This window comes from Microbacterium sp. LWH3-1.2, from assembly GCF_040675855.1.
Taxonomy (GTDB): domain Bacteria; phylum Actinomycetota; class Actinomycetes; order Actinomycetales; family Microbacteriaceae; genus Microbacterium.
Genome location: NZ_JBEGIK010000001.1, coordinates 1,297,256 through 1,354,018, shown reverse-complemented (window position 1 = coordinate 1,354,018; position 56,763 = coordinate 1,297,256). Strand labels below are relative to the sequence as shown.

At 70.8% G+C, this 56,763-nt stretch carries 51 protein-coding genes (2 of these 51 only partly in view); 29 read left to right on the top strand and 22 right to left on the bottom strand.

Annotated elements, in window-relative coordinates; translation table 11 throughout:
• The 6 genes from MRBLWH3_RS06320 to MRBLWH3_RS06295 all read left to right on the top strand — a co-directional run.
• Positions 1-704, top strand: partial view of an ABC transporter permease gene (locus tag MRBLWH3_RS06320; RefSeq protein ID WP_363429748.1) — the 3' portion only. 232 nt of this gene lie to the left of the window's left edge; 704 of the gene's 936 nt are visible here — the last part of the coding sequence; the start codon falls outside the window, past its left edge; the stop codon is at positions 702-704.
• On the top strand, positions 697-1,521 hold the full coding sequence (locus tag MRBLWH3_RS06315) for an ABC transporter ATP-binding protein (RefSeq protein WP_363429746.1): 825 nt from the start codon (positions 697-699) through the stop codon (positions 1,519-1,521). Before MRBLWH3_RS06320 ends, MRBLWH3_RS06315 begins: the two co-directional genes overlap by 8 nt.
• Positions 1,518-2,285 (top strand): ABC transporter permease, encoded by a 768-nt coding sequence (locus MRBLWH3_RS06310; RefSeq protein WP_363429744.1) that lies wholly within the window; start codon positions 1,518-1,520, stop codon positions 2,283-2,285. The genes MRBLWH3_RS06315 and MRBLWH3_RS06310 overlap by 4 nt, the downstream gene beginning before the upstream one ends.
• A 52-nt stretch (positions 2,286-2,337) precedes the next feature.
• Positions 2,338-3,480: an ABC transporter substrate-binding protein gene (locus MRBLWH3_RS06305; RefSeq protein WP_363429742.1), complete on the top strand. Its 1,143-nt coding sequence runs from the start codon at positions 2,338-2,340 to the stop codon at positions 3,478-3,480.
• Positions 3,481-3,663: 183 nt separating this feature from the next.
• On the top strand, positions 3,664-4,980 hold the full coding sequence (locus tag MRBLWH3_RS06300; protein ID WP_363429740.1) for an aspartate aminotransferase family protein: 1,317 nt from the start codon (positions 3,664-3,666) through the stop codon (positions 4,978-4,980).
• A 46-nt stretch (positions 4,981-5,026) separates the two neighbouring features.
• Complete coding sequence (locus MRBLWH3_RS06295; RefSeq protein ID WP_363429738.1) at positions 5,027-6,544, top strand: CoA-acylating methylmalonate-semialdehyde dehydrogenase; 1,518 nt, start codon at positions 5,027-5,029, stop codon at positions 6,542-6,544.
• A gap of 32 nt (positions 6,545-6,576) precedes the next feature.
• Here MRBLWH3_RS06295 and MRBLWH3_RS06290 read toward each other — a convergent pair whose 3' ends face one another.
• Complete coding sequence (locus tag MRBLWH3_RS06290) at positions 6,577-7,548, bottom strand: diacylglycerol/lipid kinase family protein (RefSeq protein WP_363429736.1); 972 nt, start codon at positions 7,546-7,548, stop codon at positions 6,577-6,579.
• 18 nt (positions 7,549-7,566) lie between these two features.
• On the bottom strand, positions 7,567-8,022 hold the full coding sequence (locus tag MRBLWH3_RS06285) for an Lrp/AsnC family transcriptional regulator (RefSeq protein WP_414685305.1): 456 nt from the start codon (positions 8,020-8,022) through the stop codon (positions 7,567-7,569).
• A gap of 105 nt (positions 8,023-8,127) precedes the next feature.
• Here MRBLWH3_RS06285 and MRBLWH3_RS06280 point away from each other — a divergent pair, with 105 nt between their 5' ends.
• From MRBLWH3_RS06280 to MRBLWH3_RS06270, 3 genes are all read left to right on the top strand, one after another.
• The gene (locus MRBLWH3_RS06280) at positions 8,128-9,549 is read left to right on the top strand and encodes a DUF6421 family protein (RefSeq protein ID WP_363429734.1); all 1,422 of its coding nucleotides are present in this window, start codon (positions 8,128-8,130) and stop codon (positions 9,547-9,549) included.
• A 74-nt stretch (positions 9,550-9,623) separates the two neighbouring features.
• Entirely contained in the window at positions 9,624-10,337 is a 714-nt protein-coding gene (locus tag MRBLWH3_RS06275) for an SDR family NAD(P)-dependent oxidoreductase (protein WP_363429732.1), read from the top strand.
• Positions 10,338-10,381: 44 nt separating this feature from the next.
• The gene (locus MRBLWH3_RS06270; RefSeq protein ID WP_363429730.1) at positions 10,382-11,452 is read left to right on the top strand and encodes a threonine aldolase family protein; all 1,071 of its coding nucleotides are present in this window, start codon (positions 10,382-10,384) and stop codon (positions 11,450-11,452) included.
• 113 nt (positions 11,453-11,565) lie between these two features.
• Here the strand turns inward: MRBLWH3_RS06270 and MRBLWH3_RS06265 are convergent, their stop codons facing one another.
• The 3 genes from MRBLWH3_RS06265 to MRBLWH3_RS06255 form a co-directional block, all read right to left on the bottom strand.
• The gene (locus tag MRBLWH3_RS06265; protein ID WP_363429728.1) at positions 11,566-13,104 is read right to left on the bottom strand and encodes a hypothetical protein; all 1,539 of its coding nucleotides are present in this window, start codon (positions 13,102-13,104) and stop codon (positions 11,566-11,568) included.
• A 216-nt stretch (positions 13,105-13,320) separates the two neighbouring features.
• Complete coding sequence (locus MRBLWH3_RS06260) at positions 13,321-15,234, bottom strand: M3 family metallopeptidase (protein WP_363429726.1); 1,914 nt, start codon at positions 15,232-15,234, stop codon at positions 13,321-13,323.
• A 65-nt stretch (positions 15,235-15,299) separates the two neighbouring features.
• A complete protein-coding gene (locus MRBLWH3_RS06255; RefSeq protein WP_363429724.1) occupies positions 15,300-15,887 on the bottom strand; it encodes an NUDIX hydrolase family protein in 588 nt (195 codons plus the stop codon).
• Between the two features lie 90 nt (positions 15,888-15,977).
• Between MRBLWH3_RS06255 and MRBLWH3_RS06250 the strand changes: the two genes are divergently transcribed.
• From MRBLWH3_RS06250 to MRBLWH3_RS06235, 4 genes are all read left to right on the top strand, one after another.
• Positions 15,978-16,649 (top strand): alpha/beta hydrolase, encoded by a 672-nt coding sequence (locus MRBLWH3_RS06250; protein ID WP_363429722.1) that lies wholly within the window; start codon positions 15,978-15,980, stop codon positions 16,647-16,649.
• Between the two features lie 261 nt (positions 16,650-16,910).
• Complete coding sequence (locus MRBLWH3_RS06245) at positions 16,911-18,584, top strand: ABC-F family ATP-binding cassette domain-containing protein (protein WP_363429720.1); 1,674 nt, start codon at positions 16,911-16,913, stop codon at positions 18,582-18,584.
• 116 nt (positions 18,585-18,700) lie between these two features.
• Positions 18,701-18,883 (top strand): PspC domain-containing protein, encoded by a 183-nt coding sequence (locus MRBLWH3_RS06240; protein WP_116194548.1) that lies wholly within the window; start codon positions 18,701-18,703, stop codon positions 18,881-18,883.
• Between the two features lie 39 nt (positions 18,884-18,922).
• Positions 18,923-19,105 carry a PspC domain-containing protein gene (locus tag MRBLWH3_RS06235; RefSeq protein WP_341994327.1) on the top strand — a complete coding sequence of 61 codons (183 nt, stop codon included), beginning with the start codon at positions 18,923-18,925 and terminating at the stop codon, positions 19,103-19,105.
• A 7-nt stretch (positions 19,106-19,112) separates the two neighbouring features.
• Here MRBLWH3_RS06235 and MRBLWH3_RS06230 read toward each other — a convergent pair whose 3' ends face one another.
• Positions 19,113-19,586: a hypothetical protein gene (locus MRBLWH3_RS06230; RefSeq protein ID WP_363429718.1), complete on the bottom strand. Its 474-nt coding sequence runs from the start codon at positions 19,584-19,586 to the stop codon at positions 19,113-19,115.
• Positions 19,587-19,697: 111 nt separating this feature from the next.
• On the opposite strand from MRBLWH3_RS06230, the gene MRBLWH3_RS06225 reads away from it, so the two are divergent.
• The 9 genes from MRBLWH3_RS06225 to MRBLWH3_RS06185 all read left to right on the top strand — a co-directional run bounded on the left by MRBLWH3_RS06225 (position 19,698) and on the right by MRBLWH3_RS06185 (position 32,460).
• The gene (locus tag MRBLWH3_RS06225; RefSeq protein WP_363429716.1) at positions 19,698-24,542 is read left to right on the top strand and encodes an Lhr family ATP-dependent helicase; all 4,845 of its coding nucleotides are present in this window, start codon (positions 19,698-19,700) and stop codon (positions 24,540-24,542) included.
• On the top strand, positions 24,535-25,323 hold the full coding sequence (locus tag MRBLWH3_RS06220; protein ID WP_363429714.1) for a DNA-formamidopyrimidine glycosylase family protein: 789 nt from the start codon (positions 24,535-24,537) through the stop codon (positions 25,321-25,323). The genes MRBLWH3_RS06225 and MRBLWH3_RS06220 overlap by 8 nt, the downstream gene beginning before the upstream one ends.
• A 308-nt stretch (positions 25,324-25,631) precedes the next feature.
• Entirely contained in the window at positions 25,632-26,831 is a 1,200-nt protein-coding gene (locus MRBLWH3_RS06215; protein ID WP_363435337.1) for an ABC transporter ATP-binding protein, read from the top strand.
• A 129-nt stretch (positions 26,832-26,960) separates the two neighbouring features.
• Positions 26,961-28,145, top strand: a complete 1,185-nt coding sequence (locus tag MRBLWH3_RS06210) for a polyamine ABC transporter substrate-binding protein (protein ID WP_363429712.1) — start codon at positions 26,961-26,963, stop codon at positions 28,143-28,145.
• Complete coding sequence (locus tag MRBLWH3_RS06205) at positions 28,138-29,088, top strand: ABC transporter permease (RefSeq protein ID WP_363429710.1); 951 nt, start codon at positions 28,138-28,140, stop codon at positions 29,086-29,088. The genes MRBLWH3_RS06210 and MRBLWH3_RS06205 overlap by 8 nt, the downstream gene beginning before the upstream one ends.
• The gene (locus MRBLWH3_RS06200; RefSeq protein WP_363429708.1) at positions 29,085-30,005 is read left to right on the top strand and encodes an ABC transporter permease; all 921 of its coding nucleotides are present in this window, start codon (positions 29,085-29,087) and stop codon (positions 30,003-30,005) included. Before MRBLWH3_RS06205 ends, MRBLWH3_RS06200 begins: the two co-directional genes overlap by 4 nt.
• A gap of 28 nt (positions 30,006-30,033) precedes the next feature.
• Positions 30,034-30,591, top strand: a complete 558-nt coding sequence (locus MRBLWH3_RS06195; RefSeq protein ID WP_363429706.1) for a cysteine hydrolase family protein — start codon at positions 30,034-30,036, stop codon at positions 30,589-30,591.
• Between the two features lie 112 nt (positions 30,592-30,703).
• Positions 30,704-32,134: an NAD(P)/FAD-dependent oxidoreductase gene (locus tag MRBLWH3_RS06190; RefSeq protein ID WP_363429704.1), complete on the top strand. Its 1,431-nt coding sequence runs from the start codon at positions 30,704-30,706 to the stop codon at positions 32,132-32,134.
• Positions 32,131-32,460: a cupin domain-containing protein gene (locus tag MRBLWH3_RS06185; RefSeq protein ID WP_363429702.1), complete on the top strand. Its 330-nt coding sequence runs from the start codon at positions 32,131-32,133 to the stop codon at positions 32,458-32,460. Before MRBLWH3_RS06190 ends, MRBLWH3_RS06185 begins: the two co-directional genes overlap by 4 nt.
• A gap of 5 nt (positions 32,461-32,465) precedes the next feature.
• Here MRBLWH3_RS06185 and MRBLWH3_RS06180 read toward each other — a convergent pair whose 3' ends face one another.
• Complete coding sequence (locus MRBLWH3_RS06180; protein WP_363429700.1) at positions 32,466-34,049, bottom strand: PucR family transcriptional regulator; 1,584 nt, start codon at positions 34,047-34,049, stop codon at positions 32,466-32,468.
• Positions 34,050-34,216: 167 nt separating this feature from the next.
• On the opposite strand from MRBLWH3_RS06180, the gene MRBLWH3_RS06175 reads away from it, so the two are divergent.
• From MRBLWH3_RS06175 to MRBLWH3_RS06160, 4 genes are all read left to right on the top strand, one after another.
• The gene (locus tag MRBLWH3_RS06175) at positions 34,217-35,770 is read left to right on the top strand and encodes a CoA-acylating methylmalonate-semialdehyde dehydrogenase (RefSeq protein WP_363429698.1); all 1,554 of its coding nucleotides are present in this window, start codon (positions 34,217-34,219) and stop codon (positions 35,768-35,770) included.
• A gap of 126 nt (positions 35,771-35,896) precedes the next feature.
• Positions 35,897-37,306, top strand: coding sequence for an aspartate aminotransferase family protein (locus MRBLWH3_RS06170; protein ID WP_363429696.1), 1,410 nt, complete (start codon positions 35,897-35,899; stop codon positions 37,304-37,306).
• A gap of 146 nt (positions 37,307-37,452) precedes the next feature.
• A complete protein-coding gene (locus MRBLWH3_RS06165) occupies positions 37,453-37,860 on the top strand; it encodes a transferase (RefSeq protein WP_363429695.1) in 408 nt (135 codons plus the stop codon).
• Between the two features lie 43 nt (positions 37,861-37,903).
• A complete protein-coding gene (locus MRBLWH3_RS06160) occupies positions 37,904-38,473 on the top strand; it encodes a thermonuclease family protein (RefSeq protein WP_363429693.1) in 570 nt (189 codons plus the stop codon).
• 4 nt (positions 38,474-38,477) lie between these two features.
• Here MRBLWH3_RS06160 and MRBLWH3_RS06155 read toward each other — a convergent pair whose 3' ends face one another.
• Positions 38,478-38,876 carry a DUF1304 domain-containing protein gene (locus MRBLWH3_RS06155; protein WP_363429691.1) on the bottom strand — a complete coding sequence of 133 codons (399 nt, stop codon included), beginning with the start codon at positions 38,874-38,876 and terminating at the stop codon, positions 38,478-38,480.
• Positions 38,877-39,070: 194 nt separating this feature from the next.
• Between MRBLWH3_RS06155 and MRBLWH3_RS06150 the strand changes: the two genes are divergently transcribed.
• Positions 39,071-39,667, top strand: coding sequence for a LysR substrate-binding domain-containing protein (locus MRBLWH3_RS06150; RefSeq protein WP_363429689.1), 597 nt, complete (start codon positions 39,071-39,073; stop codon positions 39,665-39,667).
• Between the two features lie 205 nt (positions 39,668-39,872).
• Here the strand turns inward: MRBLWH3_RS06150 and MRBLWH3_RS06145 are convergent, their stop codons facing one another.
• The 4 genes from MRBLWH3_RS06145 to MRBLWH3_RS06130 form a co-directional block, all read right to left on the bottom strand.
• On the bottom strand, positions 39,873-42,365 hold the full coding sequence (locus MRBLWH3_RS06145) for a CHAT domain-containing protein (protein ID WP_363429687.1): 2,493 nt from the start codon (positions 42,363-42,365) through the stop codon (positions 39,873-39,875).
• A 53-nt stretch (positions 42,366-42,418) separates the two neighbouring features.
• On the bottom strand, positions 42,419-44,134 hold the full coding sequence (locus MRBLWH3_RS06140; RefSeq protein WP_363429685.1) for a S8 family peptidase: 1,716 nt from the start codon (positions 44,132-44,134) through the stop codon (positions 42,419-42,421).
• Between the two features lie 88 nt (positions 44,135-44,222).
• On the bottom strand, positions 44,223-44,690 hold the full coding sequence (locus tag MRBLWH3_RS06135; RefSeq protein WP_363429683.1) for a hypothetical protein: 468 nt from the start codon (positions 44,688-44,690) through the stop codon (positions 44,223-44,225).
• Entirely contained in the window at positions 44,680-45,297 is a 618-nt protein-coding gene (locus MRBLWH3_RS06130; protein WP_363429681.1) for an RNA polymerase sigma factor, read from the bottom strand. The genes MRBLWH3_RS06135 and MRBLWH3_RS06130 overlap by 11 nt, the downstream gene beginning before the upstream one ends.
• A 124-nt stretch (positions 45,298-45,421) precedes the next feature.
• On the opposite strand from MRBLWH3_RS06130, the gene MRBLWH3_RS06125 reads away from it, so the two are divergent.
• The gene (locus MRBLWH3_RS06125; RefSeq protein ID WP_363429679.1) at positions 45,422-46,165 is read left to right on the top strand and encodes a glutamine amidotransferase-related protein; all 744 of its coding nucleotides are present in this window, start codon (positions 45,422-45,424) and stop codon (positions 46,163-46,165) included.
• Here the strand turns inward: MRBLWH3_RS06125 and MRBLWH3_RS06120 are convergent, their stop codons facing one another.
• The 4 genes from MRBLWH3_RS06120 to MRBLWH3_RS06105 all read right to left on the bottom strand — a co-directional run bounded on the left by MRBLWH3_RS06120 (position 46,166) and on the right by MRBLWH3_RS06105 (position 49,908).
• Positions 46,166-46,966: a tryptophan-rich sensory protein gene (locus MRBLWH3_RS06120; RefSeq protein ID WP_363429677.1), complete on the bottom strand. Its 801-nt coding sequence runs from the start codon at positions 46,964-46,966 to the stop codon at positions 46,166-46,168.
• A gap of 76 nt (positions 46,967-47,042) precedes the next feature.
• Complete coding sequence (locus MRBLWH3_RS06115; RefSeq protein WP_363429675.1) at positions 47,043-47,528, bottom strand: glutaminase; 486 nt, start codon at positions 47,526-47,528, stop codon at positions 47,043-47,045.
• A complete protein-coding gene (locus tag MRBLWH3_RS06110) occupies positions 47,525-48,727 on the bottom strand; it encodes a cation:proton antiporter (RefSeq protein WP_363429673.1) in 1,203 nt (400 codons plus the stop codon). The genes MRBLWH3_RS06115 and MRBLWH3_RS06110 overlap by 4 nt, the downstream gene beginning before the upstream one ends.
• Before the next feature lie 50 nt (positions 48,728-48,777).
• Positions 48,778-49,908, bottom strand: coding sequence for a hypothetical protein (locus MRBLWH3_RS06105; RefSeq protein WP_363429671.1), 1,131 nt, complete (start codon positions 49,906-49,908; stop codon positions 48,778-48,780).
• 64 nt (positions 49,909-49,972) lie between these two features.
• Between MRBLWH3_RS06105 and MRBLWH3_RS06100 the strand changes: the two genes are divergently transcribed.
• Positions 49,973-50,563 carry a TetR/AcrR family transcriptional regulator gene (locus MRBLWH3_RS06100; protein ID WP_363429669.1) on the top strand — a complete coding sequence of 197 codons (591 nt, stop codon included), beginning with the start codon at positions 49,973-49,975 and terminating at the stop codon, positions 50,561-50,563.
• 15 nt (positions 50,564-50,578) lie between these two features.
• Here MRBLWH3_RS06100 and MRBLWH3_RS06095 read toward each other — a convergent pair whose 3' ends face one another.
• The 6 genes from MRBLWH3_RS06095 to MRBLWH3_RS06070 form a co-directional block, all read right to left on the bottom strand.
• Complete coding sequence (locus tag MRBLWH3_RS06095; protein WP_363429667.1) at positions 50,579-51,400, bottom strand: GTP pyrophosphokinase; 822 nt, start codon at positions 51,398-51,400, stop codon at positions 50,579-50,581.
• A 74-nt stretch (positions 51,401-51,474) separates the two neighbouring features.
• Entirely contained in the window at positions 51,475-52,317 is an 843-nt protein-coding gene (locus MRBLWH3_RS06090; protein WP_363429665.1) for a transposase, read from the bottom strand.
• A gap of 163 nt (positions 52,318-52,480) precedes the next feature.
• Positions 52,481-53,596: an SAM-dependent methyltransferase gene (locus MRBLWH3_RS06085; RefSeq protein WP_363429663.1), complete on the bottom strand. Its 1,116-nt coding sequence runs from the start codon at positions 53,594-53,596 to the stop codon at positions 52,481-52,483.
• A 140-nt stretch (positions 53,597-53,736) separates the two neighbouring features.
• Positions 53,737-55,359 carry a LuxR C-terminal-related transcriptional regulator gene (locus tag MRBLWH3_RS06080; protein ID WP_363429661.1) on the bottom strand — a complete coding sequence of 541 codons (1,623 nt, stop codon included), beginning with the start codon at positions 55,357-55,359 and terminating at the stop codon, positions 53,737-53,739.
• On the bottom strand, positions 55,304-55,675 hold the full coding sequence (locus tag MRBLWH3_RS06075; protein WP_363429659.1) for a hypothetical protein: 372 nt from the start codon (positions 55,673-55,675) through the stop codon (positions 55,304-55,306). Before MRBLWH3_RS06075 ends, MRBLWH3_RS06080 begins: the two co-directional genes overlap by 56 nt.
• 90 nt (positions 55,676-55,765) lie before the next feature.
• A protein-coding gene (locus MRBLWH3_RS06070; protein WP_363429657.1) for a xylulokinase crosses the window boundary here: on the bottom strand, positions 55,766-56,763 show its 3' portion. 307 nt of this gene lie beyond the right edge of the window; only the last 998 of its 1,305 coding nucleotides appear in the window; its start codon lies off the right edge, out of view; its stop codon occupies positions 55,766-55,768.

Here is a 56,763-nt window from a genome sequence, read left to right as displayed (position 1 = left end):
GTGCGATCCAACCGGTCACCCGCGCCCCCGGCGCCCTTCCGCTGGGTGCGGTCGTACTGGCCGCGGCCCTGAACAGCCTGCTTCTGTCGGTTCTCGGACTGACGCTGGGATTCGTCGTCGGGATGCTGCTGGCGCTGGTCATGCTCCGTGTGCGGCTGGCGGAGTGGGCAGTCCTGCCTTTCGTGATCCTCAGTCAGACCGTGCCGCTGATCGCGCTGGCGCCGCTGATCCGCAACTGGGGGTCACGCCTGGAGTTCGGCGCGTTCTCCTGGGAGAGCTGGATGTCGGTGGTCGTCATCGCCTCCTACCTCGCGTTCTTCCCCATCGCGATCGGGGCGCTGCGCGGCCTGAAGTCGCCCGACACGATCCACGAGGAGCTGTTCCAGACCTATGCCGTCGGCTGGTGGGCGACCCTCGTGCGACTGCGGCTGCCCGCATCCGTCCCGTTCCTGCTCCCCGCACTGCGGCTCGGAGCGGCGGGGGCCGTCGTCGGCACCGTCGTCGCCGAGATCTCAGTCGGCTACAACGACGGCATCGGCCGGCTGATCCTCGAGACATCGGCCGCGGCGTCCACCGATCCGGCGCGGCCCTGGTCGCCCGTGTTCGGTGCTGTTCTGCTCGGACTGCTCGCGGCGGGTCTCGTCGCCCTCATCTCGCTCGCGCTCACGCGCTTCCGACGGACGGAGAGCCTCGCCGATGTCTGACGCCGCCACGACCACCGCCGCCGTCCGAGTGACGGGGGTCGACCGCGTCTTCCTCGTGAAGGGCGGGGCGCCGGTGACCGCGCTCACCGGCGTCGACCTGACCGTCGCGCCGGGCGAGTTCGTGTCGCTCATCGGCCCGTCCGGATGCGGCAAGTCGACGCTCCTGCGGCTGATCGCCGACCTCGACGAACCCACCAGCGGGTCTGTCGAGGTGTTCGGCACCCCGGCGCGCACGGCTCGGGCGCGCCGCGCGTACGGCATCGCGTTCCAGCAGGCGGCGCTCCTGCCGTGGCGCACGGTCAGCGCCAACATCGAGCTGCCGCTGCAGCTGCACGGGATCGATCGCTCCGCGCGGGCGGACCGCGTCGCCGAGCTGCTCGACCTGATCGGACTGAGCGAGTTCGGAGGACACTTCCCCGACCAGCTCTCCGGCGGGATGCAGCAGCGCGTCGCGATCGCGCGCGCTCTCGCCGAGGAGCCGGGGCTCCTGCTGATGGACGAGCCGTTCGGCGCCCTCGACGAGATGACCCGTGAGCGGATGCAGACGGAGCTTCTCCGCATCCGCACTCGCACCGGCGCCGCCGTCGTCTTCGTCACGCACTCCATCCCTGAGGCGGTCTACCTCTCGGACCGCGTGGTCGTGATGTCGCCACGACCAGGCCGCATCACCGCGCAGCTGGAGGTGCGCCTGGGCGGAGCCGCGGAGCGCAGCGAGGATCTGCGCGAGGACGCGTCGTTCTTCGCCGACGTCACCGCCGTGCGCGAGGCCCTGCACGGACCGGAGTCCGATCCCGGACGGGGGGTCGACGTCCGATGAACCCGGGAGTCGAGGCAGTCCTCAAGCGGGTGCTCCCCCCGCTCGCGCTGCTGGTGTTCGGCATCGCCCTCGCGCAGGTGCTCGTGACGGCGCTGAACATTCCGCCGTTCGTGCTGGCGAGCCCGTCGGCGATCTGGGCCGAGATCGTCGCCTATCTCCCCGCCATCGCCTCCGCGACGCTCGTGACCGGCGTGAACGCGCTGTGGGGGCTGCTGCTCGGCAGCGTGATCGGCATCGCCCTGGCGGTGCTCGCGTCGCGCACGAAGGTGATCGACGGGATGCTGGCACCCATCGTGGCAGCGATCGCCGTCGTGCCGATCGTCGCACTCGCTCCGGTGCTTTACACGATGTTCGGCAGCACGTCCGAGACCGCGCGGGTGCTGATAGCGGGGATCGCCGCGTTCGTGCCGATCTTCCTCAACACCTTGCGGGGCCTGCGCCAGGTCCGGCCCGTGCAGCGCGATCTCCTGCGGGCGCTGGCAGCCACGCCCGGACAGGTCATCCGCTCCCTCACGATTCCGGCCGCTCTTCCCCATTTCTTCACGGGTCTGCGGGTGGCATCCTCGCTCGCGGTCATCTCGGCGCTGGTCGCCGAGTACTTCGGCGGTCCGCGCCAGGGCCTGGGAGCCGCGATCACTACGGCCGCAGCGAACTCGGCCTACGCACGGGCGTGGGCCTTCGTGCTCGGGGCGATCGTTCTCGGACTCGCCTTCTTCCTCATCACCAGCCTCATCGAGCGCGCGTTCACGCGATTCGCCCGGTAGTACCGGAAGGCACTCGACCCGCAGACCTGCACCACCACAGAGAGGGAATCACATGAGAAGCACACCACGCCTCCTCGTCGGCGCCGCCGGCGCCGCGGCCGCCATGCTCCTGCTCGCCGGATGCTCGGGCGGCAGCACGCCCGACGCCACTGGGGAGGCGACGAACGGAGAGCTGACGCCCGTCACGCTGCAGCTGCAGTGGCTGACGCAGGCGCAGTTCGGCGGTTACTACCTCGCCGCAGCGAACGGGTACTGGGAGGACCTCGGCCTCGACGTCGAGATCATCCCCGGTGCCGTCGACATCGTCCCGCAGGACGTGCTCGCGGCCGGTGACGTCGACTTCGCGATCGCCTGGGTGCCCAAGGCCCTCGCCTCGATCGAAGCGGGCGCCGGAATCACGAACATCGCGCAGATCTTCGAACGCTCGGGCACACTGCAGGTCTCGTGGGCCGACAGCGGCCTCGAGACGCCCGCCGACCTGTCCGGCAAGACCATCGGCTCGTGGGGCTACGGCAACGAATGGGAGCTGTTCGCGGGCCTCACCGAGGCCGACGCGACCGGCTACACGATCGTGCAGCAGAACTTCGACATGAACGCCCTGCTCAACAAGGAGATCGACGCCGCCCAGGCGATGACCTACAACGAGTACGCGCAGCTGCTCGAGGCCACCGACCCCGACACCGGGGAGCTCTACCAGCCGAACGACTTCACGGTCATCGACTGGAACGAGGTGGGCACCGCCATGCTGCAGGATGCGATCTGGGCCAACGCCGAGCGACTGGAAAGCGACCCCGAGTACCAGGACATCGCCGTGAAGCTCATCCAGGGAGCGATCCTCGGCTGGATCGATCAGCGCGATGACCCGCAGGCGGCAGCGGATGCCGTGACCGCCGCCGGCTCCACGCTCGGCACGAGCCACCAGCTGTGGATGGCGAACGAGATCAACAAGCTCATCTGGCCCTCCACGAGCGGGATCGGACACATCAACGAGGACCAGTGGGATGCCACGGTCTCGATGGCCCTGGAGACCAAGAACCAGGATGGCGCCCAGGTCATCACGACCGACCCGCCGGCAACGGCGTACACCAACGAGTATGTCGACAAGGCCCTGGACGCGCTGCGCGCCGACGGTGTCGACGTCGACGGCGCGGACTTCGAGCCGATCACCGTGGAGCTGCAGCCCGGCGGCGAGTGAGCAAGCGAGGGGGCGGGCTTCGGCCCGCCTCCTCGCGGCAGGACAGGCTCTCGAAGCCAGGTGCAGGCGGTGTTCTCCGCAAACGGTTTCGGCGGAAACCCCTTGTCTCGCCGCGAGGGGCGGGTCGCCTGGCGGGCGCATCCGGGTCTTGCGCCGATCGGCGCGATCCAGCAACGTGGCCGCATGACCGAAGACCTCGACGCCGTCGCGAAAGAGCTCGACCGCGAGTACGTGTTCCACTCCTGGTCCGCGCAGGCGGGGCTCGACCTCCCCGTCATCGCCGGCGGCTCCGGAACCGTGGTGTGGGATCACGCCGGTAATCGCATGCTGGACTTCTCGAGCCAGCTGGTGAATGTCAACATCGGGCATCAGCATCCTGCCGTCGTCGCGGCCATCCGCGCGCAGGCCGACGAGCTCGCGACGATCGGCCCCGCCACGGCCAACCTCGCCCGCGGACGGGCGGCGCAGCGCATCCTCGACAAGGCGGCGGACGGTTTCGCGAAGGTGTTCTTCACCAACGGCGGCGCCGACGCGATCGAGAACGCGATCCGCATGGCACGCCTTCACACCGGGCGCGACACCGTCCTCTCGACATACCGCTCGTATCACGGCAACACAGGCGCCGCGATCGTCGCGACCGGCGACTGGCGACGGATGCCGAACCAGTTCGCGCGCGGACACGTCCACTTCTTCGGGCCCTTCCTGTATCGCACCGAGTTCTGGGCGACGACACCCGAGGAGGAGTCCGAGCGCGCACTGCACCACCTGGAGCGCGTGATCCTGTCCGAGGGTCCGTCGACGATCGCGGCGCTGCTGCTCGAGTCGGTGCCCGGCACCGCTGGCATCATGCTTCCGCCGCCCGGGTACCTCGCGGGCGTGCGGGCGCTGGCCGACAAGTACGGCATCGTCCTGATCCTCGACGAGGTCATGGCGGGGTTCGGGCGCACCGGCCGCTGGTTCGCGTTCCAGGGCTACGACGTGGTGCCCGACCTCATCACCTTCGCCAAGGGCGTGAACTCCGGCTACGTGCCGGTGGGCGGCGTCATCATCTCGCCCGAGATCTCGGCGACCTTCGACGACCGCGTCTTCCCCGGCGGACTCACGTATTCAGGGCACCCGCTGGCCGCAGCATCCATCATCGCCGCCATTGATGCGATGGAGTCGGAGGGCATCGTCGACAACGCCCGCCGCGTGGGCGAAGAGGCGATCGGCCCCGGATTGGCCGAGCTGGCCGAGAAGCACCCGCTCATCGGCGAGGTGCGGGGCGAGGGCGTGTTCTGGGCGCTCGACCTCGTGACCGACCGCGAAACGCGTGAACCGGTCGGCGCCGACGTGATCGGACGCCTCAAGAAGGAGCTCACCTCGCGGGGCCTGCTGCCCTTCGCCGCGGAGAACCGCATCCACGTCGTGCCGCCCTGCGTCGTCACCGACGGGGAGGTGCAGGAGGCGATGTCGATTTACGATGAAGCTCTGACGAAGGTCGAAGGCGACCTCGCGTGACACGTGCATGCCCTCTCACGAGGAGGGCTTCCGAAGGAGGAACACGATGACTGACACCCTGCCGCGCACCGAGACGGCGGTTCTCGACCACTGGATCAACGGCGCCCCGTGGGCCGGAGCATCCGAGCGCACCGGCCAGGTGTTCAACCCCGCACGGGGGACGGTCCAGAAGGAGGTGCGGTTCGCGTCGCGCGAAGACGTCGGAGAGGCGGTGGATGCTGCGTTCGCGGCGTGGCTGCAGTGGCGCGACGCGTCGATCGCCAAGCGCCAGGGCGTCCTCTTCGCGTTCCGCGAGCTGCTCAACGCCCGCAAGGAGGAGCTCGCCGAGATCCTCACCTCCGAGCACGGCAAGGTGCTCGCGGACGCCCGCGGCGAGATCGCCCGGGGCATGGAGGTCGTCGAGTTCGCGTGCGGACTGGGGCACCTGACCAAGGGCGCCTACTCCGAGAACGTCTCGACCGGCATCGACGTCTACACGCTGCGCCAGCCGCTCGGCGTCGTGGGCATCATCAGCCCGTTCAACTTCCCCGCGATGGTGCCGCTGTGGTTCTTCTCCATCGCGCTGGCCGCGGGCAACGCCGTGGTGCTGAAGCCCTCCGAGAAGGACCCGACCGCGGCGAACTGGCTCGCGGGACTGCTCACCGAGGCGGGACTGCCTGACGGCGTGTTCAACGTCGTGCACGGCGACAAAGAGGCCGTCGACGCGCTGCTCGAGCATCCCGACGTGCGGGCGATCTCGTTCGTCGGCTCGACGCCCATCGCGAAGTACGTCTACGAGACGGCGACCGCGAACGGCAAGCGCGTGCAGGCTCTCGGCGGCGCGAAGAACCACATGCTGGTGCTTCCGGATGCCGACCTCGACCTCGCCGCCGACGCCGCCGTGAACGCGGGTTTCGGCTCGGCCGGCGAGCGGTGCATGGCGATCTCGGTCGTGCTGGCGGTCGACTCCGTCGCGGACGCCTTCGTCGCGAAGGTGGCGGAGCGCATGGGCGGCCTGCGGGTCGGCGACGGCACGCGCGGCACCGACATGGGCCCGCTCATCACCGGCCAGCACCGCGACAAGGTGTCGTCGTACATCGACGTCGCGGGCACTGACGGCGCGTCGGTCGTGGTCGACGGCCGCGACGTCGAGGTCGACGGCGACGCGAACGGGTTCTGGCTCGGACCGACCCTCATCGACAACGTGCCCACGTCGTCATCGGTGTACGGCGACGAGATCTTCGGCCCCGTGCTGTCGGTCGTGCGCGTCTCGGGATACGAAGAGGGCCTCGGCATCATCAACGCCAGCCGCTACGGCAACGGCACCGCGATCTTCACCAACGACGGCGGCGCCGCCCGACGCTTCCAGCGCGAGGCGACCGTGGGCATGATCGGCATCAACGTGCCCATCCCGGTGCCGGTGGCATACCACTCGTTCGGCGGCTGGAAAGCGTCGCTGTTCGGAGACGCCAAGGCCTACGGCCCGCACGGCTTCGACTTCTTCACGGCCGAGAAGGCGATCACCTCGCGCTGGCTCGACCCCTCGCACGGCGGCATCAACCTGGGCTTCCCCCAGCACGACTGACCCCTCCCGCTCCGAGCTGCGTCCATCGGCATCTAGGGTGCGGCGGGGGCGGGGACGAACACCGTGACCGCATCGGGCACGGAGATGCAGCGCAGCCGGAAGCCGCCGGCGTTCCGCTGTTCCAGTTCGCCGTCGTGGACGAAGACGGACGGATGCCCCGGCTCGGGCCGGACGCCCAGATCGAGATCACGCACCACCAGCCGCTCGATGTCGGCGTCGCGGGGGAACAGGTGCACGGCGCGCAGCACGGCCGCCGTGCGCTTGCCGAACGCGAGCGAGGCGAGCGAGCGCACCTTGGATCCGCGGGCGTGATGGATCCGCACATCCAGCACCCCGGTCTCGGCCTCCTGGCGCTGCATCGTCGCGACGCGGTCGGGATCGTTGCGCCCGACGCTCACGAAGACCGACCAGACCCGGGCGCGTCGGCCGTCCCGCACGATCGTGAGCGGCTCGGCGCGGCGGAGCGCGGCCGCGGTGGCGACGACGCCGCCGAGCCACTTCCCGAGGCTGTTGCGTCGCTGGCGCTCCTCGATGAGCTCGGGATAGGCGCCGACCGACACCACGTTGAGCACCGTGAGCGGTGCGTCGTCGTCCGGCCTCGCCTCCGCAACGCCGACGTCGACCGTCGACCCGGCCTCATACGCGTCGATGGCGACGCTCACACTGTCTATGCCCAGCGCGCGGACGAAGTGATTGAATGTGCCACCGGGCATGGCGAGGAGGGGCCGGTCATACCTCCGGGCGAGGTGCGCCATCCGCGACACCGACCCGTCGCCGCCGTAGACCCCGAGCACCGTCGGCGGCGCGTCGGCGGCCATGGCCGCGGCGACGACGTCCTCGAGGTCTTCGTCTTCGCGGATCTCCCGGATCTGCGCCGCGGGCAGCCGCTCGGCGAACGTCGACCCCGGATCGAGCCTGATGACTGCCGACCCGGCAGCCGCGTTGCGCACGATCAGCACTCCCCGACCGCGATCGTCCTCGGGTGAACTCGGCGCGGACTCCATGGGCCGAGACTACCCACGTCAGGCCGGAAGGATCGGGCGATTCTCGTAGAACGTCTGCAGCACGACCGTCGTGCGGGTGTTGACCGACGCGGCAGCACGGATGTCGCGAATCAGCGATTCGAGATGACGCGGCGTCGAGACCCGCACGAGCAGGATGTAGCTGGCGTCACCGGCGATGGAGTGGCACGCCTCGATCTCGGAGAGATGCTCGAGGAGCTCCGGCGCGTTGTCGGGCTGGGCGGGGTCGAGGGGAGTGATCTCGACGAAGGCCGCGAGCGGCTTGCCGACCGCCTCGGCGTCGACGAGGGCGCGGTAGCCGGTGATGACGCCGCGGCTCTCGAGGCGGCGCAGTCGCGCCTGAACGGCCGACACCGACAGGCCGACGGCCGCGGACAGGTCGGCAAGGGTGGCGCGGGCGTCCTGCGACACCTCGCGCACGATGGCGGCATCGATCGCGTCATCCAGGGCGGGCATGGCCCCACTCTACCGTGAACAGGAAATTTTCCTGCTGAATCTCGCTCTGAAGGGAACTTCTCTAGAATGGAGCGCGAAACCGCACTCGAAGATCGGAGGTTCACCATGTCCAGCAGCACCCTTCACACCGCGAAGGCCATCGTCGGCGAACCCGAGGTCGTCGAGGATGCGCGCTTGGCCGAGACCAGTGACGCCTGGTTGCGCCTCAAGGCCGCCGCGACCGCGATCCAGAGCCTCCAGGCGCAGGACGGATCGATTCCGGATGCTGCCGCCCACGACGAGGCCCGCGCTCTGGTCGCCGAGATCACGGCCGGCATCCGCGCGCTGGCGCCCGCGTTCCCCCACGACGCCGACTACCTCTCCGCGTCCGTGAGCGACTTCGAGCGCTGGACCGACCAGGGATTCGGCATCCCGGACTTCCTCGACTCGCTCGGGGCCTTCCAGCCGCAGCAGCAGCGGGCCGACGGCATCCGTCATCTCGTCGTGTTCCCGATGTACACGCAGAACGGCACGCGCGACCGCCACGTCGAGGCGGTGCTCGTCGAGGTGATCTGGCCCGAGTTCATCGCGCAGCTCGAGGCCGGCGACTACGGCAACAACCTGTTCGTGTCGCTGCGGTTCGTCGACTTCACACCGGGCTACGACACGAACAGCGCGGTGCTGTTCCCCGAGACCGTCACGATGCGCGAGATCCCGACCTTCACGTGGGGCGCGATCTTCCAGGACCGCGAAGCCGCGCGCTACCGCCGCGTCGTGCGCGCCGCCGCCGAGATCACCAAGCTCGATCTGCCCGACGACGCCGCGCGCATGCTCGACGACCAGGAGCTGACCGAGAAGACGTTCGTGATGTGGGACATCATCCACGACCGCACCCACATGCGGGGCGACCTGCCGTTCGACCCCTTCATGATCAAGCAGCGGATGCCGTACTTCCTGTACTCGCTCGAAGAGCTGCGGTGCGATCTCACGGCCTTCCGAGAGTGCGTCGCGATCCAGAAGCGTCTCGCCGCGCAGGAGTCTCTGACGCCCGCCGAGGCCGAGATGCTCGAGCACGCGAAGCTCGTGCAATATGCGGTGATCTTCGACCGCATCTTCCGGTTCTCGATCACGGGCTCGCGGGTGCGCAACTACGACGGGCTCGGCGGCCAGCTGCTCTTCGCCTGGCTGCACCAGCGCGACGTGCTGCACTGGACCGACACCGCGCTCGCCTTCGACTGGGACGACGTGCCGGCTGCGGTCATCGCCCTCGGCGAGGCGATCGACGAACTCTACTGGCGCTCGATCGACCGGCCGAAGACCGCGCACTGGCTCGCGGCCTACGACCTGGTGCGTTCGACCCTGACGCCGAACCCCGCCTCGCAGTGGGCGCGGGGCCTTCCCGACGAGACTCTCGCCGGCGCTCCGAAGGGCTACACCGACGCGGTCCTGGACGACGAGTTCCCGCTGTCGATGTTCTTCGAAGCGCTCGACAAGAAGATGAAGCCCGTCATCGAATCGACCGCCGGGATCACCGGCCGCGATTCCTGACACCGGCGGTGCGTTCTCGGCGAGACGGCCGGTCTCGCCGAGAACGCGCGCCTGCGACGTGGAAGGGTAGACGTATGAGCGTCTCAGGCAGACTCGTGATCATCGCCGGCGCGACGAGCGCTTCCGGCCGCATCGCCGCACGCGTCCTCCGCGACGCGGGTGCGCGCGTGGTGGCCGTCGGCCGTGACGCCGACAGACTTCGCGACCTTCTCGATTCACTCGAGACGGATGCTGCGTCCCTGGCCGGCGGCACGGCCGGAAGCGTCCGCACCGAGGTGTGCGACCTGGGTGACGAGACGGCGGTCGCCCGGCTCGCGGATCGCGTCCACGAGACCGACGGGCACGTCGACGGCGTACTGCACCTCGTCGGCGGCTGGCGGGGCGGAGGGGGCCTGGCTGGCCAGACCGACGGCGACTACCGCTTCCTCGAGGGCTCGCTCACAGCGCTGCGCCACGTCAGCCGGGCCTTCGACGCCGACCTGAAGGCGTCCGAGGCGGGCCGCCTCGCGGTGGTGTCGTCCACGGCCGTGGCGCGCCCGCTCGCCGGTGCGGCGAACTACGCCGCGGTGAAGGCCGCGACCGAGGCGTGGACGCGCGCCGTCGCGCAGGGCTTCACGAAGGCCGCCCGGGATTCCGGAGGACAGCCGGCCGCAGCATCCATGATCTTCCGCGTGAAGAGCCTCGACGGACTCGAGGAGGCGCTCGCCCAGCGGTTCGCCGATCTGTGGCTCGCCGACGCGACCGAGATCAACGACACCATCGTCGAACTCACCGACCCTTCGCTGTGACCGGGCTCAGCACCCGGTCCTCCGCGACACGAGATTGGACACCCGTGACCACGATCCACGACCCGAACCTGCGCGGTTTCGCCAGCGACAACTACTCCGGCATCCACCCCGAGGTGCTCGCGGCGATCGCCGCCGCCAACGACGGCCACCAGGTCGCGTACGGCGCCGACGTCTACACCGAGCGTCTTCAGGAAGTGATGGCCCGGCATTTCGGCGAGGGCGCCGAGGCGTACCCGGTGTTCAACGGCACCGGCGCGAACGTCGTCGGGCTGCAGTCGATGCTCCCCCGCTGGGGCGCCGTGGTCTCGGCCGGGACGGCGCACATCAACGTCGACGAGGGCGGCGCACCCGAGCGCGTGGCCGGCATCAAGCTGCTGACCGTCCCGACGGACGACGGCAAGCTCACGCCCGAGCTCATCGACCGGGAGGCGTGGGGCTGGGGCGACGAGCACCGCGCGCAGCCGCTCGTGGTGTCGATCACGCAGTCGACCGAGCTCGGCACGCTGTACACGGTCGACGAGATCACGGCGATCGCGGACCACGCGCACAGCCTCGGCATGCACGTGCACATGGATGGCTCGCGCATCTCCAACGCCGCGGCATCGCTCGACATGCCGCTCCGAGCCTTCACGCGCGATGCCGGGGTCGACGTGCTGAGCTTCGGCGGCACCAAGAACGGCGCGATGCTCGGCGAGGCCGTCGTCGTGCTGAACCCGGAGGCGTCGACGGGCCTCACCTTCCTCCGCAAGCTCGACATGCAGCTGGCCTCGAAGATGCGCTTCGTGTCTGCACAGCTCCTCGCCCTGCTCGAAGGGAACCTGTGGCTGCGCAACGCGTCGCACTCCAACGCGATGGCCCAGCGCCTGCGCGCCGGGATCGAGTCGGGGCTCGCCGACGGCACGATCTCGGGCGTCGCGTTCACGCAGCCGACGCAGGCGAACGGCGTCTTCGCCACCTTGCCCGACGGCGTCGCCGAGCGCCTGCGCACCTCTTTCACGTTCTATGACTGGGATGCAGCGAAGAACGAGGTCCGCTGGATGTGCAGCTTCGACACCTCCGAGAACGACATCGACGCCTTCCTGGCCGCGATCGCGCGCGAGACCTCGCGGGCGTGACCTCATTCCCCGCTCGTTGAGCGAGCCTGCGAGTCGAAACGCCCCTAACCTCGTGCAAAAGTCGGGGGTGTTCCGACTCGCTCGTTCCTCGCTCGCTCAACGAGCGGGGGGGCTCAGCCCCCGTGGTGCTCGCCGTCGTGGTGTTCGGCTTCGGGCTCGGCGACTTCGGCCTCGACCTCCACCGGGGCAGCAGCATCCGTCCCCTCCTCTTCGGCGGCCGGCGCGTCGGCGTCGGCAGACGTGAGGGGGGCTTCGGGGCGGATGAGCTCCTTGACCTCGGCCATGAAGCTCATGAGCTGGTGCTGCTGCCAGCGCAGCTGGCGGGTGCGGTCCTCGGCGTCGCGCAGCACGGACTGCGAGTGCGTCGTCACGAGGTCGATGATGCGCTCGGCCTTCACGTGGGCACGGTCGAGGTGCTCGCGGGCGCGCAGCTGGGCGTCGGCTTCGATCTGCTGCGACTGGGCCCGCATGAGGCGCTCGAAATCCTCGGCCTTCACCGAGACGCGCTGCGCATGCTCGAGGGAGGCGGCGACCTGCTCGTTGGCATCCTGCGTGATGCGCTCGGCGTGCGCCACCGCCTGGTTGTGCAGCACGAGGAATTCCTGGTGCGCGTCGTCCTGTCGGCGGGTGAGGGATGCCTCGAACTCGAGTGCGCGCAGGCGCAGCTCGCGCACCGTCTCCTCGGCCTCGGCGCGGTCACGGGAGGTCTCGCGGGCGACGGTCGAACGCAGCACCGCCGCGCCCTTCTCGGCCTCGGACCGGATCGCGGCGGCTTCACGCTCGGCCTGTGAGACCTTCTCGGCCGCGTGGGCGGCCTCGCGCTCGAGGCGCGCCTCGTGCGCCGTGCGCTCGGTGTCGATCTTCAGCTGGATCTGCTGGGCGTCGTGCTGGGCCTGCGAGACGATGGCGTCGGCCTCTGCCCGCGCCGACGCGCGGCGGTTCGCGATCTCTTCGCGAGCGGCCTCCAGCAGGCGGTCGCCCTGGATCGTCGCGTTGCGGATGAGAAGGCTCGCCTGGTCCTCGGCGACACGCAGCACCTCTTCGAACTGCTGACGGTTGGGCGACTCGGTGGTCGCGCCGACGAGCTCGTCGCTGAGGGCCTGCACGCGCTGCTCGGCGTCGGCGATCTTCGCGTTCGCGAGCTCCAGCTCTCCCTCGAGGCGCTTGACCGCGTCGCCCTCTTCTTCACGGGCGGCTGATGCCTCGGCCGCGACGCGCTCGAGTTCGGACTGTCGCTTCAGCTCGGCGTCGGCGAGAGCCGCCTCGAGCCGCTCGATCTGTTCCTGGCGTGCGACCAGCGTGGCGTCGATCTCGGCCTGATGGGCGGCGATCGCCGCGTCGATCTCGGCCTGGCGGCCCTCGGCCGCCGCCTGGAGCTCGGCCTCCAGGCGCTCCGCCTTGGCCCGGCTCTGCGCGACGGCGGCACCTGCACGACGCTGGTGCTGCTTCAGCTGCGCGACCTCGTCGGTGGCGGCGCGCATGCGCGCGTCGAGCCCGGCGATGGCGGCATCCACCTCTTCCTTGTCGTACCCGCGGAAGGTCGTCGTGAAGCCCGACCCGAACGCGGTCGTCGCCGCGTCACCGATGAGGTTGTCGAACGGGGTGGGGTCGTCCTGACCCGTGTTTCCGGCACTCTGGGCGTGGTCGGACATAGGTATCTCCGCTTTCTGTGGCGAGGGTGGTGCTACGTCGGCGAGTGCTCGCGGCGGAGGCGTGCCGTACCGCACCCGCTGCGCGGGCGAGGGTGTCGCCGCGCGCGCGGGCACCAGTGGCCGCACGTCCTCGACGACACCGGGGGGTGGGTCGCGGGTGACTGCGCTTCGGGGGGGTAGGTGAACCCTACATCGCGCGGCCGGGTGAGCGAAACGTCATTCGCCGGAGAGCCACCGCCGGTACGCCTCGAACGACGACGGTCGCCCGAGGAAGGCTTCGACGAGGTCCTGCGCGTCGCGCGATCCGCCTCGCTCCAGCACCTCTGTGCGGTAGCGGCGAGCGGCCTCGGAGTCCATCAATCCGGCCGCGAATCCGCTCAGCAGGTCGCGCGCGATCACGAGGCTCCACTGATACGTGTAGTAGCAGGCGCCGTAGCCCGTGAGGTGGCCGAATCCCGCGTACGAGTGCAGTCCGTGGAGCGGCTGGACGGGACTGGATGCCGCATACAGCCGCTCCGTCTCGGCCTGCAGGTCGGCGGGCCGGTCGACGTGCAGGTGGTACGACACGTTCGCATGCCCGAGCTGGCGGCGCACCTCGAGCGCGCGGCCGAAGGCGTCCGCGGTGCGCATGCGCTCGACGAGGTCGGCCGGGATCGGCTCGCCGTCGGCGTTCGCGCTGAACGAGGCGAGGACTTCCGCATCCCACGCCCACTCCTCGAGGAGCTGGCTCGGCGCTTCGACGAAGTCCCACTCGGTGGCGACTCCGCTGAAGCGGGCGAAGCGCTGCCGGCCGCCGAGGATGTCGTGCACGAGGTGCCCGAACTCGTGGAAGAACGTCACGACCTCGTCGTGCTCGAGAAGACCGCGCGAGAAATTGCAGAGCAGCGCCGCTTCGGGGAGCACGCGCCCGGAGACCCCGGGAGCCAGCGGGAAGCATGCGGCGTGGCTGAACTTCCCCTCACGGGGGTGCAGGTCCAGGTGGATGCGCCCGAGACGATCGCCGCCCCGCACCACATCGAACGACTGCACGTCGGCGTGCCAGGCGGGGACGTCGACGGACACGTACTCGACGTCGAGCAGCCGCCCGGTCACCTCCAGCACGCCGGCGACGACCCGCTCGAACGGGAAGTACGAGCGCACCAGCTGCGCGTCGACGTCGTACTGCTCCCGCTTGATCGCGCCCAGGAGGTACCAGAAGTCGGCGATCGACACCTCGTCGGCGTCGGGGACGTCGCGGCGCAGGCGTTCGAGCAGGATCGGGTACTCCGCGTCCGTCGCCGCCCGTGAGGCGTCGTCGAGCCGCGAGAGGAATGCCGGAATCTCGGCGCCCGCGCCGATCATGCGGGTCTCGGTCTCGTAGTCGGCCCAGTCCGGGTAGCCGAGGAGGCGGGCGCGCTCGGCGCGCACCTCGAGCAGTTCGGCGAGGATCGCGTCGTTCTCGGGCCACGCGAGGTCGTTGTACGCGTTCACCAGCGCGACGCGGGTCGCCCGCTCATGCGCGTAGTCGCGGATCGGCATGAGATCGGGGTAGTCGGTGGACAGGGTGACGCGACCGTGCTCGTCGGCGGGATGGGCGTCGATGAAGTCCTGCGGCATCCCGGCGAGGCCGTCGACCGGAACGGTGATCTCGCGGCGCCCGTCGCGGATGTTGCGCGAGAACGCGAGCGAGAGCGCTGTGTCGCGGTCGGCCAGCTGCCGCGCCCGTTCGCGGTCGGCCGCCTCGAGTTCGACGCCACCGCGACGGAAGTCGCGCAGCAGGTGGGTGAGCAGGCGCGCCTGGTCGTCGTCGAGGCCTTCGGCCGAGGCATCCGCGAAGGACTTCCAGAGGTCACGGTTCAGCAGGCGCGCCGCCGACAGCGACTCGACGGCCTGCACCTGCGATTCCGCGATATCGCGCACCTCGGCGTCGGGGTGCGCCTCGCTCACGACGTAGGCCTCGCTGAGCGCCTCGGCGAGCGCGATGTCGGCATCGTTCCAGAGCTCCAGGCGCTCCGCGGTGGTCAGCGCGGTCTCGGAGGTCAGGCGAGCATCGATCCCGTGCACGCGGGCGATGCGATCGGCCCGGCGCTCCGTCACGAAGTCCGCCCAGCCGGCGGCGTCGGACGGGAACGGCAGGGGTGCGAGGATCACCCTGCGAGCCTATGTGCGGGCGGGGACACCGCGCGAGGGCGTGATCCCGGGCGGGCGGAGGGAGATCAGCGCAGGGCGCCGACGCTCGCGAGCGCCATGCGCACGAGGGTGCCGCGTCCGCCCTCCATCTCGGCGGAGAGGGCATCGGATGCCGCCTCCTCCGGTGTCAGCCACGTCACCTCGAGCGCGTCCTGGCGCGGCTCGCACGTACCCGTGACCGGAACGACGAACGCGAGCGACACGGCATGCTGGCGATCGTCGTGGTAGGCGCTGACGCCCGGGAGCGGGAAGTACTCGGCCACGGTGAACGGCGTCGGCTGCGGCGGCAGCAGGGGGAAGGCCATCGGCCCGAGGTCGTTCTCCAGGTGGCGGAACAGCGCGTCGCGGACGGTCTCGCCGTAGCGCACCCGGCCCGACACGATGGTGCGCGAGATCTCACCGACCGGTGTCGCCCGCAGCAGGATGCCGACCTGGGTCACCTGACCCATGCCGTCGGTGCGCACCGGCACGCCCTCGACGTAGAGCATCGGCAGGCGGCGACGAGCTTCTTCGAGCTCGATGTCGCTCAGCCACGCGGGGTTCGAGACGTTGCCGGCCGGCGGGCCGAACGGCTCGTCGCCCGCTGGTTCGGGGTCGGGAGTGCGCACGGACATGCCTCTTGTATACCCCGCGCGGCACTCTCGCGACGAGGACCGCCGCCGTTCGCGCCTCGCCGTGTCGGCGCCGCGTGTCAGGATGAGGGCATGCCGGAAGCGCTCGTCCTCGATGCCGACGCCGTGCTGTGGTCGACCGATCGGTCGGCGCTCGCGGGGCGCCACCTCCTCCTGCTCCTGCACGGCTACGGTGCCGACGAGCACGACCTGTACCCCCTCCGCGGCTATCTCCCGGAGGCATTCGCCGTCGCGAGCCTCGCCGCCCCGCTCGTTCCGCCATGGCCGGCGCCGGGCCGATCCTGGTACCCGATCGACGGCCTGGACGGCCGCGACCCGTCGCACGTCACCCGCGCAGCAGAGGCGGTGATCACGTGGATCGACGCGCACGCCGAGGGCGCAGCATCCGTCGGCCTTCTCGGCTTCTCGCAGGGCGCCGCAGTCTCGCTGCAGGCGATGAGGCTGGCACCCCAGCGGTTCTCGTTCGCGGTCAACCTCTCGGGCTACGTGACGCCCGGCGACCTCCCGAACGACGCCGAGCTCGCCGAGCGGCGCCCGCCCGTGTTCTGGGGCCGGGGCACGAACGACGATGTCATCCCGGAGTTCCTCGTCGAGCACACCACGCAGTGGCTGCCCGAAAGGGTCGACCTCAGCGGCCGCGTCTACCACGGCCTCACGCACAGCGTCTCGGAACAGGAGCTGGACGACGTGCGCATCTTCCTCGACAAGCGCCTCGAAGACCGCGACACCGCCCCCGGTCGTTGAGCGAGCCTGCGACTCGAGTCGCTGGCCATGTGCAGGCACGTCCGCTATCGTGGCTGACGGCCTTGTCCCCTCCGTGAGGAACTCCCTTGAAGCTGATCGACGCGACCGCGCTGTAATCGCGCTGCTCCGTCGACTCTCGACGCGGCAGCGCTTGAACAACTCGCGCTGCCGTCGATCCGCCGCTTCCTCGCCCTGCTCCGGCATGCCCGGGCGACGCTCCGCGGCCCTCGGTGTCAGCGCACGTCTGACAAAGGAGGCCTCATGCCCGCACACTCTGCTCTTCACAACGCCCGTCTCACCCCGGCGATCGTCCTCGACCGGGTCTCGTTCGCCTGGCCCGACGGCACCACCGCCGTCTCGGATCTCTCCGGATCGTTCGGCACCGGCCGCACCGGTCTCGTCGGCCGCAACGGCTCCGGCAAGTCCACGCTCATGCGGCTCATCGCCGGCGAGCTCATGCCGTCCGACGGTCACATCGCACGGACGACGGATGCCGCCTACCTTCCGCAGCGGCTGACGCTCGACGTCGACCGCCCCGTCGCCGACCTGCTCGGGGTGGGCGACACGCTCCGGGCGCTGCGCGCGATCGAGTCCGGCGACGCCGACCCCCGTCACTTCGACGCGGTCGGCTCCGACTGGGACGTCCAAGCGCGTGCGCAGGCGGCGCTGGGCGAAGCCGGGCTCGCTCCCGACATGCTGGACCGCAACGTGGGGCAGCTGTCGGGCGGCGAGGCGGTGCTGACCGCGATCGCCGGCATCCGTCTGCGCGGCGCGTCCATCGCACTGCTCGACGAGCCCACGAACAACCTCGACCGCGAGGCGCGTGCGCGCCTTCAGGACATGGTGCGCTCGTGGCGCGGAGCGCTCGTCGTGGTCAGCCACGACACCTCCCTGCTCGAACTGATGGACGACACCGCCGAGCTGTACGCGAACGAGCTGTCGGTCTTCGGCGGCCCGTACTCCGAATGGCGCGACTGGCTGGATGCCGAGCAAGGCGCCGCGCGCGACGCCGAGCGCGCCGCGCGCCAGGCCGTCAAGCGCGAGAAGCGCCAGCGCATCGAGGCCGAGAGCACCATCTCGCGCCGCGCTGCGATGGGGCAGAAGGCGTTCGACGAGAAGCGCGTGCCGAAGATCGTCGCCAATGGACGCCGCATGGCGGCCCAGGTGTCAGCGGGGAAGCTGCGCGGCGAGAAGGCCGACCGCGAGGCATCCGCTCGGGAAGCCCTCGATGTCGCCGAGCGTCGCGTGCGCGACGACGACATCGTGAAGATCGACCTGCCCGACCCGGGTGTGCCCGCGGGCCGCCGCATCGCCACCCTCGGCGACGGCGAACGCTCGTGGATCATCCAGGGGCCTGAGCGGGTCGCGCTGATCGGCCCGAACGGGGCGGGTAAGACGACGCTCCTCGAGAAGCTCGTTGCGTCTGCGGATCACAACTCAGGCAATCCTGCCGCAAAGGGCGCCCAACGGCCCGGCGAGGCCGGTTCCTTCCTGAGTTGTGCGCAGGTCGAGCTGCACACCGACCGGGTCGGGTACCTCCCGCAGCGCGTGGACGGGCTCGACGACGCGGCATCCGTACTCGAGAACGTCGCCCCGTCCGCGCCGAACGTGACGATCGTCGAGCTGCGCAACCGGCTCGCGCGGTTCCTCATCCGAGGAGCGGCGGTCGAGCGCCCGGTCGGGACCCTGTCGGGCGGCGAGCGGTTCCGGGTCGCGCTCGCGCGGCTCATGCTCGCGGATCCGCCGCCGCAGCTGCTCGTGTTCGACGAGCCGACGAACAACCTCGACCTCGACACGGTCGACCGGTTCGTCGAGGCGATCGCGGCCTACCGCGGCGCGGTGCTGGTCGTGAGCCACGACGACGCGTTCCTCGAGCGCATCGGCGTGAGCCTCGTGGTCGAGCTCGACCGCGACGGCACGCTGACCGAGCGCTGACGCCGGGTCGCGGTATCCGTCATCTCCGCGAGGGGGACGGATGCCGCGGCCCGGCCTCGCGCGGATCGGGGGCCTGCACCCGTGCGGTGACCCGCCGACGCGAGCAGGATGGAGGCATGAACGCACTCGTGAGACCTCAGCAGGGCCGATGGGTCGCCGGCGTCTGCGCCGCCATCGCCAACCGCTTCGGGTGGAACGTCACCCTCGTGCGCATCCTCACCGCGATCGCCGTCGTGTTCTTCGGGCTGTCGCTGTGGATCTACATCCTGCTCTGGATCATCGTGCCCTCGGAGCGCTGACCCCTGGCGCGGCGGGATTCTCCACGCCATGATGAACGCATGCATCGCCTGGTCCGCCCCGTAAAAGGGCGCATGATCGCGGGAGTCTGCCAGGGCATCGCCGACCGCTTCGGCTGCAGCGTGGTGCCGGTGCGCGTGCTCACGGTCGGCGCGACCGTGTTCTTCGGCGTCTCGATCCTGCTCTACCTGGTGCTCTGGATCCTCATGCCCGACGAGCGCTGAGTCGCGGTCAGGGCTGCTTCTTCTGGCGGCCCGGGGCGTTGTCGCTGTTGCCGGGGGCGACGGTCGACTCGGTCTCGTCCACCGGCGGCTGGGTCTCGGTGGGCGCCGGCTCCGGGGCGGGAACGGCGACGACCTCCTCCTCGGTGGCGCCGTCCGGCTCCGTGGCAGCATCCGTCTGCTCCACGGGGTCCGTCGTCGGCGTGCGAGCAGGCGACGGACGGGTTGTGGGGACGGATGCCGGGAGCCGGGGCTCGGAGACGGGCGCGGGGTCCGCGGGCCTCAGCGGGGACGGGTTCTGTGAGGCACCGAGGATCGTCGTGACGACCACCAGGAGCGAGAGTCCCAGTGCACCGCACAGCGCCCCGAGCCCGAACGTCTGCACGCGTCGCGAGCGCACCCACGAGCGGTCGGAGAGCGCCGGGTTGGTGCGGCGGGTGAGCGGAGCGGGGGCCGTGGGCTCGCTCGAGGGCATCGGTTCCATCACGGTCCTCGGCGGTGAGCGCGTGCCGGGGGTGCACGCACGCAGGGAGCTTACGCGACGGTCCTGGGTGGAACCTGCCCTGATGTCGGTGATCGCGACGAAGATGGAGTGATGGGCGACGTCCTCGAGCGGTTCGGTCCTGCCACGCAGGACTGGTTCCGCGGCGCGTTCCACGCGCCGACCGACGCCCAGAAGGGCGCGTGGCAGGCGATCTCCGCCGGCAAGCACGCGCTCGTGGTCGCGCCGACCGGCTCGGGCAAGACGCTGTCGGCCTTCCTCTGGGCGATCGACCGCGTGTTCCACGACAAGGCCACGGCGCCGCCGGCTCCCGAAGGCAAGAAGAAGCGCAGGACGGATGCTGCGGCCCCCGCCACCCGGATCCTCTACGTCTCTCCCCTCAAGGCCCTCGGCGTCGACGTCGAGCGCAACCTCCGCTCGCCCCTGGTCGGGATCGGGCAGTCGGCGCGGCGCCTCGGACTGACGGTGCCGGACGTGACGGTCGGCGTTCGGTCGGGTGACACGTCCGCGGGCGACCGGCGCAAGCTCGTACAGACACCGCCCGACATCCTCATCACGACGCCGGAGTCGCTGTACCTCATGCTGACGAGTCGGGCGGGCGAGACGCTGCGCGACGTGCACACGGTGATCGTCGACGAGGTGCATGCGGTCGCGGCGACCAAGCGCGGCGCGCATCTGGCGGTGAGTCTCGAACGCCTCGACGCGCTGCGCCGTTCCTTCCTCCCCGACGGCGCGCCGGCCCAGCGCATCGGGCTGTCGGCGACGGTGCGCCCGATCGACGAGGTGGCGCGGTTCCTCGGCGGTGCCGAGCCCGTCGAGATCGTCGCGCCGCGTTCGAGCAAGGCGTTCGACATGCAGGTCGTCGTGCCCATCGGCGACATGCTGAACCCGCCTCCGCCGCCGAGCGCATTCACGTCCGAGGGCGACGGCGCGTGGGAAGAGCCTGGCGCTGCGGATGAGCCGATCGACGAGGACTGGTTCGCCGACGGTCGGTCGACGGGCTCGAGACCGCGGGCGACCGGCGCCGGCGAGACGGAGATGACAGGGTCGGTCTGGCCCCACGTCGAGGAGGCGATCGTCGACCGCATCCTGCTGCACCGCTCGACCATCGTGTTCTGCAACTCGCGACGCCTCGCCGAGCGCCTCACCGGCCGGCTGAACGAGATCTACTCCGAGCGCCTCGGCCTCGATCTGCCCGACCAGACCGTACCCGCCGCCATGATGGCGCAGGCCGGCGCGACGGCAGGCGCCGACCCGGTGCTCGCGAAGGCGCACCACGGGTCGGTGTCGAAGGAGCAGCGGGCGCAGGTCGAGGAGGAGCTGAAGTCCGGCGTCCTCCGCTGCGTCGTGGCGACGTCGAGCCTCGAGCTCGGCATCGACATGGGGGCCGTCGACCTCGTGATCCAGGTCGAGGCGCCCCCGAGCGCCGCCTCGGGCCTGCAGCGAATCGGCCGCGCCGGTCACCAGGTCGGCGAGGTGAGCCGGGCCGCCCTGTTCCCGAAGCACCGCGGCGACGTGCTCCACACCGCGATCGTGACCGAGCGCATGCTCGCCGGTCAGATCGAGGCGATCGCCATCCCGCAGAACCCCCTCGACATCCTGGCGCAGCAGACCGTGGCCGCCGCCGCCGTCGGCCCCGTCGACGTCGAGGGCTGGTATGAGACGCTCAAGCGAAGCGCGCCGTTCCGCTCGCTCCCCCGGTCCGCCTACGAGGCGACGCTCGACCTCATCGCCGGCCGGTTCCCGTCCGACGAGTTCGCCGAGCTGCGTCCCCGTGTCGTCTGGGACCGCGACCTCGGCGTGCTGACCGGGCGCCCCGGCGCACAGCACATCGCCGTGACGAGCGGTGGCACGATCCCCGACCGCGGCCTCTTCGGCGTCTTCATCGCCGGAGAATCGCAGAACGCACGCGTCGGGGAGCTCGATGAAGAGATGGTCTACGAGTCGCGGGTCAACGACGTCTTCACCCTGGGCACCACGAGCTGGCGCATCGTCGAGATCACGCACGACCGGGTGAACGTGGTGCCCGCGTTCGGGCAGCCGGGCAAAGTCCCGTTCTGGCACGGCGACGGCATCGGCCGCCCCGCCGAGCTCGGCGAAGCGCTCGGCAGGTTCTCGCGAGAGGTGTCGGCGGCGAAGCCCGACAAGGCCGAGTTCCGGCTGCGCGAGGCGGGCCTCGACGAGTTCGCGCAAGACAACCTGCTGGCCTACCTGGCCGAGCAGCGCGAGGCCACCGGCACGCTGCCGACCGATCGCCAGCTCACGGTCGAGCGCGGCCGCGACGAGGTCGGCGACTGGCGCGTGATCCTGCACTCGCCGTACGGCATGCAGGTGCATGCGCCGTGGGCGCTTGCGGTGAACGCGCGCATCCGCGAGCGGCTGGGCGTCGACGGGTCGGCGGTCGCGAGCGACGACGGCATCATCGCCAGGATTCCGGATGCGACGGCCGAGCCCCCGGGCGCGGACCTCTTCGTCTTCGACCCTGACGAGCTCGATCAGATCGTGACCGAGGAGGTCGGCGGCTCCGCCTTGTTCGCCTCGCGATTCCGCGAGTGCGCTGCCCGCGCGCTGCTGATGCCCCGCCGCAACCCGGGCAAGCGCACGCCGCTGTGGCAGCAGCGCCAGCGGTCGGCGCAGCTGCTCGAGGTCGCTCGGCGCTACCCGACGTTCCCGATCATCCTCGAGACCCTCCGCGAGGTCCTTCAGGATGTCTACGACGTGCCGTCGCTCCTGCGTCTCATGCGCGGGATCAGCGAGCGCCGCATCCGTCTCATCGAGACGGAGCCCGCCCAGCCCTCGCCGTTCGCACGCGATCTCCTGTTCGGCTACGTCGGCGCGTTCATGTACGAGGGCGACTCGCCGCTGGCGGAGCGCCGCGCCGCGGCCCTCTCCGTCGATCCGGCGCTGCTGTCCGAGCTGCTCGGGAAGATCGAGATGCGCGAGCTCCTCGACCCCGACGTGATCGCCCAGTTCGAGCGCGAGGCGCAGCGGCTCGACCCCGAGCGCCGGGCACGCGGGCTCGAGGGCGTCGCCGACCTCCTGCGCCTCCTCGGTCCGCTCGACGCGGCCGAGGTGGCGGCCCGCCTCGAGGGCGGAGCCGCGCCCGAGGCGGTCGCCGCGATCGTCGAAGGGCGCGCTTCGAGGGACTCCGCGGCCGATGCCGCCCCCGAGACCGAGGCGTCCGCGCACCTCGACGCCCTCATCTCCGCGCGGCGCGCGATCCCCGTCACGATCGGGGGCATCACCCGCGTCTCCGCGATCGAAGACGCCGGGCGGCTGCGCGATGCGCTCGGCACGGCGTTGCCCGTCGGCATCCCCACCGCGTTCCTCGAGCCCGTGGCCGACCCGCTCGGCGACCTGGTGGCGCGGTACGCGCGCACCCACGGTCCCTTCACGGCGGATGCTGCGGCCGACCGCCTCGGCGTCGGCGTGGCGGTCGCGCACCTCACGCTGCAGCGACTCGAGTCGCAGGGACGCGTCACGAGCGGGTTCTTCCTGCCGGAGTCCCCGACGACGGCACGCGCCGATGAGGCGGAGTGGTGCGACACGGAGGTCCTGCGCCGGCTGCGCATGCGCTCCCTCGCCGCGATCCGCGGCAGCGTCGAGCCGGTGCCGCAGCACGCATACGCACGATTCCTGCCCGTGTGGCAGCACGTCACGCGTCCCCTCGAGGGCATCGACGGCGTCGCAGCGGTGGTGGAGCAGCTCGCGGGGGTGCCGATTCCGGCCAGCGCGTGGGAGTCGCTCGTGCTCCCGGCACGCGTCGCCGACTACAGCCCGGGCATGCTCGATGAGCTCACCGCCACCGGGGAGGTGGTGTGGTCGGGCCACGGCAGTCTTCCCGGCCGCGACGGCTGGATCGCACTTCACCCGGCGGACGCAGTGCCCCTCACGCTCGCTCTCCCCGACGAGGGCGAGGAGATCGTCCCGGGATCGCTCGACGCCCAGCTGCTGTCCGCGCTCGGCGGAGGCGGTGCCTACTTCGCCGCTCAGCTGCGCCAGACCACCGGTGCCGAGAACGAGCAGTCCGTGGTCGACGCCCTCTGGCGCTTGACGTGGTCGGGTCTGGTGACCAACGACACCTTCGCGCCGGTGCGGGCACTCGTCTCGGGCGGATCGCAGGCCCACCGCGTGAGCCGCCGCGCACCCCGGACCCGCCTGTACCGCGGCGCCGCGGTGCGGTCGGTGGCAGCATCCGTCCCCGCGCGTCCGCCCGCGATCGGCGGCCGATGGTCGCTGCTCCCCGCCGCCGAGCCCGACGCCGCCCTGAGGGCGACCGCGACGGCGAGTCTCCTCCTCGATCGCTACGGCGTGGTGACGCGAGGGGCGGTGCAATCCGCGGGGGTGCCCGGCGGATTCGCCCAGACGTACCGCGTGCTCGCCGGTTTCGAAGGGGCGGGCCATTGTCGCCGCGGCTACGTGATCGAGAAGCTGGGCGCGGCGCAGTTCGCGGCGTCGGCCACCGTCGACCGGCTGCGCGAGTACGCCGGCCTCCCCGATCCGCCGCCGCTCAGGGCGGTCACGCTGGCGGCGACCGACCCGGCCAACCCTTACGGGGCCGCGCTCGCCTGGCCCTCGCTCGAGGGCGTGTCGCACCGCCCCGGTCGCAAAGCGGGCGCCCTCGTCGTACTCGTCGACGGCGAGCTCACGCTGTACCTCGAGCGCGGCGGCAAGTCCGCACTCGCCTTCACCGGCGACGAAGCGGCGCTGGCCGCGGCCACCCGCGATCTCGCGGCGACGGCTCGCGCGCGGCGGCTCGACACCCTCACGATCGAGCAGGTGAACGGCGCGTTCGTGTATGGCACGTTCGTGGGCAAGACCCTCCGCGACGCCGGCTTCGTCGAGTCCCCGCGCGGGCTGACGCTGCGCCGCCTGACGGCAGGCGACGCTCTCCGACAGGCTCAGGGACCGGAGGACAGGGCGGGCGCGCGTGCCTGAGGGCGACACGGTCTTCCGCGCCGCCCGGCGACTGGATTCGGCTCTCGCCGGCGCCACCGTGTCGCGCTTCGAGTTACGCGTCCCTCAGCTGGCGACGGTCGATCTGCGCGGCGAGGTCGTGCACGATGTGGTCTCGCGCGGCAAGCATCTCCTTCATCGCATCGGATCGTGGACGCTCCACACGCATCTCAAGATGGAGGGTGAGTGGCACGTCTACCCTCGCGGTGAACGCTGGCACGCCCCCGCCTTCCGTGCGCGGGCGATCATCGGCGCGACGGCAACTGACGGCGCGGAGTGGGAGACCGTCGGGTTCGACCTCGCCGACATCACGCTCGTGCCCACGACAGCCGAGGACGACCTGGTCGGCTACCTCGGCCCCGATCCGCTCTCCGACTCCTGGGACCCCGAGGAAGCCACGCGGCGCCTGGCCGCCGACATCCGTGCGGTGCACGTCGCCGTGCAGGACCAGCGCAACATCGCGGGTTTCGGCAACGAGTACGCGAACGAGATCCTCTTCGTCCGCGGCGTCCTGCCCACCACACCGGCGAAGGAGACGGATGCCGCCGCCATCGTGGATCTCGGAGCCCGCATGATCCGCGCCAACCGCAACCGGGCCGGCCGCACCTTCACCGGTGACGCCCGCCCCGGTCGGTCGACGTGGGTGTACCGTCGCGAAGGCCGCCCGTGCCGTCGTTGCGGCACCCTGATCGAGGGTGGGAGCCTCGGCGCCGATCCGACGCGCGAGCGCATCGTCTTCTGGTGCCCCACGTGTCAGCGCTGAGCCCGGATCCCACGGAGCGTGGTCCGGGGTTTCAGAACGCTTTGGTCACGATACGCGGCGGACGAAGTGTCGCCCCGCGCTGCAGCATCCGCCCCCCGCGTTCGTGTCCGCGGTGAAACCGCGCGGTTCCCTGGCCGTTACACAACGTCGGACGATCTGTCGCACGGGCCGCCGTCGCCGAACAGAATGGTCCGGTTCGGTCGCCGATCCGTTGCGGGTGCCCACGTCGCCATATTGAATACCCCCACACCCGAAAGGTCGTGCAGCGTCGCGCGGCCGGCGATCAGAAGGACCCTCACGAGGTGACGATGTCCACAGGCATGGCGACCGCAGCGCAGGCGACGGCGGAGCAGGCTCCCACCGGCAGCGAGGGCGCGCGCGGGGCCGTCGTCCTGTCGGGGATCACGAAGTACTACGGCGAACAGCTCGCCGTCGACGATCTGTCGCTGCAGATCCAGCCGGGCGAGTTCATCTCGCTTCTCGGGCCGTCGGGTTGCGGCAAGACGACCACCCTGCGGATGATCGCGGGTTTCGAGCACCCGGATGCCGGCGACATCCGCATCTCCGGTCGCTCGGTGCTCGCCGCTGCGCCCTACAAGCGCGATGTCAACACCGTCTTCCAGGCCTATGCCCTGTTCCCGCACCTGTCGGTCGCCGAGAACGTCGCGTACGGGCTGCAGCAGCGCCGTACCCCGAAGGCCGAGGTGCGCGAGCGCGTCACCCAGGCGCTCGACATGGTGCAGATGCGCCGTTTCGGCGACCGCAAGCCGACGCAGCTGTCGGGCGGTCAGCAGCAGCGCATCGCGCTGGCCCGTGCGCTGGTGAACCGCCCCGCCGTCCTGCTGCTCGATGAGCCGCTCGGTGCGCTCGATCGCCAGCTGCGCGAGGAGATGCAGCTCGAGCTCAAGCTGCTGCAGTCGCGCCTGGGCATCACCTTCGTCTTCGTGACGCACGACCAGGGCGAGGCACTGTCGATGAGCGACCGCATCGCGATCATGCGTGCGGGCCGGATCGAACAGCTCGCCGACGCCGACACCGTCTACGCACGACCCGCTTCGGCGTACGTGGCGGCCTTCGTCGGGCAGCAGAACTTCTTCCGTGGCCCCGCCGCCGAGGCAGGGGCGGCGATCACCTCGCCGCACGCGCTGGTGCGCGCCACCTCACCCGTGCTCACGGCGACGAACCTCGGCGAGGCGGCCGTGCGTCCCGAGTTCATCCGCATCGAGAAGAACGCCCCGGCGGCGGGCGCGGGGGCCGAGGCGCTTCCCGAGGCCAACACCGCACGCGGCCAGCTGATCGGTGTCTCGCACCTCGGTGACACGATGCAGTACCTCGTGCAGCTCGGGCCGGACCAGAGCCTCATCGTGCGACGCCCGACGCCCGACGCGCCCGCACTCTCGATCGGCGACGCCGTCGTGTGCACGTGGGCGGCCCACCACGTGCTGCTGTTCCCCGCCGCCGACGACGCGGCGAAGCAGGGCGGTTACATCGCACCTCCGACCGCCTGACCGCACCATCCGCACCCGCCGCACGACCCGCTTGCCCGACGCACCACCCGCACGACCCCCAGTCCGACGCCCGCACGTAGCCGCAGCATCCGCTCGCACGGCTCCCGTTCTCGAATCCAGGAGTACCCGATGACTCAGCCTCGTACCCCGCTCCGCATCCTCGCTCCCGAGGGCGTCGCGCCCCTCATCGCGCGCGAGCTGTCGCGTCGGCGGTTCCTGAGTCTCGCCGCGCTGGCCGGCGGCGCCACCGTGCTGGCCGCCTGCGCTCCCGGCGGCAGCGGCTCCCCCGCCCCTCAGGCGACCGGCGGCGCCCTCGAGGACAGCCTGTCGGTGTACACATGGGCCGAGTACGACGCGCCCGAGGTCGTCGAGGCGTTCACCGCCGAGCTCGGGCCGAAGGTCACCCTCGACTCGTACGGATCGAACGAGGAGCTCATCGCCAAACTCGTCGCCGCGAAGGGGACATCGGGCTACGACATCGTCGTACCCACGGGTGTCTTCATTCCGCAGATGATCGAGCAGGGACTTCTGCAGAAGCTCAACAAGGACCTCTTGCCCAACCTCTCGAACATGGACCCGGCGTTCCTCGGCCGCGCATGGGATCCGGGCAACGACTACTCCATCTGCAAGGCGTGGGGCACGACGGGCTATGTCTATGACAAGACCGTCATCACCCGCGAACTGACCACGTGGGCCGACTATTTCGACGCCGCCCAGAACGAGGCGAGCGGCAAGACCGCGATGTCGGACGACCCTGCGGGCGTCGTCGGTTCGTACTTCTGGGCCAACGATCTGGACTGGAACACCGACGACCCTGCCGAGCTCGAGGCGGCCCGCGCCTTCCTCGTGGAGAAGATCGCCCCCCACGTGGCGGCATTCGATTCCGCGGCCGGCGCCAACACCATCCCGCAGGGCACCCATGCCCTGCTCATGGCCTGGAACGGCGACGCGCGGCTCGGCATCCAGGAGTCGTCCGAGCCCGACCGCTGGCAGTGGGTGCTGCCCGGCCCGCAGACCGAGCTCTGGATGGACAACTGGGCGATCGCGACCGGGGCAGCCCACCCCGAAGCGGCTCACGCCTTCATCAACTTCGCCATGGTCCCCGAGAACCAGCTGCTGAACCTCGAGTGGGTCGGCTACAACGTCGGTGGCAAAGACATGCAGGCTGCGGCCGAGGACGCCGAGGTCGAGCGTCTCGACATGATCTTCTTCACGCCCGAGCAGCTCGAGAGCATGCACGAGCAGGTGATCAACGACTCGCTGAGCACGCGCGTGGAGATCTACAACGAGGTGAAGGCTGCGGCCGGTGCGTAAGCGCGCCACCGGCGCCGTCGGCCCCGCGCTCGCGGTCCCTGCCTGGGCGTGGCTGCTCGTCTTCTTCGTCGCACCGGTCGCGATGGTCGTGTGGTTCAGCTTCGGCTACAAGCCCGGCGTGTTCGGCACCCACGCCAACGACATCCTGTCGTTCGACCGGTACGTCGAGGCCATCTCGCCGACGTTCCTCGCGACGTTCCAGAACACGCTGTGGGTGGGGATCATCGGCACCGTGCTCTGCTTCGCGATCGGAGCGCCGGTCGCGTACTGGATGGCCTTCAAGGTCAAGCCGCAGCGCCGCGGCATCCTGATCGCCCTCGTCCTCGTGCCGTTCTGGACCAACTTCCTCGTCCGGACCATCGGCTGGCAGGTGATCCTCGCCCCCGAGGGATGGCTCTCGACACTGCTTCAGGGAATCGGCGTGCTCGACGGACCGCTCGAGCTGCTGTACACGCGCACCGCCGTGATCATCGGCGTCGTGTACAACTACCTGCCGCTGATGATCCTCCCGCTGTTCGTGGCGTTCGATCGGGTCGGGCCGGCGCTGCGCGAGGCGTCCAAGGACCTGGGCGCCGGCAAGATCACGACGTTCTTCCGCGTCACGCTCCCGCTGTCGCAGCCGGGCATCGTCGCCGGCGTCCTGCTGGTGTTCATCCCGCTGATGGGCGACTACATCACCGCGACGGTGCTGGGCGGTGCGAAGGGCAACATGGTGGGCCAGCTCGTCGCGGGACAGTTCCAGACCGCGCAGAACTGGGCCCTCGGATCGGCCATGGCCGTGCTGCTCATGCTCCTGATCATGGTCGCGATCGGGGTGTGCGCGGTGATCATCTGGCTCATCGCGCAGCCGTTCCGCTCGCGCAACCGGCTGGTCCTGGGGCCGGTTCCCGCGACCGCGGAGACGGATGCTGCGCCCGCAGCGCCACTGGAGGTGACGACGTGACCACGCAGACCGAGACCGAGACGATCCTGCAGGCCGGGACGCACGAGGACCGCCGGGGCGCCGCGCCGCGCCGGCGCGCCCACAGGTCGTGGTCGGACATCGCCTTCGGCGTGTGGGGAGTGCTCGTCATGCTCTTCCTGTTCCTGCCGATCATCGTGATCGTCGTCCACTCGTTCAACACCGGCCGCCTGCTGGCGGTGTGGGACGGCTTCGGCTTCGACGCCTTCGGTTCGATCCTCGTGAAGCCGGCGATCCAGAACGCCGTGAGGGTGTCGCTCATCACCGCGCTGATCGCGGCGATCATCGCGACGGTCCTGGGGACCCTTGCGGGCATCGCCATGGCACGGCATCCCGGCAAATGGGTGTGGTGGTTCCTCGGGCTCCTGCTCCTGGTGTCGGTGACCCCCGAGATCGTCGACGCGGTCGCCCTGCTCCCGTTCCTGGTGTTCCTCGGACAAGACCTCGGCATGACGATGTTCAACGACGGCATCGTACGCCTGTCGGTGGGCTCGTCACTGTTCGCGACAGCGGTGGTGTCGTACATCGTGCGCGCCCGGCTGGTGGGTCAGGACGCTCAGCTGGAAGAGGCCTCCGCCGATCTCTACGCCAAGCCGTTCACCACCTTCCGCCGGGTCACGCTCGCCCTCGCGATGCCCGCGGTGCTCGCCGGCTTCCTGCTGGCGTTCACGCTGAGTCTCGACAACACGATCGTGGCCGCGTTCGTGCAGGTGTCGGGCACGACGCCGTGGCCCGTCTATGTGCTGAGTGCGCTGCGGACCGGTCTGCGCCCCGAGATCGCCGCGGTGTCGACGATCATGCTCGTCCTGACCCTCGTCGCCCTCGCTCTGGTGGCACTCGTGCTCAAGCGTGCGGGCGATTCCGCGACGCAGATCGCCCGCACGATGACGGGCGGCTGATCCGGTTGCACGACCCTATGCTGTTGCGGTGACCCGGCTCCTGCTCCTCATCGACATCCAGCGCGACTACTTTCCGGGAGGGCGGCATCCGCTCGTCGACCCGGATGCCGCCGCCGATGCCGCCGCGCGACTGCTCGCGGGATTCCGTACGTCGGGTGAGCGTGTCGTGCACGTGCAGCACGTGTGGGACGGACCGGATGCCGCCTTCTTCGCCTCCGGAACCCCCGGCGTCGAATTCGATCCGCGTGTCGCGCCCGACGGCGAGGAGCACGTCGTCGTCAAGCACGAGCCGAACGCGTTCCTGGGCACCGGGCTCGAGTCGCTGCTGCGTGCAGCGGATGCCGACGAGATCGTCGTGGCCGGCATGATGTCGAGCATGTGCGTCGACGCCACCGTGCGCGCGGCGTCCGATCTCGGCTTCCGCATCGCGGTCGCACAGGATGCGTGCGCCGCGCCCGACCTCGCCTACGACGGCCGCACCGTACCGGGCGCGCAGGTGCACCTCGCCTTCATGGCGGCGCTCGACGGCACGTACGCCCGCGTCGCCGACGTCGATGCGCTGATCGGCGAGCTCGTCACCGGCTGACGCCACGACAACCTGTCCGGCCCGCCGGACAACTTCCGACACGGAGGGCCTGCATCGACTCGGCCGACGGGTGAGGATGGGAGCACCACACACCGCATCGGAGTTGATAACCGTGGGCACGACCGTCTTCGAACGACAGCGGCCGGCAGCATCCGTCGTCCAGCACTCCCTCGCCCAGGCGAGGCACTCGGTGTTCTGGCGCGACGACCTTCCCGACAGCCTCCTGCCCGATCGACCCGCGCTCGTCGGCACGCACCGCGCCGACCTGGTCGTCGTCGGCGGCGGCTACACCGGGCTGTGGACGGCGCTTCTCGCGACCGAGCGCGACCCCGACGCGAAGGTCGTCGTCGTCGAGGCGCAGCGCATCGGGTGGGCAGCGTCCGGTCGCAACGGCGGATTCTGCGAGGCCAGTCTCACCCACGGCCACGAGAACGGCATGGCCCGCTGGCCGAAGGAGATGCCGACCCTCGACCGCCTGGGCCATGAGAACCTGGATGCGATCGAGGCGTCCGAGGCCCGATTCGGCATGGACTTCCAGTTCGAACGCACGGGACAGCTCGCTCCGGCCGTCGAGCCGCACCAGGTGGAGTGGCTGAAGGAGTGGGCAGCCGACGGCGAGGAGGGCGTGGTCTATCTCGATCAGGCCGAGGCCCAGGCATCCGTCCACTCCCCCACGTACCTCGCGGCGGTCTGGGAGAAGAACGCGTGCGGCATGGTCCACCCCGCGCGAATGGCCGCCGAGCTCGCTCGCGTCTGCGAGGAGCGTGGCGTCGTGATCTTCGAGCGCTCGCACGTGACCGGGCTCGACACGAGCGGACCCGGTGTGGTCGTGATCACCCCCGACGGGCGGGTGGAGGCGTCCCATGCTGCGCTCGGCACGAACGTCTTCCCGTCGCTCATCAAGCGCAACCGGCTCATGACGGTCCCCGTCTACGACTACGTGCTCATGACGGAGCCGCTCACCGGCGCGCAGGTCGACTCGATCGGCTGGCAAGACCGCCAGGGAATCGGCGACATGGCGAACCAGTTCCACTACTACCGGATCACCAAGGACAACCGGATCCTGTTCGGCGGCTACGACGCGATCTACCGGTACGGCCGCAAGATGAACGCCGAGTACGAGAACCGGCCCGAGACCTGGGCCAAGCTCGCGAGTCATTTCTTCACCACCTTCCCGCAGCTCGAAGGGTTGCGCTTCACGCACCAGTGGGCCGGAGCGATCGACACGTCGACCCAGTTCACGGCGTTCTTCGGCACCGCCCGGGACCGCCGCGTCGCGTACGCCGCGGGCTTCACGGGACTCGGCGTCGGATCGACCCGCTTCGCCGGCGAGGTCATGCTCGATCTGCTCGACGGCGTCAAGAACGAACGCACAGAGCTCGAGATGGTCCGCAAGCGGCCGCTCCCGTTCCCGCCCGAGCCCGCCGCGTCGATGGGCATCAACGCGACCCGCTGGTCGCTCGACCGTGCCGACCACAACAAGGGCAAGCGCAACCTCCTGCTGAAGACGCTCGATGCGCTGGGCCTGGGATTCGACTCGTGAACCCCGCAATCGTGACGGATGCCGCGTCCCTCGCACTCGACCTGGAACCGCTGCCCGCCGACCAGGTGGTGGAGGGCACCCCGGCGACCGGCCACGCCGAGCTGACCGAGACCATCGGGGTGTGGGAGCACACGCCCGGCACGTCGACCGACGTCGAGACGGACGAGGTCTTCGTCGTGCTCTCCGGCTCGGCGACGGTGTCGTTCGATGATCTGGCACTCGAGCCGATCGAGCTCCGCGCGGGGTCGGTGGTACGCCTGACGGCCGGGATGCGCACGGTCTGGACGGTGACCGAGACACTGCGCAAGGTCTACATCGCCGGCTGAGCCCTTCAGCGTCCTGCCGACCTCCGCACCAGCAGCGCGAGGTGCAGCGCGGTCTGAGTCTCACCGTCGTCGAGATCGGAGCCGAGCAGCTCCTCGATGAGGGCGATCCGCTGATAGAACACAGACCGGGACAGATGCGATGCTCCGGCCGCCGCCGTGCGGTTGCCCGGGTGAGCGAGCATCGCCTCGAGAACGTCGAGCAGGTCGCCCGACCGAGACAGGTCGTAGGAGATCAGCGGGGCCAGCATCCGCTCGCCGTGCTCGAGCACGCGGTGGTCGTCGCGCAGGGCGGTCACCAACTGCACGAGCGGGCGGTTCTCGGCGCGACGCAGATGCGGACCGCGTCCCGGGCGACGCCGTCGGCCGCCCGCGAGATCCACCGCCTCGTGCACCGAGGCGAGCGCGGCGTCGATGCCTTCGGCACCGCGTCCCACTGACACCGTCACGCGCTCCACGTCGCCGGCGTCGACGAGCGCGCGCACGAAATCGACCACGGCGGCATCGTCGAACACGGCGTCCGGCGGCAACGAGACCAGCATCGTCGCCGCGGGGGCGGCGACACCCGCAGGCGCCGAGCCCGCAAGCGCGCGCCCTCGCAGGGTACGGGCCGCAGCATCCGCTCGCTCCACTGCGACCGGGGCTCCCGACACGACCAGTCCGTAAAGCTTGGCCCCTCGTAACGGAAGGCCGGCGGCCTCAAGACGAGCGGCGGCGCCGCCGACACCGGCGAAGCGCCCGGCGAGCAGCCCATCCACCAGACGACGCCGGCCGATACGCGCCCATTCGTCGGCATCGCCGTCTGCGAGCCGGCCGACCGCGAGGGCGATCGCACCCTGCTCGAGCACGGCCATGCGCCCCGCAGCGTGCTCGGGCCCGGGCAGCGCGATGAGATTCCCCCAGCGGATGCCGCGTGCCTCGACCGGGACGATCAGCCAGTCGTCCGCGCCGGCCGGGATGCCACGCTCGCGGCGCTGCTCGCAACGCCGGTGGGCGGAGCGCGACCGGAGCTCCCACTCGGTGAAGAGCTCCTCCTCCATCGCGAGGGGAACCTCTGAGGCCACGACCTCGTAGGCCAGGTTCTCGAGCACGATGGGCGCGCCGAGGGTCTGCGCGAGCTGGTGGACGATGAAGTCCGCGGGCGATCCGCGCAGCACCAGCGCCGTGAAGCGCTCGCGCACCTCGTCGCGGGCGCGCAGCGCGTCGGTCTGCCCTGTGATGATGCGACTGTGGACTGCCTCGGTGACCGTGACGAACTTGAGCTCGCGGTGGAGCACGACGAGGGCGAGGCCGCGGTCGCGAGCAGCCTCCACGACCACGGCGGGGACGTAGCGATAGTGCGTACCCAGTTCGAGCACGAGGCCGGAGAGTCCTGCGTCAGCGAGCTCGTCGATGAACCGACGCAGCTCGGCGGGCTCGATCGGCCACGACGAGCCGGTCGACAGCAGCAGTTCGCCGCCGTTCAGCAGGCGCGCGACGCCCGCGCTGTCGGACACGTGCAGCCATCGCACGCGCGCATCGAGCGCGTCGTCGCCGACGAGCACTTCGGGAACACCCTGCGCGACCGCGTCCAGCGCGATCACATCGCGCACGGTCGGGAGGATTTCATCTGCGGATCGATCTGCCGGACGATCCGTGTGGATCGTCCGATCTTCGCGACGGTCAGGCACCGTGGTCGCCCCTTCTTCTCTGACAGGCTGGGACATGCCAAGCCTAGAGGATCGCCGCACGATCTGTCCGACTCCGAGAAGGAACTCCCATGAGCATCACCGACACCTCCGTCGCCATGACCGGCGCCGACGCCGACGTCCGCGTCATCTCGCATTGGATCGACGGGGCCGAGCATGCGTCGTCGTCGGGTCGGACGGCGCCGGTGTACAACCCCGCCACGGGCGCGGTCTCGGCGCGGGTGGCCCTCGCGGATGAGGCGGAGATCGACGGGGCGATCGCGTCGGCCGAGGCCGGGTTCCGGGTGTGGAAGGAGTTCTCGATCGCGAAGCGTCAGTCGGTGTTGTTCGCCTTCCGGGAGCTGCTGAACGCCCGCAAGGGCGAGTTGGCGGAGATCGTGACCGCGGAGCACGGCAAGGTGCTCTCGGACGCGATGGGTGAGATCCTGCGCGGTCAAGAGGTGGTGGAGCTGGCGTGCGGGTTCCCGCATCTGATCAAGGGTGCGTTCAGTGAGAACGCGTCGACCGGGATCGATGTGTACTCGCTGAAGCAGCCGCTGGGGGTGGTGGGGGTGATCTCGCCGTTCAACTTCCCGGTGATGGTGCCGCTGTGGTTCGTGCCGATCGCGATCGCCGCGGGCAACGCGGTGATCCTCAAGCCCAGTGAGAAGGACCCGTCGGCGGCGCTGTGGCTGGCGGAGCTGTGGCAGGAAGCCGGGCTCCCCGACGGCGTGTTCACGGTGCTGCAGGGCGACAAGCTGGCCGTGGACGGGCTGCTGACGAGCCCGGTGGTGCAGTCGATCTCGTTCGTCGGGTCCACGCCGATCGCGCAGTACATCTACGAGACCGCCTCCAAGCACGGCAAGCGGGTGCAGGCGCTGGGCGGTGCGAAGAACCACATGCTGGTGCTGCCGGACGCGGACCTGGACCTGGTCGCCGACCAGGCGGTGAACGCCGGGTACGGTGCCGCCGGGGAACGCTGCATGGCCATCAGCGTGGTCCTCGCCGTCGAGCCGGTCGCGGACGAGCTTATCGCGAAGATCGCCGACCGCATCGGCACGCTCAAGATCGGCAACGGGGCGGGGGTGGACGGTGTCGAGCCGGACATGGGGCCGCTGATCACCGACATCCACCGTGACAAGGTGTCCTCCTATGTCGACATCGCCGAAGCCGATGGTGCCACCATCGTCGTCGACGGCCGTGGCTACACGGTGGACGGACATGAGGGCGGGTTCTTCTTCGGCCCCACCCTGATCGACGAGATCCCCACCACCAGCCGCGCCTACCAGGAGGAGATCTTCGGGCCGGTGCTGTCCGTCGTGCGCGTCGCCTCCTACGACGAGGGCCTCGACCTGATCAACAGTGGCCAGTTCGGCAACGGCACCGCGATCTTCACCAACGACGGCGGTGCCGCCCGCCGGTTCCAGAACGAGGTGCAGGTCGGCATGATCGGCATCAACGTGCCCATCCCCGTCCCCGTCGCCTACCACTCCTTCGGCGGCTGGAAGGCCTCCCTGTTCGGCGACGCGAAAGCCTACGGCGTCCACGGATTCGACTTCTTCACCCGCGAGAAGGCCATCACCAGCCGCTGGCTCGACCCCGCCAGCCACGGCGGCATCAACCTCGGCTTCCCCCAGAACAACTGACCCCAGCCGCTGCACTCGGCGTTGTGCGCAGGGGCTGACGCGTTTCGACTCTGCGTTTCGACTCGCAAGCTCACTCAACGACCACGCTCCTCGCTCGCTCAACGACCGGGAGAAAGGACCGATCCCATGACCGACACGCTCGCAGACACCGCCGTCTACACCGACCCCACCGGCGTAGCCCGGCCACTTCCCGACCCGGAGGCCGATGCCCGCGTTCGCGCGGACGACCGAGGCCACGTGTTCCACTCGTGGAGCGCGCAGGCGCTCATCGATCCCCTGCCCATCGCGGCGGGCGAGGGCTCCACTTTCTGGGACTACTCGGGCAACGCCTACCTCGACTTCAGCTCGCAGCTGGTGAACCTCAACCTCGGGCACCAGCATCCGGATCTCGTCGCGGCCATCCAGCAGCAGGCCGGCCGCCTGGCGACGATCCAGCCGTCGCTGGCGAACGACGTGCGCGGCGAGCTGGCCCGGCGCATCGCCGAGGTCGCGGGCGACGGGTTCGAGAAGGTGTTCTTCACCAACGGCGGCGCCGACGCGAACGAGAACGCCGTGCGCATGGCGCGCCTGGTCACCGGCCGCCGCAAGGTGCTGTCGATGTACCGCAGCTACCACGGCAACACCACGACCGCGATCTCGCTCACCGGCGACCCGCGGCGCTGGCCGAACGAGCCTGGCGACGGCTCGACGGCCAAGTTCTTCGGCCCGTACCTCTACCGCTCGGCGTTCCACTCGTCGACCCCCGTGGAGGAGACCCAGCGCGCCCTCGAGCACCTCGAGCAGACCATCGTGCTCGAGGGTGCCTCGACCATCGCCGCCATCGTCATCGAGACGATCGTCGGCACGAACGGCGTGCTGATCCCGCCGCCCGGCTACCTCGCCGGCGTGCGCGCGCTGTGCGACCGCTACGGCATCGTCTACATCGCCGACGAGGTCATGGTCGGCTTCGGACGCGTGGGCGAATGGTTCGCCTTCCAGGCGTTCGACGTGCAGCCCGACCTCATCACCTTCGCGAAGGGCGTGAACTCGGGCTACGTGCCGCTCGGCGGCGTCGTGATCTCCGACCCCATCGCGGCGCACTTCGACACGGTCGCGTTCCCCGGCGGGCTGACATACTCGGGTCACCCGCTCGCGTGCGCCGCAGGCGTGGCGACGTTCGAGGTCTTCGCGCGCGACGGCATCCTCGAGCGCGTGCGCGACCTCGGCTCGCGCGTGGTCGAGCCTCGCCTCCGCGACCTCGCGGCGCGGCATCCGTCCGTCGGCGACGTGCGCGGCATGGGCCTCTTCTGGGCGATCGAACTCGTCAAGGACCGCGAGACGCGCGAACAGCTCGTGCCGTTCAATGCGAGCGGGACGGATGCCGCACCCGTCGCCGCCGTCGCTGCGGCGTGCAAGCGCGACGGTGTGTGGCCGTTCACGCACTTCAACCGCGTCCACGTGGCCCCGCCGCTCGTGATCACCGAGGATGAACTGATGCGCGGCCTCGACGTGATCGACCGGGCGCTCTCGGCCGCCGACGAGTACGTGGCGCGGTGACTCGATTCCGCCTCGAAGGCCCCGCATTCCCTGGGATGCGGGGCCTTCGTCGACCGTCACCGAATCGTTCCGATGCGCGGGAATGATTCTCCCCGCGCCACGGTTATTTCTGTACTCAGCACTCTGTGCTGCTCCAGGAGGGGACCGTGGGCAAGAACTACATCGACATCGAGAACGACCAGGGCGAGACGCTGCGCTACCGCAAGCACGTCAATGGCCGTGGCCTGATCGCGCATGGAGCGAAGGTGCACCCGAGCGCCGTCGTCGAAGCGGGGGCGTATGTCGAACCGGGCGTGCAGATCGCCGCAGGCGCGCACGTCGGCCGTGGCGTGTGGGTCGAGACGGATGCCGTGATCGGCCCCGACGTCGAGATCGCACCCCACGCCCACATCGGTCCTCGTGCCGCCATCGGCCCGCGTGCCAAGATCGGCGTCCGCACGCAGGTCGGTCACGACGCCCGTGTGGCGGGAGGCTCGCTCATCGGAGACGACCAGACCATCGCCGACGGCGAGCGCGTCGCCACCGACAAGCGCGGACTACGCCTGGCGGCCTGAGTCCCGGCCGCGACACGTCGCGGGTACGTCATAGGCTCGTGACGTGGTCAGACGCGTCCTCATCGGCATCCTCGTGCTCGTCCTCTCGGGCGCGGCAGTGTGGTGGTTCCTGGGGCGTGAGAGCGATTCGGCCGAGGTCGGCGTCACGGCCCCGGACGGGTCCGCGACGATGCCCGCGATTCCGGCGGGTGCGTTCGAGATGACCGTGGAGAGAGTCCACGACGGCGATACGCTGCGCGCCCACGTCGCGGAGCCGAATGCGGTCGTCGGCGACCTCGGGTCGACGCGCGTGCGCCTCCTCGGCATCGACACTCCGGAGATCTCCCCCGTGGTCGACTGCTGGGGATCGGAGGCGACGGCGAGGCTCACGGCCCTCGTGCCGGCCGGATCGACGATCTGGGTGGCGCCCGATGCCGAGGTGCACGACCAGTACGGCAGGACGCTGCTCTACGTCTGGACTCCCGACGGCCGCTTCGTCAACGGCGAGCTCGTGGCGCAGGGCGACGCGCGCGTCGAGGTCTACTCCCCGAATCGCACCCAGGAGGCGCTCCTGCGCTCGCTCGAGGCGAATGCCGTCGCATCCGGAGCCGGCCGGTGGGGCGCGTGCGACTGAGCGCTCAGGCGAACAGGAAGAGGACGAAGCCGATGAGCGGCAGCGTTCCCTGGATGAGCGCCGCGCGCAGGTATCGCACGCCCGTCGTCAGCAGCACGAGCGCCGCCGCCACCATCGAGCCCAGGCTGAACAGCACGAGCGCGAGGCCCGCGGCGCTCACGGGCGAGCCGTCGGCTCCCGCGTAGATCAGGACCAGCCCGATCACCACGCCGATCGCGAGGAACAGGTTGTAGAACCCCTGGTTGTACGCCATCGGCTTCGTGGTGTCGGCGGCGGCCTGATCCGCGACGCCGAAGCGCTTCCAGATCTTGGGCTGTGTCCATTGCACGCTCTCCATCACGAAGATGTACACGTGCAGCAGCGCCGCCAGCGCCGCGAAGACCGTCGCGAGGATCGTCACCATGAGCGAACGATATCGCCCGGGCTACGCTGAACGGTATGGCGAAGGGCGGGTCGCGCACAGGCGGACGAGGACGCGGCTCCGCGGGCAAGCGCCCCGGCACGGCATCCCGCTCCGCAGCGAACGCGAAACCCGCGAAGCCTCGTCGGCCGCAGCCGTCGCCCGGGCCCTCGCCGACACCGCCTGACGACGCACCCATGCCCGCCACCTTCACCCTCGGCGCGATCCCCGGGGCGACACCCGGCAAGTGGATCGACACCTGGAAGGAGCGGATGCCGCGCACGAGCCTGGATCTCGTGCCCCTGGCGTTCGCCTACCAGCGGCAGGCGCTGCGCGCCGGCGAGGTCGACGCGGCCCTCGTGCGGCTGCCGATCGACAAGGACGGGCTCCACGTCATCCCGCTGTACGACGAGGTGCCCGTCGTCGTGTGCGCGAAGGATTCGCACCTGACCGCCGCCGAAGAGCTCGCCGCGGCCGACCTCGAGGGCGAGGTGCTCATCGTTCCCGGCGACGACGTGCTCGGCATCCGTCTTCCTGGAACGCTCGCCCCTCGGTTCACCGCTCCGGCGGACACGGGCGAGGCGATCGCCACCGTCGCGGCGGGCGTGGGGATCGTGGTCGTGCCCATGTCGCTCGCGCGACTGCACCACCGCAAGGACGTCGAGTACCGGCCGCTGCGCGACGGACCGATCTCGACGGTTGCACTCGCCTGGGACGCCGACCGGACGACGCCCGCCGTCGACGCGTTCGTCGGGATCGTGCGCGGCCGCACGGCGAACTCCTCGCGCGGCTGACCGCGCCGCCGAGGGCGAGGACGAGGGGTGCCACCCCAGTCCCCAGTGCGGCACCCCTCAAGGATCGGCGCTGAAGACCCGCAGCCCGATCTGCGTTCCCCAAGGGTCTTCCGCCCCGCTCCCCGACCCCCCGTCGGGATGCGCGAGCCGTTCCGCTGACCAGGAGCCCGTCGCATCCGTCCTGATACATGGACGGCGGAAATTCTCAGAAGCCGGCGCCGTGCACCTGGAACGGGGCGACGATGCCGGTACGCCGGGATGCCTCGGCCAGCGCCTCCGAGGGTGCGATACCCGCAGCCAGGCCCTCGTGCATCGCAGCCAGCAGCTCGCACGCTTCATCGTCCGCGATGACGACGGGAGCCGCTACCACGCTTCGGGCTCCTGCATGCAGCCACACTCGCGTCATCCCGACCGCCTCTTCATGCCAGCGGATCGAGGAACGACCGACCTCGCACGCAGACAGCACGACGGTGTGCGGCACGTTCTCGATGAGATCGACGTCATAGCCGAACAGCGTGCCGTCGTGCAGTTGGAGGCCTGAGAACAGCGGGTGCTCCGCCGAGTGCCGCCCGTGCGCGGCGACGTGAAGCAGATCGGCGTGCGAAGCGGCCGCCGTCAACGCGGCCACAGAGGCGTCCGCGTCGCGAAGCACGAGGGCCTCGGGCCAGGCGACCGCGGCCCGCGCCACCTCCTCGGCCGCACGCTCGACGCGGGGCCCCGCGGCGAGCGCCACCCGACGTACCGGAGCCTGCCCTCTCGTCGCCAGCCACTGCGAGGCCGACGTGGCGACGGTGAACACCCGTCCGCGCAGCGCCGGGAGAAGCGCCCACGGGATGCCGCCGAGAATACCCGGCACGGTGAGCACGAGCCTGCGGTCACCCACGATGCCCATCACCGGGTCGAGAAGCGAAGCGGACAGCGCGGCGACCCGCTCATCGAGCGATCGCTGCACCACTGCCGCCATCGGACCGCCACGCACCGCGGCGCTCACATCGGCTTCCGCGCGCAGTGCGGCGACCGCGCGCGCGACCTCCGGCCACCGTTCGATCCGCACGACGCGCGCGGTGTCGCGACGCGTCGCGACCGCCACCATCCCGGTGCGGTCGAAGACGAACGACACCGAGGCCGTCGACTCGTCGAGGCCCGCTTGGAGCTCGGCCAACGAGGCACGCCGTCGCCGTCCGGCGGCGCCTGAGGTCGCCCACTGGCGCTGCCGCAGTTGCTCGCCGAGCACTCGCGCACGTTCGGAAGCCAGCCAATCCGCTCCGCCCTCTGCTCGCAGCGCGCGCAGCTCAGCAAGGTCGGTGGCGAGTTCGGGGTCGGGCGGCGGGCGCAGGGGAACGACCTGCTGGCTGAGGAAGCGCGCCCGCTCCGACCACTCGAACACCGCGTCGGGCCGCATCGAGCGCACCGCCGACTGGAGGCCCGCGTAGACGAGGCCGTCTCCGTACATCACCAGCGACGTGGCGAGATCCAGGCTGCCGTAAGAGGCCTGCCAGTCGCTCAGGGCATCGAGGCCTGCGGCCGCGCGCTGCCGCGCCAGCCCTTCGCGTCCTTGAGCAAGCGCCTGCGCGGCCTGCACCTGGCGTGTGAGGAGGGTGAGCTGGATCGGGGCGCTCCTGCGGACCCGGACGGGTCCATCGGGTCCGCCGTCAGACCCGGTCCGCGCACGCCATAGGCGGGCGGTGAGTTCGACGGCCTCGGCCTCGGCGTCGAGCAGGTGCGCGCGAAGGGCGTCGGCGATCCGATCCGCCTCGTCGATGTCGACGTGTCCCGACCACCCGGCCGGGGCAGGGACTGCCCGGCCACCGGCTCGCCCGTCCTGGAGCGAGGCGAGCAGAGCCGCCCGCAGCCGGACGCCGTCGGCGCGCAGCGCCCACCACTCCGAACGCACGCGTCGGAACCGCCGGGCGGCGCCTCGAGCGACCTGCTCCGCACGCTCGGGCGCGTGCGTGAGCAGTGCCCGCGAGAGGTGGAACTCCGCTTCCGCGCGCGCCTGCGGCATCCGATTCGCGCCGAACGTCTGCGCCACCCGAACGAGGCTGCTCTCCGCTTCTGCGACCAGACCGGCATCGCGGAGCACCTCCGCCCGGTCCAGATCACAGATGGCCGCATTCACCGCGGACGCGGCGGCGAGCGCATCCCGTGCCGCCGCCATCGTCGACAGTGCGGCGATCAGATCGCCCTCCAGCAGGGCCACATACCCCGCGTTGTGCACCGCCATCGCGCGCTCGACGTCGTTGCCCGTCGCGGCATAGTCCGGTACCGCGCGTTCGAGGTCCGCCCGGGCAGCACGGAATCTGCCCGCCTGGCTGTGGGCAAGGCTGCGATTGAGCAGCATCGGGGCCCGGTGCTCGGCCTCGTCGCCGATGCCGTCGATCGCCCGGTCGAGCCAGCTCACCGCCTCATCGAGAGCGCCGCGCTCCAGCGCCAGCAGCCCGAGCTGTCCGTGAAGCATGGCGGAGGTCTGCGCCGACAGCCCGGGATACGCGAGTGCTTCCTCACACAGGTGGGCGGCCGCCTGCGGATCTCCCTGGCGTATCACCACGGCTGCCATCGAGCCGGCGATACGTGCCCGAAGATCCGGGTCGTCCGTGCGTGCGGCGGCGCGCGTGAGTTCGCGGCGCGCCGCCGCGTTGCGTCCCGCGTTGAGATGTGCCCGACCACGGCGGTACAGCTCGGCGGCGGTCAGCGTCATCCTCACAGCATGGCGCGAACCTCGGCGGGTGTCGATCGAGACACCGGTGCGCCTCAACCCGCGGGTGCGATGCGCTTCTCGAGCAAAGAGACGTCCTTCTCGTCTGCGTCATCGGTGACGACCTTCACCGCCGCCACCGCTGCCGCCACCGTCGGGTTCTTGCCCGGTGCGGCGGCCGCGGCGACGGGCCGCGGCCCCACGAGCTTCTCGGCGATGCGACCGGCGACGATGGGCGCGGCGAACGACGTGCCGCTCCACACCGCGAAGCCCGAACCGAAGTCGTCGATGTCGAGGGTCTGACGCCGCCGTCCGTACTCGTCGCTGGCGAGATCGGGTTGGATGCCGCCCTGGAAGTTCGTCGGGACCGTCGACAGCACCGACACCCCGCGAACGTACGTCTTCACCCATGCGCCCACATTCGAGAACAGCGCCACCGAGGCGAGCGACGGGTTCAGCGCGCCGACGGTCACGAGCGGCGCGATGTCGCCTTCGTCCGCGATGCCGCAGTCCGCCCCCTCCCAGTGGTGCAGCGACGCCGGGGCGGCCGGCCGGTCGGTCGCGTCGTTCCCGGCCGAGCACACGACCACCGTGCCGGCTGCCCGCAGTCTGCGCAGCAGGTCGTACAGTTCGCTGTCGACCGATTCCTGCTCGGGAGACTCGTGGTAGTAGCTGCACGACAGATTCACCACATCGATGCGGTGACCCGCCTTCTCGTCCTCGACGATCGCCACGAGGCGACCGAGTGCCCCGAGCAGTTCGCTCTCCCGGATCACGCCCTCTCCGTCGGCTACGCGCACCGGAAGGATCCGCGCCTCCGGGCAGGCTTGCAGCACGATGCCGGCGATGAACGTGCCGTGCCCGGCGGCGCTGTCGACCACGCCGTCGAGGGGCGATCCGAGCGAGGGATGGGTGTCGGGATCCGACACGGGATCGACGATGCCGATCTCGCCGTCATACAGCTTGGCCACGTCGGTGATGACGGCGTTCTTCAGCCACGGGTGTTCCCCACACCCCGTATCGAGGATCGCGACAACCGGGCGTTCCCCGAGCGGACGCGACGCGGGCGTGAGGTCCGGCCCCACGAACGCGACGGGCTGGCGCCCCCCGTACCCCGGATAGGCATAGCCCTCCAGCCCCGTGGGATTCCCCTTGAACGGGTTCCCCTTGAACGGATTGCCCTTGAAGGGGTTCCCCTTGAACGGGTTTCCCTTGAAGGGGTTCGATCCGAGGTCGTCGGTGGTCAGCAGGTGGTTGAGTCCCATACCCCTGATCCCGGTCTTCCTCGCCTCCACGAGCAGGCGCCACGCATCCGGCGGCACCTGCGGCGCGTCAGGCCGGGCATCGGGCGCCACCCGGATCCGCACCCGCTGCGTCTGGGCGACACCGTCACGACGCCTGCTCACGGCGGGCGCCGCCGCTCTTTCGGCGGTCTCGTCGTCGGAGCTCTCGGGGCCCCGCTCCGGGTCCTCCAGCGGCAGGCCGGCCACCGTCCACCCGAGCTTCGTCGCCACCGCCTCCAATTCGTCGAGGGCCTCGCTGCGAGGGTCGACCTGCGAGGCGTCGGCGTCGCGGGCGGCTTCGCGGGCTTCGGCGTCTGGTCGCTCGACCCTGGCCCACGGCGACATCAGCAGCACGTCCGGCTCGTAGACCGTCGGGGAGGCCTCACCTGCGGGCACGAGGCCCGGGTCGAGGATGGCACCGTGAATGGTACGGGCCTCCCGCTGACGCCACGTCAGGCGCGGACGGATCGGGTTCTGTGAGTCAGGCATGATTCCCCTTCGTGAATGACTCGGCATTGCACACAACGAATCGGATGCCTCGGCCGAGGCATCCGATTCCCTCTCTTCAGACTCTGGATCAGACTTCGAACTGCGGGGTCTGGAAGTCGCGCAGCGCGCCGTCGGCGTCGCGCACGACCAGGCGAAGTCGCGCCACCCCAGGCGTGACCTCCTCGAGGGCGAAGCGTCCGTGCTCGCCCGGTTCGGCCGACCATTCGCGGTCGCCCTGCACCAGCCGGATGGCGAGAGCCGTGGCATCCACCCATCCGTCCACCCGCCTGTCCCCGCTCTCGGTGGCGGTGACGTGCAGCAGCACACTGGTCGTGCCGTCGCTGAACTGCAGCGTGGCGGTGTCGGTCTCGCCGCGCACCGCGGCCAGCGTGCCCTCGACGAGTGTCAGCAGCGCGTACTCGCGCGACAGATCCTCGACGGCGACGGCGGCGACCATGCGGTCCACCAGATCTGCCGGCACGGGATCGACGTCCTCCCACATACGGCGCATGCGTGCGAAGAGCGCGGCGTCGGCCGCGAAGTCCTCAGTTTCCATCGTCGTCACCTCTCCATCCGTCGTCCTCGAGAACGGCGCGAAGCTTTGCGAGGCAGCGCTGGCGGGTCGGTCCGATCGATCCGATGGGCATCGCCAGGTCTTCGGCGATGCGGGCATAGTCGGGTCGGTCCTCGAACGCGACGATCCGCAGCAGGCGCTGGCATCGTTCGTTGAGCGTGGCGACCGCAGTCCAGAGGCGATGGGTCTCATCGTCCTGCGCGGCCGTCTGCTCGGCGGATTCGTGGACCGGAAGGTGCGGTTCGAGCGACTCGGCCTCGGTGGCATCGGCACGCCGATGCTGTTTGCCGACCCGCCACGCCTCGCGGCGTGCGCACATCGTGAGCCACCCCGACACCGCGAGCGGGTCGTTGATGGTCTCGTGACGGCGTACGAGCGTCAGCCACGTCGTCTGCACGACGTCCTGCGCCAACGCATGGTCGAGCCCGTACGCCCGGACGACGTGCCACAGCGGCGGCGTCATCAGGCGGACGAGCTCATCCATCGCACGGCTGTCGCCCTCGCGCCAGCGCACGAAGAGTGCGGCAGCGCGCTCCCATCGCGCCGGCTCCACGGAGTCGACGGAGGGTTCGGCGCCAGCCTGCGTCATAGCGCCCATTCTGTCCACACCATGCCCGAGCGCGATAGTGCGGGTTTGATACGCGGATACCCGACGAATACCTACGGTTTCGGGCAGCTCCCAGCTCGACCGAGCGGAGACCTAGACTGCGTGCATGACGACCGCGCCGCTGCTCTATGTCTGCGTGCGCCCGCAGCTGGGTGCGGCGGCCGCCGAGTACGAGTCCTTCCGCACGGCGATGCACCTCGAGGAGAACCGCCTCGACCACCTCGACCTGGTGCGCGAGCCGCTCCCCGACGACGTGTTCGAGCGCTACGCCGGGTTCCTCGTGGGCGGCAGCCCGTTCAACGTCACCGACCCCGAGTCGACGAAGACCGACGCGCAGCGGCGTCTCGAGGCGGGCCTCGCGCGCATCGCCGAGCGCACCGCGACGGGCGACGGGCCCGCCGCTCTCTTCACCTGCTACGGCATCGGGATCGCCACGCGCACGCTCGGCGGCACGGTGAGCCGAGCCTTCCCCGAAGACACCGGCCCGGTGGCGGTGCAGCTGACGAAGCACGCCTCGGCCGACCCGCTGTTCGGCGGTCTCGCCAACCGCTTCACAGCGCTCACCGCCCACAAGGAGGGCACCGATAGCCTGCCGCCCGGCGCGGTCCTCCTGGCGAGCAACGACGGATGCCCCGTCCAGGCGTACCGCGTAGGCGACCGCCTCTACGCGACCCAGTTCCACCCCGAGCCGACCGCGAAGGCGTTCACCGAGCGCATGGCGGTGTACCGCGACGACGGCTACTTCGATTCGGCGGACTTCGACGCGATCGCCGGACGCGTGCTCGCAGCATCCGTCACGGAACCCACCCGTCTGCTGCGGGCGTTCGCCGACCGTTTCGCGGCCGCCTGATCACACCTCGGCGTTGCGGACGGCGGTCATCGCGCCCACCGCGGCTCCGACGAGCGCCGTGCCGAGGATCACGGCGCCCACGACGATCGCCGTCACGCCGATCGCGGCGCTGTGGGGTACGCCCTCGAGTCGGCCGACCGCGAGCCAGACCAGCCCCCACGCGAGCGCGAGCGCGGGCGCGAGACGCCAGCGGCTCGCGATCTCGATCCCGAGTCCGATCGCGGCGACGGCGATCAGCACGACGACGCCCCACAGGTCCGCCGACGACTCCCACTCCGGCGAGCCGATGGCCGTCAGCCAGGCCGCGATGTTCGCGACGGTCGCGAGCGTCACCCAGCCGAGGTGCAGGCCCGTGACCCCGTCGACGAGCAGCCGGTCGGCCCAGCCGTCGGCGGGCTCGATGACGGTGCGGCTGAACGTGACACCCAGGAGCGCCAGCAGCACGATGATCGCGAGCACCGTGAGCGCGAGCGAACCGAACTGGGCGGTCACAAGCCACAGCCCGTTGAGCGCCATCGTGCCCGCGATGAGGTAGCCGAGCGCCCGTTGCCGCTCGCTGTCGCGTTGGCGCGGCAGCGCCTGCCACACCGTGTAGGCGAACAGGCCGAGGTAGATCGCGGTCCAGATCGAGAAGGCGGGTCGCGCCGGTGCGAGGTACGAGCCGTCCTGGTCGAGCGCGCCGTTCTGCAGGTCCTGCACGGGCGTGCCGCCGAACAGCCCGGTGCCGACCATCGCGGCGATGATCATGAAGCAGAACGCGCTGATGACGATGATCTGCCGGGCGAGGTCCTTGGCGGTCATACCCACACGGTAAGGCGGGCGTCACCCCTCGGTGAGGGCTCTTGACACGAGGTCTCGCGGCGGTTACCGAGCCGGCTCACGTACCGCGCGGAGGGTCGAGCAGCAGGGCGACGCGCTCCGAGAGGTACGCCTCGAGGGGCATGAGTCCCCCGGCGGCGCTCCACCTCACACTGGGCACGCCATCGGCAGGGAACAGCGGAGCGGATGCCTCGCCCCTGTCGACCGCGCCGGGCTGCAGCATCCGCCATCCGACGTGCACGGTCTCTCCCTCCGCGAAGCCGCCGCGGCGGGCGGCGGCGGCGAGCTCGGCGCGGTGCCGCTGCGACTCGGCGGTGTAGCCGCGACGGGCCTCCTGACGGGCGCGGAGGATGTCGCCGGTCGCGAAGACGGCGTCGTCGGTGAGCAGCAGCACCCCGAGGTGCCACGCCGCGCCACGGCGCTCGATGCGCGGGGCGCGCGCCACCCCGAGGAAGCGCTTCGGGACGACCAGCTCGCCGAGTGCCTCGCGGGGTGCGTCGGCGAGCCGCGAGCGCGCGGCGTCGAGGAGGTCGAGGGTGCTCACGCCATGTCGTCCAGGAGGGACGGGCTCGCCTTCAGCCGCTCGCCGCGCAAGGCCATGCCGACGAGCGGGAACACCAGCACCGACAGCATGCCGCCGGCGACGAGCACGGTCTGCTGCGTGGTGTCGAGGATCTTCTCATCCACGCCGATCTGGGTGACGGCGACGATGATCGGGAGCCCGGTCGCCCCCAGGAGCGCGATCGAGAGGCGCTCACGGCGCGACGACCCCTCCGGTGCCGCAACGGTCGACGGCAGCCCGCGGACCACGAACAGCGCGACGAGCACCACGGGCACGAGCCAGAACAGCACCGGGTCGTCGAGCAGCGACTGCAGGTCGAAGGTGATGCCGGTGTAGATGAAGAAGATCGGCACGAGGAAGCCGAAGGCGACGCCTTCGATCTTGCTCTCGACGGCGTGACGGTCGTGCTCGGATGCGTCGCGCATGAGGAGGCGCCAGATGATGCCGGCGGTGAAGGCCCCGAGCAGCATGTCGAGGTCGAGGATGACGCTGAGCGCCACGAGGGCGGCGAGGATCACGAAGACCACGCGGATCGCGAACTGTCCGGAGGTGTGCAGCGTCGAGTTGACGAAGGCGTGCATCGCACCGCGCGGCACGCGGAACGCGAGCCAGAGTGCGAGGCCCGCGAACAGCGCGAACAGCGCGAGCACGATGGTGGAGACCCCGGGCTCGCGTCCGCCGAGGAAGATCGAGATGGCGATGAGGGGTCCGAACTCGCCGACGGCGCCGATCGCCGCAACCGCCTTGCCGAACGGCGTGGGCAGCTCGCCGGCGTCCCGCAGGATCGGCAGGAGGGTGCCGAGCGCGGTCGAGCACAGCGCGACGCCGATCACGATGGCGGCCTCACCGGGGGCGAGCAGCCAGCCCGCGGCGATGCCGGCGGCGAGGCTGAGGAGCCAGCCGAGTGACGCGCGGCGGCCGAGCCGCCCGCGGAACGACCCGAACTCGATCTCGGTGCCGGCGACGAAGAACAGCATCGCGAGGCCGAAGTTTGCCAGCGTGGCGACGAGGGGGCTGGGGCCCGTCCATCCGAGCACCGCCGGACCGATCAGGATGCCGAGCAGCAGCTCGAACACCACCACCGGCACCCGCACCCAGTGGCCGAGCCCTCGCGAAAGCAGAGGCGCGAGCACCGCCATCAGCGGGATGAGCAGGAGCGTCGCGGGTGTGAGACCGTCCACGCGAACAGACTAGCCACCGGGTCACCCCGCCGAGACCCCGTCGCGGGCTGTCAGTGCTCCAGCTGGCGCTCCGGCGGCGTCAGTTCGGCGCGGTCGCGCTGGTGGCCGATGAGCGCCAGGACCACCCCGCCCACGAGCCACACGCCGAGGATCGTCCACTGCGCCCAGGTGGAGGCATCCGGAAAGTACATCACCGAGCGCAGCAGGTTCGCGGATGCCCCCGGCACGAAGAACTGGCCCACGGTGCCCCACGGCTCGGGGAGGAACTGCGGCGGCTGCGCCGCACCGGCGATCGGGTTCGCGATGAACATCGTGATGATCGCGCCGACCGCGATCCCCGGAGGGCCCATCAGCGCGGCGAGCCCGATGATGAGCGCGGAGGTCGCCGTCACCCCGAGGCCGAGCACCGCGGCGTTGAGCAGCCAGTCCCCGGTGAGGATGCCGAACCAGGTCTGCATCACCAGCGCGATCAGCGCGCCGGCCGCGACGCCGAAGACGAGGAGGCCCACCAGGCGGCGGACGATGCCCTGCACCAGCAGCGTCAGCAGGATGCCACCGAGCATGCCGCCCAGCACCATCGGGAAGACGGATGCTGCGAGCCCGGCGCCGATGCTGTCGCCGTCGGCCAGCGGGACGACGTCCGTGACGGTGACCTTCGGGATCTCGGGCACCCCGCCGGTCGCGCCTTCGGGAAGCCGGGGCGGCTGGCCGGCCGTGAGCGCGCCGACGATCGCCGTGAGCTGGTCCGTGAGCGCGGTCTTCGCGGCGGTGTCGATCTGCGACTGCAGCTGCGTGGCGACCGCCCGCAGCGCCTGCGCGGCGACCGGGCTCGCCGCGGTGGCGACCAGCACCTCGGGCTCGTCGCCGAGGAGGATCGCGCCGTAGAGCTGTCGCGACTCGATCCTCGACACCGCGTCGTCGCGCGAGTCGACCTCGTCGAGATCGAACGGCGCAGGGTCCTGCTCGGCGAGCTTGTCTTCCACGACGGCGACGGCTGCTTCGGGGCCGGAGATGCCGACGGGCAGGTTCTGCGGCTGCGAGGTGGCGGCGGGCCAGACGAAGGCCATCACGATCAGGGCGACGATCAGCGATCCGGCCAGTCCGAACAGCGCGGCGACGCCCCACTTCGTGCGCCGGGCGGGTGCGGCGTCTCCCGATGCCGTCTCACGGTGAGCGTTCATCGCGTCCTCCTAAAAAGAATGATGATTCTGTTTGCGAGAATAACAGAATCGGTATTCTGTTTCCATGCCCAAGGTGTCGAAGGAGTACCGCGAGGCGCGGCGCGACGAGATCGCGCGCGCCGCACTGCGCGTCCTGGAGCGCAACGGCGTGCGTGACACGTCCATCGCCGACATCGTCGCCGAGTCGGGCCTGTCGACCGGTGCGATCTATTCGCACTTCACCAACAAGGGCGAACTCGCCCGCTATGTCGTCGGGCGCTATCTGCTTCCCCGCATCGACGCCCTCGAAGGGGCGGGTCGGGGCGGCGAGATCGTGACACCGCGCCAGGCGCTGCGGGGGATGCTGTCGATGTTCGACGACGTCGGGCTGTCGCCCTCGCTCATCCTGCAGTTCTGGGGCGAGGCGATGGTCGAGCCCGGCGTCCACGACGAGATGCTGCGCACCGCTGCCCGACTGCGCGCCTCCCTCGCTCTGGCGATCGGCCCCTGGGCGCGCGCGCAGAGCGCGGACGAGCAGACCGCCGAGACCCTCGCCGCAGAGACGGCCCGCTCGATCGCCGCGCTGGCGCAGGGCTACATCGCGAACAGCGCCGTGTTCGGCCCGCGCCGCGTCGAGGACTACCTCGAGAGCGCGGCCGCCGTCCTCGCGAGCTGAACCCGCCCGCGCGGCCTAGACGGGTCGGACCTCGGCGTCCCCGCCGCGCAGGTCCGCGGCATCCGCTGCCGCTTCGACTCGACCCGTCGCGGCCGTGATCTCGCGGATCGCCATGGGGGCGGCCCGGTCGGCGCTGCCACCGCGCACCGCCGTGGCGCCGCCGCCTCGGATCTGCCGGTGCAGGCGCTCCATGCGCGCGTCGAGCTCGGCGGCGGTCTCGGCCGCGTCTTTGAGGCTCTCGAGCAGCTCATCCGGCACGCGCGTCGCGTACTTGTAGTAGATCTTGTGCTCGAGGCTCGCCCAGAAGTCCATCGCGATGGTGCGGAACTGCACCTCGACCGGCACCTCGATGCGGCCGGTCGACAGGAACACCGGCACCTCGAGGATCGCGTGCAGGCTCTTGTAGCCGTTGGACTTGGGCGACGCGATGTAGTCCTTGACGCCCCGCACCCGCACGTCGTCCTGCGCGGTGAGCAGATCGAAGAGGCGGTACACGTCGGCCGTGAAGCTGCAGGTGATGCGGATGCCGGCGATGTCGGTGATGTTCCGGCGGATCGATGCGAAGTCTCCGTCGATGCCCTTGCGCTGCACCTTCTCCACGAGGCTGTCGGGCGACTTTACGCGGCTCGAGACGTGCTCGATCGGGTTGTAGTCGTGCGTCAGCAGGAACTCGTCGCGCAGGATGCCGATCTTCGTCTCGACCTCCTGCAGGCCGAACCGGTACTCCATCATGAAGCGCTGCAGCTCGTCCCTGAGTTCCCGCAGCTCGCTCGCAGAGACCGTGATCTCACCTTCGTCGGACGCCGTCGCGGGCACCAGAGGTGCGGGAGTCGCCATGCCGATCACGTTACGAGCCGGCCCTACGAGACTCCTGAGAAGAACGGATGCTGCCTCCTGGCGACGGCCGCAGGTCAGGCGTCATCGAGGGCCAGTCGGGCGCGCTCGGCAGCCTGGGCGGCCTCGCGGGACCTCGCCGCGGCCTCGGACCGCTCGCGCTCGACGGCGTCGAGCTTGTCGGTGGCCACGCGCTCGTCGTCTTCGAGCGCGGCGAGATCGCGGCGGAGGTCGTCGATGCGCTCGCGCACGTGGTCGACCCGTTCCTGCGCCTTCGCGCGGCGCGCGTCGACCCGAGCGAGCTCGCGCTCGGCCTCGTTCGCGAGACGCTCGGCTTCGCGCGCCGCCTTCTCCGCCGCCCTGCGCGCGCGGCGCTCGGCGAGGTCGTCCCGCGGCGGCGGCGCCGGGATCGCGTCCGGGAGCGTCCCGCCGACCGCGGCGGCGAGCGCGGCCGGGTCGATGTCGCCCGCTTCCAGCGGCTTGACGAGCCGCGCGGTGAGGACGGCGGCCGCGGCCGCAGCATCCATCACCGCCGCGTTGATCGTCGCCGCGACGTCGTCACGAGCCGTCGCGCTCAGAGTGCCGCCCGCCTCTTCGGCGAGTCCGACCGCCTGCTTCGCGAGGGCCGCGACGAGCTGCCGCCGCTGCCGGCTGAGGCGCGAGAGCTCGGCGGCGTCGAGGTCGTCCTGCGCTTCGCGCAGGGCCGCCGAGAGCTCGACCGCATCGGCGAGCTGCCCGCCCTGCGCAAGCAGGTTGACCGCCCAGGCGGAGACGGTGGGCTTGCGCAGCTCCTTGATCCGCTTGGCCAGCGCGGGTGCCGCGAGGCCCGCGCGCGCGTTGCGCGCCGCGGTGAACTCCGCCGGCGGGAGGGCGTAGAGCTCGGCGGCGATCGCGTCGAGCTGTTCGTCGGCGTCGGCCATGCGCCCATTGTGTCCGATGGCCACGACCGTTCTCGGGACCGACCGCGGCGAGCGCGACCGAGGCGCAGAGCTTCCGGAACAGTCCTGCAAACGGCTGGGAGGGCCGCGGGATCGCAACCCCGCAAGCCCCGCCGCGAAGAGCTCGGGACGGGGCCGCCACGGTTCAGACGATCTCGTAGAAGCGCCAGAGGCCGAACTCGGGGACCAGCACCTTGACGTCGGACCACCCCGCCGAACGCGCGTAGCCGCGCAGGGTCGACGGGCGCATCACCGTGCCGGTGCCGGCGCTCGGTGTGTGCGAGCGACCGTCGGGCAGGCAGACGAAGAGGCTGAAGCCGTAGAGCAGTCGTTCGAGCTCGCTCGCGTTCGCGGCGAAGCGCTCCTCAGTCGCCTCGTCCATGATGACGACGATCCCGTCGTCGGCGACCGCCGCGCGCGCGGCGGCGAGCACCTGAACGGGGTGCGGCATGTCGTGCAGGCACTCGAACGCGAAGACCGCGTCGAACGGACCGTGCTCGTCCACCAGCGCCGCGTCGCACAGCAGGAACTCGACGCGGTCGGCGACTCCCGCCCCGGCGGCGTTCTGGCGTGCCGCTTCGACGGAGGCCTCGTCGATGTCGAAGCCGACGACGTGAAGGTGCGGGTAGGCCTTCGCCAGGGCGATCGAGGACCAGCCTCCGCCGAAGCCGAGGTCGGCGATCCGCGCATCGGGGCGCCGGAGGACGGCGTCGAGCCGTTCGACTCCCGCGAAGAGGGCGGGCAGCCCATCGAACCAGGGGCGGTTCATGTCGGCTTGCGCCTCGCGAGCGTGCCGGCCGAGCCGCTCCCAGCTGACCCCGCCACCGGTGCGGTACGCATCGACGAGTGCGTCGATCTGGCTCCCCGACGCGGCGGCCATGCGGGCGAGGGGTTCGAGGTACGACCGGCTGCCGCGGTCGAGCAGCACCGCGGCCACACCCGGTGCGAGGCGGAAGCGCCGGGACGCGGCATCCGGGTTCTCGTCCGTGAGCAGGATGCCGTTCGCGGCCTGCTGTTCGAGCCATTCCCGGGCATAGCGGGCGTCGGTATGGGTGCCGTCGGCGAGCTCGGCGGCGGTGAGGCCGTCGGCCCGCGACAGCTCCGCGTACCAGCCGAGCTGCGAGCCCAGGTGCACGGCCATGAGGTCGAACCAGCCGAGCGTGGCTTGCATGATCCGGTCGGCGAGCGCCGCGGTCACGTCGGCCTCGGCGCTGGTCTCGATGTCGGTGTCGGTGTCGGTGTCGGTGATCGTCGTGGACATCGTCTTCTCCTTCACGGGTGGTCCGTCGGATGTCTCGTCACGACGCTACGGAGCCGGGTCGGTCTGCCGCGTCGGCAGAACCGCGCAGATCGGCTGCGCGTCTGCACCATTCGATGCAGGGGCGGTGGTCGGCGGGCCGGTCACCGCGCGCGCCTCCCCGGCTGCTCGCGCCACCACGCGGCGGCGGCGGTGCGCGAGCCGACGTCGAGCTTCACGTAGACGTTGGCGAGGTGCCGACTCACGGTCTTCTCGCTGATGAAGAGCTCGTCGGCGATCTGCCTGTTCGCCTTGCCCTGTGCGACGAGCTCGACGATCTCGCGCTCCCTGACTGTCAGCGGCCCGCCGCCGTCGGCAGCCGCGGATCGCACGACCACTGGCGGGGCGCCGAGCCGCTGGAAGATCACGCCCGCCTGCGCGCGCAGCTGCGCGGCGAGGCCCGGCTCACCGCGCAGCTCCTGCGCGGTGGCGAGCCAGCTCAGCACGTTCGCCTGCTCCCACGGCTGCCCGAGGCGCCGGAACCGGTCGAGGGCAGCGTGCAGCCGGCCGACCGCCCCCATGGCATCGCCGGCGTGGAGCAGGACCATCCCCCTGGCATGTGCCGCCCACGCGTGGAACCCGTCGCTGCCGAAGGCCAGGGCGTCCTCCTCGAGTTCGTCGAGCAGGTGCTCCGCCTCCTGCGACCGCCCGTCCGCGAGCGCGATCTCGATCGCCGGACGCAGGAGCCGAGCGCGGCCGACGCGATCCCTCTGCTCGAGCATGGCGGCGATCATCGCCGCCGCGCGCTCGGTGTCGCCCTCTGCGAGCACCAGCAGCGCTTCGCCCGGCACAGGATCGACGCCCGCTTCGCTCGCGCGGCGGTACGCTTCCCGCGCTCCGGCGGTGTCGCCGCGGAGGCGCCGGATCTCGCCCAGCTGGTTCCAGCCCTCGCCGGCGATCCAGGGGTGATCGGATCCGAGATCCTCGCACGCGCGCTGCAGCGCCGCTTCCGCGGCATCCCATTCCCCGCTCGCCGATTGCAGCTCGAGGCGGTGCACGCGGCAGACGCCGGCGTAGACGACGTGCGCGCCGCGCGCGGCGCACCACGCCTCGGTCGCGCGGGTCCAGTCGGCCATGCGGCGGAAGTCGGCGAGCTCGTGGCACACGTGGATGGTGGTGCACAGCACGTCGCCCGCCCACTCGGCGTCCAGCTCGTCCGACACGACGCACAGCATCGCCTCGTCGAGCTGTGCGAATCCGTCGGCGGTGCGCCCTGCCCGGATGAGGTGCATCCCGGCCACGACCGCGCTCAGCGCCGACACCGCGGGCTGACGCAGCGCCGCGGCCAGCTCCCGCATGCGCGACACGCTCTCGGCGCGCCACAGCGCGCCCGTGTCGTCAAGGTCCATGCTCGCCGTGAGGTACACCTCGTAGGCGTGCCCGCGGCCGTCGGGAAGATCGGCGAGGATCCGCCGCGCGCGCCGCAGCCAGGCGGTGCCCACCGTCATCTCGCCACGGGTCAGTCGCACGAGCGTCACGACGAGCGCCGCCTCGGCCGCGCCCATCGCGTCGCCCTCGTCCGCCAGTGCCCGGAAGGCCGATTCGAGGTGCGCGAGGCCCGCTTCCTGCCGCCCGAGCCACCACTCGCACGAGCCGAGCGCGCGCAGGTCGGTGCCGGTGGCCGCGAGGTCGCGGCAGGCTCCCTCGAACGCCTCGCGCGCCGTCTCCCAGTCACCGGACCGGTATGCGGTCCGCGCCCGCTCGAGCGCGGCGACCGTGTCCGCCATGCGGGAATGGTACCGCCGTCGTCGCGCCGTGTCCGGGGATCTCTGCGCGGCTTCGCCGCGCGTGCGCCGACCGCCCGTACAGCGCGAGCATGACGGCCATCGTCGTGAGGTAGAAGCCGTGCAGCACCCAGATCGGGCCGAACGGCAGGCTGAGAACGTAGACGGTGTAGACGGCGTTGCCGACGTTGCCCATGACGAGCGCGCTGAGGCTGTACGAACGCAGGTCGCCGGATCGCATGGCCTTCATCACCATCGGCAGGTTGGCCGCGGCGAAGAGCACGGTCGAGACCGTACCGGCGAGCGTCGAAGCATCCATACAGGGAAGATACGGATGCCACCGCCGCCGATACATCGGCGGTTGTACCCGATTCCGCCGGGGGTCGCTCTTTCACCCGCCCGGCGCGGTTCAGGCGGAGAGGACGGATGCCGCCTGCCGCGCGGCCCCGAAGGCCACGTACTCCCCCGGCTCGGGCACTTCCACCGGCAGGCCCAGCACGAGCGGCGCGATCCGGCGCACCGCCTCGGACTGCGCGCCGCCGCCGACGAGCAGCGCGCGTTCGAGCGGCACACCGAGTCCGCGCAGCGCTTCGAGGCCGGCGGCGAGGCCGGAGAGCATCCCCTCGACGGCAGCGCGCGCGAGGTTCTCGCGCGTCGTCGAGGCAAGGGTCATGCCGGTGAGCGACGCGGTGGCGTCGGGCAGGTTCGGCGTGCGCTCGCCCTCGAAGTACGGCACGAGCGCGAGTCCCGCGGCGCCGGGCTCGGCGGCCAGCGCGAGCTGGGAGAGCTCGGCGTGATCGACGCCGAGAACACGTCCGATCGCGTCGAGCACGCGCGCCGCATTGAGCGTGGCGACGAGTGGCAGGAAGCGGCCCGTGCAGTCCGCGAATCCGGCGACCGTCCCTGTCGGGTCGATCGTGCGCTCCTCGCTCACCGCGAAGACGGTTCCGCTCGTGCCGATCGACACGACGACGTCTCCGGGGCCGGCGCCGAGCCCGAGCGCCGCGCCGGCATTGTCGCCGGCGCCGCCGCCCACGCGGCGGCCCTCGGCATCCGTCACCCATTCGTCGGGTCCGAGCACACGCGGGAGCACCGCGTCGTGGCCGAGTGCGGCGACGAGGAGGTCGCGGTCGTAGCCGCCGGTCGCAGGGTTCCAGTAGCCGGTGCCCGAGGCGTCGGAGCGGTCGGTGACGAGCTCGTCGAGCACGGGACCGCGCTGCGACTCACCCTCGGGCCCGAAGCCGCGCAGCCGCCAGGTCAGCCAGTCGTGCGGGAGCGCGACCGCAGCGACCCGCGCGGCGTTGCCGGGCTCGGTGTCGCGCAGCCAGCGGAGCTTCGTGATCGTGAAGGATGCGACGGGCACGAGGCCCGTGCGCCGCGCGAGCTCGTCGGCGCCGAACTCCGCCG

Excerpts from the sequence above, each read along its gene's own strand:
- MRBLWH3_RS06315 (WP_363429746.1), top strand. The coding sequence starts at position 697 with ATGTCTGACGCCGCCACGACCACCGCCGCCGTCCGAGTGACGGGGGTC.
- MRBLWH3_RS06310 (WP_363429744.1), top strand. The coding sequence starts at position 1,518 with ATGAACCCGGGAGTCGAGGCAGTCCTCAAGCGGGTGCTCCCCCCGCTC.
- MRBLWH3_RS06305 (WP_363429742.1), top strand. The coding sequence starts at position 2,338 with ATGAGAAGCACACCACGCCTCCTCGTCGGCGCCGCCGGCGCCGCGGCC.
- MRBLWH3_RS06300 (WP_363429740.1), top strand. The coding sequence starts at position 3,664 with ATGACCGAAGACCTCGACGCCGTCGCGAAAGAGCTCGACCGCGAGTAC.
- MRBLWH3_RS06295 (WP_363429738.1), top strand. The coding sequence starts at position 5,027 with ATGACTGACACCCTGCCGCGCACCGAGACGGCGGTTCTCGACCACTGG.
- MRBLWH3_RS06290 (WP_363429736.1), bottom strand. The coding sequence starts at position 7,548 with ATGGAGTCCGCGCCGAGTTCACCCGAGGACGATCGCGGTCGGGGAGTG.
- MRBLWH3_RS06285 (WP_414685305.1), bottom strand. The coding sequence starts at position 8,022 with ATGCCCGCCCTGGATGACGCGATCGATGCCGCCATCGTGCGCGAGGTG.
- MRBLWH3_RS06280 (WP_363429734.1), top strand. The coding sequence starts at position 8,128 with ATGTCCAGCAGCACCCTTCACACCGCGAAGGCCATCGTCGGCGAACCC.
- MRBLWH3_RS06275 (WP_363429732.1), top strand. The coding sequence starts at position 9,624 with ATGAGCGTCTCAGGCAGACTCGTGATCATCGCCGGCGCGACGAGCGCT.
- MRBLWH3_RS06265 (WP_363429728.1), bottom strand. The coding sequence starts at position 13,104 with ATGTCCGACCACGCCCAGAGTGCCGGAAACACGGGTCAGGACGACCCC.
- MRBLWH3_RS06255 (WP_363429724.1), bottom strand. The coding sequence starts at position 15,887 with ATGTCCGTGCGCACTCCCGACCCCGAACCAGCGGGCGACGAGCCGTTC.
- MRBLWH3_RS06250 (WP_363429722.1), top strand. The coding sequence starts at position 15,978 with ATGCCGGAAGCGCTCGTCCTCGATGCCGACGCCGTGCTGTGGTCGACC.
- MRBLWH3_RS06245 (WP_363429720.1), top strand. The coding sequence starts at position 16,911 with ATGCCCGCACACTCTGCTCTTCACAACGCCCGTCTCACCCCGGCGATC.
- MRBLWH3_RS06240 (WP_116194548.1), top strand. The coding sequence starts at position 18,701 with ATGAACGCACTCGTGAGACCTCAGCAGGGCCGATGGGTCGCCGGCGTC.
- MRBLWH3_RS06235 (WP_341994327.1), top strand. The coding sequence starts at position 18,923 with ATGCATCGCCTGGTCCGCCCCGTAAAAGGGCGCATGATCGCGGGAGTC.
- MRBLWH3_RS06230 (WP_363429718.1), bottom strand. The coding sequence starts at position 19,586 with ATGGAACCGATGCCCTCGAGCGAGCCCACGGCCCCCGCTCCGCTCACC.
- MRBLWH3_RS06225 (WP_363429716.1), top strand. The coding sequence starts at position 19,698 with ATGGGCGACGTCCTCGAGCGGTTCGGTCCTGCCACGCAGGACTGGTTC.
- MRBLWH3_RS06215 (WP_363435337.1), top strand. The coding sequence starts at position 25,632 with ATGTCCACAGGCATGGCGACCGCAGCGCAGGCGACGGCGGAGCAGGCT.
- MRBLWH3_RS06210 (WP_363429712.1), top strand. The coding sequence starts at position 26,961 with ATGACTCAGCCTCGTACCCCGCTCCGCATCCTCGCTCCCGAGGGCGTC.
- MRBLWH3_RS06175 (WP_363429698.1), top strand. The coding sequence starts at position 34,217 with ATGAGCATCACCGACACCTCCGTCGCCATGACCGGCGCCGACGCCGAC.
- MRBLWH3_RS06170 (WP_363429696.1), top strand. The coding sequence starts at position 35,897 with ATGACCGACACGCTCGCAGACACCGCCGTCTACACCGACCCCACCGGC.
- MRBLWH3_RS06155 (WP_363429691.1), bottom strand. The coding sequence starts at position 38,876 with ATGGTGACGATCCTCGCGACGGTCTTCGCGGCGCTGGCGGCGCTGCTG.
- MRBLWH3_RS06150 (WP_363429689.1), top strand. The coding sequence starts at position 39,071 with ATGCCCGCCACCTTCACCCTCGGCGCGATCCCCGGGGCGACACCCGGC.
- MRBLWH3_RS06145 (WP_363429687.1), bottom strand. The coding sequence starts at position 42,365 with ATGACGCTGACCGCCGCCGAGCTGTACCGCCGTGGTCGGGCACATCTC.
- MRBLWH3_RS06140 (WP_363429685.1), bottom strand. The coding sequence starts at position 44,134 with ATGCCTGACTCACAGAACCCGATCCGTCCGCGCCTGACGTGGCGTCAG.
- MRBLWH3_RS06135 (WP_363429683.1), bottom strand. The coding sequence starts at position 44,690 with ATGGAAACTGAGGACTTCGCGGCCGACGCCGCGCTCTTCGCACGCATG.
- MRBLWH3_RS06130 (WP_363429681.1), bottom strand. The coding sequence starts at position 45,297 with ATGACGCAGGCTGGCGCCGAACCCTCCGTCGACTCCGTGGAGCCGGCG.
- MRBLWH3_RS06125 (WP_363429679.1), top strand. The coding sequence starts at position 45,422 with ATGACGACCGCGCCGCTGCTCTATGTCTGCGTGCGCCCGCAGCTGGGT.
- MRBLWH3_RS06120 (WP_363429677.1), bottom strand. The coding sequence starts at position 46,966 with ATGACCGCCAAGGACCTCGCCCGGCAGATCATCGTCATCAGCGCGTTC.
- MRBLWH3_RS06105 (WP_363429671.1), bottom strand. The coding sequence starts at position 49,908 with ATGAACGCTCACCGTGAGACGGCATCGGGAGACGCCGCACCCGCCCGG.
- MRBLWH3_RS06100 (WP_363429669.1), top strand. The coding sequence starts at position 49,973 with ATGCCCAAGGTGTCGAAGGAGTACCGCGAGGCGCGGCGCGACGAGATC.
- MRBLWH3_RS06095 (WP_363429667.1), bottom strand. The coding sequence starts at position 51,400 with ATGGCGACTCCCGCACCTCTGGTGCCCGCGACGGCGTCCGACGAAGGT.
- MRBLWH3_RS06090 (WP_363429665.1), bottom strand. The coding sequence starts at position 52,317 with ATGGCCGACGCCGACGAACAGCTCGACGCGATCGCCGCCGAGCTCTAC.
- MRBLWH3_RS06085 (WP_363429663.1), bottom strand. The coding sequence starts at position 53,596 with ATGTCCACGACGATCACCGACACCGACACCGACACCGACATCGAGACC.
- MRBLWH3_RS06080 (WP_363429661.1), bottom strand. The coding sequence starts at position 55,359 with ATGGCGGACACGGTCGCCGCGCTCGAGCGGGCGCGGACCGCATACCGG.
- MRBLWH3_RS06075 (WP_363429659.1), bottom strand. The coding sequence starts at position 55,675 with ATGGATGCTTCGACGCTCGCCGGTACGGTCTCGACCGTGCTCTTCGCC.